This is a genomic window from Phenylobacterium sp. (genome assembly GCF_025351295.1).
In the GTDB taxonomy this organism is placed as follows: Bacteria; Pseudomonadota; Alphaproteobacteria; order Caulobacterales; family Caulobacteraceae; genus Phenylobacterium.
Genome location: NZ_JANXWD010000028.1, coordinates 1 through 40,663 on the forward strand (window position 1 = coordinate 1; position 40,663 = coordinate 40,663).

General features: G+C 71.7%; 37 protein-coding genes. 24 read left to right on the forward strand and 13 right to left on the reverse strand.

Annotated features, from left to right (window positions below; all coding sequences use genetic code 11):
- Positions 1 to 185 precede the first annotated feature (185 nt).
- Together Q0R13_RS04355 and Q0R13_RS04360 are read left to right on the forward strand one after the other, a co-directional pair.
- A complete protein-coding gene (locus Q0R13_RS04355; RefSeq protein ID WP_293900034.1) occupies positions 186 to 1,673 on the forward strand; it encodes an MFS transporter in 1,488 nt (495 codons plus the stop codon).
- 49 nt (positions 1,674 to 1,722) lie between these two features.
- Entirely contained in the window at positions 1,723 to 2,223 is a 501-nt protein-coding gene (locus tag Q0R13_RS04360) for a helix-turn-helix domain-containing protein (RefSeq protein ID WP_293900036.1), read from the forward strand.
- On the opposite strand, the gene Q0R13_RS04365 is transcribed toward Q0R13_RS04360, so the two are convergent.
- From Q0R13_RS04365 to Q0R13_RS04385, 5 genes are all read right to left on the reverse strand, one after another.
- Positions 2,220 to 2,798 (reverse strand): class I SAM-dependent methyltransferase, encoded by a 579-nt coding sequence (locus Q0R13_RS04365; protein WP_293900039.1) that lies wholly within the window; start codon positions 2,796 to 2,798, stop codon positions 2,220 to 2,222. The two genes, Q0R13_RS04360 and Q0R13_RS04365, sit on opposite strands and share 4 nt — an antisense overlap.
- Before the next feature lie 188 nt (positions 2,799 to 2,986).
- Positions 2,987 to 3,646, reverse strand: a complete 660-nt coding sequence (locus Q0R13_RS04370; RefSeq protein WP_293900042.1) for a YceI family protein — start codon at positions 3,644 to 3,646, stop codon at positions 2,987 to 2,989.
- 109 nt (positions 3,647 to 3,755) lie between these two features.
- Complete coding sequence (locus Q0R13_RS04375) at positions 3,756 to 4,199, reverse strand: helix-turn-helix transcriptional regulator (RefSeq protein ID WP_293900045.1); 444 nt, start codon at positions 4,197 to 4,199, stop codon at positions 3,756 to 3,758.
- A gap of 156 nt (positions 4,200 to 4,355) precedes the next feature.
- The gene (locus Q0R13_RS04380) at positions 4,356 to 5,318 is read right to left on the reverse strand and encodes a helix-turn-helix domain-containing protein (RefSeq protein ID WP_293900048.1); all 963 of its coding nucleotides are present in this window, start codon (positions 5,316 to 5,318) and stop codon (positions 4,356 to 4,358) included.
- A gap of 93 nt (positions 5,319 to 5,411) precedes the next feature.
- The gene (locus Q0R13_RS04385; RefSeq protein WP_293900051.1) at positions 5,412 to 7,442 is read right to left on the reverse strand and encodes a S9 family peptidase; all 2,031 of its coding nucleotides are present in this window, start codon (positions 7,440 to 7,442) and stop codon (positions 5,412 to 5,414) included.
- An 88-nt stretch (positions 7,443 to 7,530) separates the two neighbouring features.
- Between Q0R13_RS04385 and Q0R13_RS04390 the strand changes: the two genes are divergently transcribed.
- The 4 genes from Q0R13_RS04390 (at position 7,531) to Q0R13_RS04405 (ending at position 12,249) form a co-directional block, all read left to right on the forward strand.
- Positions 7,531 to 8,025 carry a GAF domain-containing protein gene (locus Q0R13_RS04390; RefSeq protein WP_293900054.1) on the forward strand — a complete coding sequence of 165 codons (495 nt, stop codon included), beginning with the start codon at positions 7,531 to 7,533 and terminating at the stop codon, positions 8,023 to 8,025.
- A gap of 134 nt (positions 8,026 to 8,159) precedes the next feature.
- The gene (locus tag Q0R13_RS04395) at positions 8,160 to 9,332 is read left to right on the forward strand and encodes an acetyl-CoA C-acetyltransferase (protein ID WP_293900057.1); all 1,173 of its coding nucleotides are present in this window, start codon (positions 8,160 to 8,162) and stop codon (positions 9,330 to 9,332) included.
- Positions 9,333 to 9,340: 8 nt separating this feature from the next.
- A complete protein-coding gene (locus Q0R13_RS04400) occupies positions 9,341 to 10,033 on the forward strand; it encodes an SDR family NAD(P)-dependent oxidoreductase (RefSeq protein WP_293900060.1) in 693 nt (230 codons plus the stop codon).
- A 140-nt stretch (positions 10,034 to 10,173) separates the two neighbouring features.
- Entirely contained in the window at positions 10,174 to 12,249 is a 2,076-nt protein-coding gene (locus Q0R13_RS04405; protein ID WP_293900063.1) for a TonB-dependent receptor, read from the forward strand.
- Here Q0R13_RS04405 and Q0R13_RS04410 read toward each other — a convergent pair.
- Positions 12,246 to 14,615 carry a penicillin acylase family protein gene (locus Q0R13_RS04410; RefSeq protein WP_293900066.1) on the reverse strand — a complete coding sequence of 790 codons (2,370 nt, stop codon included), beginning with the start codon at positions 14,613 to 14,615 and terminating at the stop codon, positions 12,246 to 12,248. The two genes, Q0R13_RS04405 and Q0R13_RS04410, sit on opposite strands and share 4 nt — an antisense overlap.
- Before the next feature lie 118 nt (positions 14,616 to 14,733).
- On the opposite strand from Q0R13_RS04410, the gene Q0R13_RS04415 reads away from it, so the two are divergent.
- Genes Q0R13_RS04415 through Q0R13_RS04425 form a run of 3 tightly spaced genes read left to right on the forward strand, consistent with a single transcriptional unit; the run spans position 14,734 to position 16,041 of the window.
- On the forward strand, positions 14,734 to 15,105 hold the full coding sequence (locus Q0R13_RS04415) for a VOC family protein (protein ID WP_293900069.1): 372 nt from the start codon (positions 14,734 to 14,736) through the stop codon (positions 15,103 to 15,105).
- Positions 15,106 to 15,108: 3 nt separating this feature from the next.
- Entirely contained in the window at positions 15,109 to 15,477 is a 369-nt protein-coding gene (locus Q0R13_RS04420) for a VOC family protein (protein ID WP_293900072.1), read from the forward strand.
- Entirely contained in the window at positions 15,478 to 16,041 is a 564-nt protein-coding gene (locus tag Q0R13_RS04425; RefSeq protein WP_293900075.1) for a GNAT family N-acetyltransferase, read from the forward strand.
- Here the strand turns inward: Q0R13_RS04425 and Q0R13_RS04430 are convergent.
- A complete protein-coding gene (locus Q0R13_RS04430; protein ID WP_293900078.1) occupies positions 16,023 to 17,348 on the reverse strand; it encodes a sorbosone dehydrogenase family protein in 1,326 nt (441 codons plus the stop codon). The two genes, Q0R13_RS04425 and Q0R13_RS04430, sit on opposite strands and share 19 nt — an antisense overlap.
- Before the next feature lie 113 nt (positions 17,349 to 17,461).
- Between Q0R13_RS04430 and Q0R13_RS04435 the strand changes: the two genes are divergently transcribed.
- On the forward strand, positions 17,462 to 18,628 hold the full coding sequence (locus Q0R13_RS04435) for an acyl-CoA dehydrogenase family protein (RefSeq protein WP_293900081.1): 1,167 nt from the start codon (positions 17,462 to 17,464) through the stop codon (positions 18,626 to 18,628).
- Positions 18,625 to 19,698 (forward strand): acyl-CoA dehydrogenase family protein, encoded by a 1,074-nt coding sequence (locus Q0R13_RS04440; RefSeq protein ID WP_293900083.1) that lies wholly within the window; start codon positions 18,625 to 18,627, stop codon positions 19,696 to 19,698. The genes Q0R13_RS04435 and Q0R13_RS04440 overlap by 4 nt, the downstream gene beginning before the upstream one ends.
- 39 nt (positions 19,699 to 19,737) lie before the next feature.
- Here the strand turns inward: Q0R13_RS04440 and Q0R13_RS04445 are convergent, their stop codons facing one another.
- The gene (locus tag Q0R13_RS04445; protein ID WP_293900085.1) at positions 19,738 to 21,225 is read right to left on the reverse strand and encodes an amidase; all 1,488 of its coding nucleotides are present in this window, start codon (positions 21,223 to 21,225) and stop codon (positions 19,738 to 19,740) included.
- 203 nt (positions 21,226 to 21,428) lie between these two features.
- Here Q0R13_RS04445 and Q0R13_RS04450 point away from each other — a divergent pair, with 203 nt between their 5' ends.
- The gene (locus tag Q0R13_RS04450) at positions 21,429 to 23,360 is read left to right on the forward strand and encodes a PAS domain-containing sensor histidine kinase (protein ID WP_293900087.1); all 1,932 of its coding nucleotides are present in this window, start codon (positions 21,429 to 21,431) and stop codon (positions 23,358 to 23,360) included.
- A 130-nt stretch (positions 23,361 to 23,490) separates the two neighbouring features.
- Here the strand turns inward: Q0R13_RS04450 and Q0R13_RS04455 are convergent, their stop codons facing one another.
- From Q0R13_RS04455 to Q0R13_RS04465, 3 genes are all read right to left on the reverse strand, one after another.
- Entirely contained in the window at positions 23,491 to 24,249 is a 759-nt protein-coding gene (locus tag Q0R13_RS04455; RefSeq protein ID WP_293900089.1) for a hypothetical protein, read from the reverse strand.
- 543 nt (positions 24,250 to 24,792) lie between these two features.
- On the reverse strand, positions 24,793 to 25,437 hold the full coding sequence (locus Q0R13_RS04460; protein WP_293900092.1) for a glutathione S-transferase family protein: 645 nt from the start codon (positions 25,435 to 25,437) through the stop codon (positions 24,793 to 24,795).
- An 81-nt stretch (positions 25,438 to 25,518) separates the two neighbouring features.
- Positions 25,519 to 26,139 carry a molybdenum cofactor guanylyltransferase gene (locus Q0R13_RS04465; RefSeq protein WP_293900095.1) on the reverse strand — a complete coding sequence of 207 codons (621 nt, stop codon included), beginning with the start codon at positions 26,137 to 26,139 and terminating at the stop codon, positions 25,519 to 25,521.
- A gap of 129 nt (positions 26,140 to 26,268) precedes the next feature.
- Here Q0R13_RS04465 and Q0R13_RS04470 point away from each other — a divergent pair, with 129 nt between their 5' ends.
- The 7 genes from Q0R13_RS04470 to Q0R13_RS04500 all read left to right on the forward strand — a co-directional run bounded on the left by Q0R13_RS04470 (position 26,269) and on the right by Q0R13_RS04500 (position 32,528).
- Positions 26,269 to 26,577, forward strand: a complete 309-nt coding sequence (locus tag Q0R13_RS04470; protein WP_293900098.1) for a hypothetical protein — start codon at positions 26,269 to 26,271, stop codon at positions 26,575 to 26,577.
- Positions 26,577 to 28,085, forward strand: a complete 1,509-nt coding sequence (locus tag Q0R13_RS04475) for a class I adenylate-forming enzyme family protein (protein WP_293900101.1) — start codon at positions 26,577 to 26,579, stop codon at positions 28,083 to 28,085. The genes Q0R13_RS04470 and Q0R13_RS04475 overlap by 1 nt, the downstream gene beginning before the upstream one ends.
- A gap of 20 nt (positions 28,086 to 28,105) precedes the next feature.
- Positions 28,106 to 29,101, forward strand: a complete 996-nt coding sequence (locus Q0R13_RS04480) for an enoyl-CoA hydratase/isomerase family protein (RefSeq protein WP_293900104.1) — start codon at positions 28,106 to 28,108, stop codon at positions 29,099 to 29,101.
- Positions 29,098 to 30,120, forward strand: coding sequence for a CoA transferase (locus Q0R13_RS04485; protein WP_293900107.1), 1,023 nt, complete (start codon positions 29,098 to 29,100; stop codon positions 30,118 to 30,120). Before Q0R13_RS04480 ends, Q0R13_RS04485 begins: the two co-directional genes overlap by 4 nt.
- Entirely contained in the window at positions 30,117 to 31,511 is a 1,395-nt protein-coding gene (locus Q0R13_RS04490) for an amidohydrolase family protein (RefSeq protein WP_293900110.1), read from the forward strand. The genes Q0R13_RS04485 and Q0R13_RS04490 overlap by 4 nt, the downstream gene beginning before the upstream one ends.
- Positions 31,512 to 31,582: 71 nt before the next feature.
- Positions 31,583 to 32,104 (forward strand): MaoC family dehydratase N-terminal domain-containing protein, encoded by a 522-nt coding sequence (locus Q0R13_RS04495; protein ID WP_293900113.1) that lies wholly within the window; start codon positions 31,583 to 31,585, stop codon positions 32,102 to 32,104.
- Position 32,105: 1 nt separating this feature from the next.
- Positions 32,106 to 32,528: a MaoC/PaaZ C-terminal domain-containing protein gene (locus tag Q0R13_RS04500; RefSeq protein WP_293900116.1), complete on the forward strand. Its 423-nt coding sequence runs from the start codon at positions 32,106 to 32,108 to the stop codon at positions 32,526 to 32,528.
- Between the two features lie 191 nt (positions 32,529 to 32,719).
- On the opposite strand, the gene Q0R13_RS04505 is transcribed toward Q0R13_RS04500, so the two are convergent.
- Positions 32,720 to 33,607 (reverse strand): LysR substrate-binding domain-containing protein, encoded by an 888-nt coding sequence (locus Q0R13_RS04505; RefSeq protein ID WP_293900119.1) that lies wholly within the window; start codon positions 33,605 to 33,607, stop codon positions 32,720 to 32,722.
- A 117-nt stretch (positions 33,608 to 33,724) separates the two neighbouring features.
- Between Q0R13_RS04505 and Q0R13_RS04510 the strand changes: the two genes are divergently transcribed.
- From Q0R13_RS04510 to Q0R13_RS04525, 4 genes are all read left to right on the forward strand, one after another.
- Entirely contained in the window at positions 33,725 to 34,483 is a 759-nt protein-coding gene (locus tag Q0R13_RS04510) for a class I SAM-dependent methyltransferase (protein WP_293900122.1), read from the forward strand.
- A gap of 91 nt (positions 34,484 to 34,574) precedes the next feature.
- Positions 34,575 to 35,528 carry an aldo/keto reductase family protein gene (locus tag Q0R13_RS04515; protein ID WP_293900125.1) on the forward strand — a complete coding sequence of 318 codons (954 nt, stop codon included), beginning with the start codon at positions 34,575 to 34,577 and terminating at the stop codon, positions 35,526 to 35,528.
- A 74-nt stretch (positions 35,529 to 35,602) separates the two neighbouring features.
- Positions 35,603 to 37,348: a c-type cytochrome gene (locus tag Q0R13_RS04520; RefSeq protein WP_293900128.1), complete on the forward strand. Its 1,746-nt coding sequence runs from the start codon at positions 35,603 to 35,605 to the stop codon at positions 37,346 to 37,348.
- 94 nt (positions 37,349 to 37,442) lie between these two features.
- Complete coding sequence (locus Q0R13_RS04525; protein ID WP_293900131.1) at positions 37,443 to 38,447, forward strand: LacI family DNA-binding transcriptional regulator; 1,005 nt, start codon at positions 37,443 to 37,445, stop codon at positions 38,445 to 38,447.
- 20 nt (positions 38,448 to 38,467) lie between these two features.
- Here Q0R13_RS04525 and Q0R13_RS04530 read toward each other — a convergent pair whose 3' ends face one another.
- Positions 38,468 to 39,472: a putative sulfate exporter family transporter gene (locus tag Q0R13_RS04530; RefSeq protein WP_293900134.1), complete on the reverse strand. Its 1,005-nt coding sequence runs from the start codon at positions 39,470 to 39,472 to the stop codon at positions 38,468 to 38,470.
- Positions 39,473 to 39,639: 167 nt separating this feature from the next.
- Between Q0R13_RS04530 and Q0R13_RS04535 the strand changes: the two genes are divergently transcribed.
- Entirely contained in the window at positions 39,640 to 40,548 is a 909-nt protein-coding gene (locus Q0R13_RS04535; RefSeq protein ID WP_293900137.1) for an aldo/keto reductase, read from the forward strand.
- Positions 40,549 to 40,663 lie beyond the last annotated feature (115 nt).

The window sequence follows — 40,663 nt, forward strand, 5'->3', positions numbered from 1 at the left end:
CCCCTCCTCCATCGAGGAGGAGGGACGCCATGTCCTGCAACGGCGGAGATACCGTACGTTCAAACGCGCCCGGCTAGGGTTTCGGCCGTACCGACCGTACCATACGCTCAAACCGATTGACGGCTCCGAACCCCTCCCGCACCCTGCCGGCCGCAGACGGCAAAGCCGCGCATCGGAGGAAGCCCTTGTCCCATGAGATCCCCGCACCGGTCGGTGCGCGACGGCTGAGCGCTTCGACGCGATGGTTCTACGGCTTCGGCTCGGTCGCGTTCGGGGTGAAGGACAACGGCTTCTCCTACTTCCTGGCCTTCTTCTATGCGCAGGTGGTGGGCGTGCCGGCCCGGACCGTCGGGTTCGCCATCATGCTGGCCCTGGTGATCGACGCCTTCGTCGACCCGCTGGTCGGCCAGCTGTCGGACAACACCCGCTCGCGATGGGGACGCCGGCACCCGTGGATGTATGCGGCGGCCATTCCCGTGGCGGTCAGCTACCTGCTGATCTGGAACCCGCCGACCGGGTGGAGCCAGACCGGGCAGGTCGTCTACCTCGTGGCCGTGGCGGTGCTGATCCGCAGCTTCATCAGCTGCTACGAGATCCCCTCGGCGGCGCTCGCCGCGGAACTGACCACCGAATACGACGAGCGGACGCGCCTGCTCAGCTATCGCTACCTGTTCGGATGGGTCGGCGGCCTGGCCATGTACGGCCTGGCGCTGTTCGTCTTCCTGAAGCCCACCGCGAAATACGCCGTCGGCCAGCTCAATCCCGCCGGCTATGCGCACTATGGGATGTTCGCGGCCGGGCTGATGCTGTTCGCCATCCTGGTCACCTCGATCGGCACCCACCGCCAGATCCCCCACCTGCGAGACCCGCCGCAGCGGCGGGTCACCCTGGGCCGGCTGGCTCGCGAGATGGTCGGCGCCATGGCCAACCGCAACTTCCTGATGATCCTGGCGTCAGCCTTCTTCCTCTACGCCGGGATCGGCCTGGGTTTCGCGATCAACCTCTACTTCTCCACCTACTTCTGGGAGTTCAGCGCCGCCGAGATCGGCCTGTTCGCCCTGTCGAGCCTGACGGCCGCGATCCTCGCCTTCATCGTCGCCCCGCGACTGGCGCAGCGCTTCGAGAAGCGGGCGGTCGCCATGCTGCTGCTGCCCGCCGGGCTGGCCTTCTCCATCGGCCCGATCTCGCTGCGCCTGCTGGGCGCCTTCCCGGCCAACGACTCGCCGCTGATCTTCGGGACGATCTTCGTCACCAATATCCTGGCGGTCGGCCTGGGGATCATCGCCAACATCCTGTTCTCCTCGATGATCGCCGACGTCGTGGAGGACTCCGAGCTGAAGACCGGGCGGCGGCAGGAGGGCCTGTTCTTCGCTGCCATCGCCTTCGCCGCCAAGGCCACGACGGGGTTCGGCATCTTCGCCTCCGGCCTGATCATCTCGTCGATCCACTTCCCGGTCGGGGTCAAGCCTGGGGCGATCGATCCGGCCATCGTCCATGCCCTGGGCCAGGTCTATGTCCCGACCCAGATCGTGCTGTACGGGACCGCCACCCTGCTGCTGCTGGGGTATGGCATCAGCCGGTCCAGCCACCACGACACCCTGCGCAAACTGGCCGCCGCGGCAGACCTGGTTCAGGAGGGCGAACCGGCGTCCGCGACGGGGAGGCTGGCCTGACCGGGCGCCGCTTGCAAAGCCCCGAACCGATGCAAATATGCAAGCAGTCATGGCCGAGTCGCACACGCTCAGATCCGGTTGCCCGATCAACCTCACGCTCGAGATCCTGGGTGACCGCTGGAGCCTGCTGGTGCTGCGCGACATGATGTTCGGCGACCGCCGCCACTTCCGCGAGCTATTGGGCCGGTCGGAGGAGGGGATCGCCTCCAACATCCTGGCCGACCGGCTGAAGCGGCTGATGGCGCAGGGGATGATCACCCGCGCCGACGACCCCAGCCACAAGCAGAAGGCCATCTACAGCCTGAGCGAACAGGCTATCCAGCTGGTCCCGATCCTGGCGCTGATCGGCGGCTGGGGCTCGAAGCACCTGGCGGTCACCGAGGACCTGTCGATCCGCGCGAAACTGCTGGAGGCGGGCGGGCCGCCGATGTGGGAGGCCTTCATGGACGAACTGCGCCGCCGCCACCTGGGCCAGCCCGGCGAGGGCCGCTCGGTCCTGGCGGAACTACAGGCGGCGTACGAAGATGTCGTGGCGCGCGGTGGGGGCTAAGCCCGCCGCGGGTATTCCGACCGCACCACCTCGGCCACATCGATGTCCCAGCGCAGCTTGTCGGCGTCGTAGTCGTGGGTCTTGCGGGCGATGACGGCCACCGCCAGATGCATATCGAAGGCGTAGATGCCGCGGGTCGGGGCGTCGGCGACTAGGCTGTAGAGCTTGGCCGGCAGGCCTTCGGTCGCGCGCACCAGCTCGAAGCCTGTGTCGGGCACGAACAGGTGCGCCAGCCCCGCCACCGGAAACCGCCAGAAGTCCCACGGCAGCTCGTGCGCCGGCCAGGTCGGGTGGGTGGAGATGAACAGATAGCCGCCGGGCTTCAGCACCCGGTTCATCTCCAGCACCGCCTTCCAGGGATAGACCAGGTGCTCGAACACTGAGACGCAGAACACCGCGTCGACCGAGCCCGGCGCCACCGATTTCGACAGGGCGTGGACGTCCGCCACCAGGTCGACGCCCTCGCCGGGGTGGATGTCGCAGCCGATGAACCGGCCGGCGTTCGCAAACAGGTGACCGCGGGTGATCCCCGTGACGTTGCGCGCGCCCAGTTCCAGCACCGTGGGCGACTCCATGGCGGCCACAAGCTCGAGGAACTCGGGAAACACCGCGTGATAGGGATCTGGCCCAGTCCGCCGCAGGGGCCAGTGAAACAGATCCGCAACCGCGGCGTGGGCCTGTCTCAAGCGGGCTGCGACACGCGACATCGGGCGACCTCGGCGGGGGCGAAGGCCGCGACAGTAGGGGCCGTCGCCCCGGCCGCCTACTTCTTGGTGAACTCGCCCTCGATGGCGACGTCGATCAGGTCGCCGACGCCCATGGTCGTGCCCGGCGCCGGCAGGCCGTAGGCGATGCCGAACTCCGAGCGCCTGAACGACCCCTTGGCGGAGACGCCGATGCGGGCGCCCATCGGGTCCATGCCGCCGGCTTTGTAGCCGCCGTTGAACGTGGCCTCGAGCGTCACCGGCCGGGTCACGCCATGCAGGGTCAGGTCGCCGGTGATCCGCGCGGTCCGGGCGCCGGTCGGCTCGACCTTGGTGGACCGGAAGGTGATCCGCGGGAACTTCGCGGTCTCCAGGAACTCCGTCTCGACCTGGGCGTCGAAGTTGAGCTTGGCGGGGTCCGGATAGTTGGTCTGCAGCGAGCCGGCGTCGATCGTCGCCGTCACGCTCTGGGCGCCCGGGTTGGCCGGGTCGAAGGCCAGCTTGCCGTCCAGCCGGGTGAAGCGCGCGGTGTAGTGCGACAGGCCCATATGATCGATGCGGAAGTTCAAACTGGTGTGCGCCGGGTCCATCGTATATTCGCCCGCCGGCGCATCGGCCGGGGCCTGGGGTGCAGCAGCAGCCTCCCGGGCCGGCTTAGGGGCCGGGGAACAGGCGCTGAGCAGGGCGGCGAGCGCGATCAGCGATGGCAGGGCGTTCATGGCGGGCTCCCGGTGGCGGACGATGCATCAAAGACGCGGCGCCCCGCACTTCCCACCCTGCTCTACTCTGGCAAGCTGGCCCTCCTCATGAAGAGCAGGCAAGCGCTCGTCAGCTTTCCTCGGCGACCACCCGGACCAGTTCGACGATCTTACGCCGGATGGCGGCCTCGGCGATGCGCGGGAAGCACGCCATCAGTTCGATGCCATCGGTGGAGAGCATGAAGTCCTGGGCCGCGTCACGCTGGGCGTTGGCGGCGTCCTGGTCGCCCAGGCCATCGTAGAAATAGGCGATCGGCGTGCGCAGCGCGCCTGCGATTTCCCACAGCTTGGAGGCGGAGACGCGGTTGGCGCCGCGCTCGTACTTCTGCACCTGCTGGAAGGTGATGCCGAGCGCCTCGGCCAGACGCTCCTGGCTGACGCCCATCTCCTTGCGGCGCATGCGGATGCGCACACCGACATGGCGGTCGACCGGGTGGGGGCCTTCGCCCCGGCCCACGCTGGCGTCGCCAAGCACGGCGACGGCTTCAAGGTCTCGTTCCAATGGCTTCGTCATGTTCCCGGCCTGTTGGCGCGGGGATCGCGCCACCCCCCGATGGAACGACCCCCGCTTCTGCACCTCCCCCGAGGTACGTCCATAAGTTGAGGCACGGTGGCGCCCTTGGAAAACCCGCGCCTACCCATTTTGGGGGTATCCCACGTTCCCGTTTCGTCAGGCCGCGCCGCGCAGCGCCAGAATCTCGCGTTCCCACTCGGAGAGAACGCTGAAATCCGCCAATCCGGCGTAGAGGCGATGCAGGTGCGACTCATTGTCCACCATGAACTGGATGAAGGCCGTGCCCGCCAAAACCCGCGCCGGCACGCGATAGCCGTCCCCGATCCGCTCGCAGATGTCGGCCTTGGCCAGTTGGGCCAGGTGGCGGCGGACCGTCTCCGGCGGGATGCCCAGCCGCTCGGAGAGCGTAGCGGCGCGGACCAGCCGGCGCTGGCTGTCGGGAACGAAAGCGGCCGGAGACCAGTCGGTGTCGGGCTCGCCGCCCTCGCTGTCCGGCATGTGCCCGGTATTGGCCTGGATCACGTCCATCAGGATCAGGCCGGTCACCAGGTCGCCCACGTGCGCGCTCAGCGGCTCGGCCAGCCGCAGCACATAGTCGGACGACAGCCGGATCACCAGCCGGACCGGCGGATGGTCCGGGTCGAAAGGCGGCCCGTTCGGCCGCGGCAGGTCGTCCAGCATGCCGATGCCTCGCAGCCGGAAATAGAGGTTGCGGACCAGGGCGTAGTTCGCCTCCGCCGCCATCCGGTAGAACGGCGAGTTGAGCGGCGCGGTCGGGATGATCACCCCCTTGGGCGTGGCCTTGACGATGCCGACCTCGACCAGGGCCGCGATCCGCCGCCGGGCGGTCTCGAACGGGATGCGCAGGGAGTTGGCGATGGCGCTGATGCTGACCGGCCGGCGCAGCTCGTCCGGCGGCGGCTGGTCCAGGCTGGCGTAGGTCCGCTGCAGCAGCGGGCTGCGGGTGATCTGGGCGACATTGGCCTGGCTGATGGCGGCCATCAGCAGGCCGTCGATCACGTCGCGGCCGAACCCGCCCAGCTTCACCAGGTCCAGGGCAAAGCCGTTCGCGAGGCGCGCCGCCACGCGGATGCTGCTGTGGGGCGCCTGCCGCGCCATGTCGCCTATGCCCCCCGACTTAGAACGTATCGTTGACCATAAACCATGTTACGGCCGGATTGGCATTATGGTGCAACCCCAAGGCGATTTAGGTCACCTGTATCTCTCGAACCACGCGAGAATCGCCCCGGCCTTGGCGGCGGACTGCGAGGGCCGCGAGGCGATGCCACCGTGGCTGGCCCCCGGCACCCGCACCAGGGTCGTGGGGACACCGCGCAGCTGCAGCGCGGCGAAATACTGCTCGGCCTCCGACGGTGGGGTGCGGTTGTCCTCGGTGCCGACTACCACCAGGGTCGGCGTCTTGACGTTGCCGACCAGCGACAGCGGCGAGCGGGCCCAGTAGCCCTGGGGGTCCTCCCACGGCATCTTGCCGAACCAATAGGGGGCCATCTGGTTGTAGCCGTCGGTGGTCAGCACCTCGCTGGTCCAGTTGATCACCGGCTTCTGGGTGGCCGCGGCGCGGAACCGGTCGGTCTTGCCGACGATCCAGGCGGTCAGCGCCCCGCCGCCGGACCCGCCGGTGACGTAGAGGTGGGCCGGGTCCACCGAGCCCTTGGCGATGGCGGCGTCCACCACGCTCATCAGGTCGTCGTAGTCGTGGCTGGGATAGTTGCGGTCGATGGTGTTGGCGAACGCCTCGCCATAGGAGGTGGATCCCCGCGGGTTCGAATAGACCACCACATAGCCCGCCGCCGCATAGAGCTGCATGTCGGTGGCGAAGGTCGGGCCATAGGCCGAGAACGGCCCGCCGTGGATCTCCAGGATCAGCGGGTATTTCTTCGCCGGGTCGAAGTTGGGCGGGGTGACCATCCAGGCGCCGATCGGCCGCCTGTCGTAGCTGGAGGTCACGGCCAGCGGCTCGACCCTGCCCAGCGCCTTGCCGGCCAGCAGGTCGGCGTTGAGGTCGGTCAGCCGCTGCAGCTTGCCCGCGCGCCACACGCTCAGGTCGGCGGGATGATCCGCCGCCCCGCCGGTGAAGACGATCAGGCCGCCCTTGCCTACCGAGTACTCGCCGCCGGTGTAGGGCCGGTCGAACCCGCCGCCCGCCAGGCCCGCGAACAGGGTCTCGACCTTGCCGTCCAGCCCGACGCGGGCGAGCTTGGTGGCGCCTTCATCCTCATAGGCGACGTAGACGGACTTGCCGTCCGCCGCCCACTGCGGCGCGCCGACGCTGCGGTCCAGGCTGCCGGTCAGGACGTGGGGGTTCTTGCCGTCGTGGTCCATCAGGTAGAGCCGCTGGTTCTCGTAGCCCCGCCGCCGCGCGTCGTCGAAGCCGATGTAGGCGATCTTCGACCCGTCCGGGGAGGGAACCGCCGAGTTGTCCGGTCCGACCCGGTTGGTCAGCCGGGTCATGGCCCCGTCGGCCAGACCCACCTGGTAGACCTCGGCCTCCTGCGGGTCGCGCTCCCAGGTCTCGGCGCGGTTGGTGGCGAACAGCACCGCCTTGCCGTCGCGGGTGAAGCTGATCGGCCCGGCGTCGTCGAACCGGCCGAAGGTGAGCTGGCGCGGCTGGCCGCCGTCGGCGGCGACCGCGAACAGGTGGTGGTAGCCCGGCTTCAGCAGCCCCTCGCCGTCGGCGCGGTAGGTGACGCGGTCGATGATACGCAGCGGTTCGGCCCACTTGGCGCCCTCGGGTTTCTTCAGCCCCGGGCCCAGCGGCTTGCCCTCGTCCACGCTCAGCAGGGTGAAGGCCAAGGTCCGGCCGTCCGGCGACCAGGCGATGTCGTTGGGGGCCTGCTCCAGGTTGGCGATCCGCGCGGAGTGGCCGGTGGCCATCCAGCGCACATAGATCTGCGCCCCGTTCGACCCGGCCGAGACATAGGCCAGCCGCGTCCCGTCCGGCGACCAGCGGGGCGACAGGTTGGCGTTGTCGTCGGCGACCACCGGGGTCTGGGCGCCGCTGGCCGGATCGACCAGCCAGATCGAGCGGCGCGCGCGGTCGCTCATGATGTCGTTGGCGATCCGCACATAGGCGACGGCCGAGCCGTCCGGCCGCACCTGCGGATCGCTGGCCGCCTGCAGGCCGAACAGGTCGCGCGCCCCGAAGGTCCTGGACGGCCCCTCCTGGGCCGAGACAGACCCCGCGGCCAGGGCCAAAGCCGTCACCAGAACCGCCAGACGCATTCCACCCTCCCGGACGCTGAACAGGGCGGGCAGAAAATGCGCGCCTGCGGCCTTTGTCCAGGCGCGACCTGACGCTAAGCCAGACGCCATGGCCGAAGCCTTCAACGAAACCATCCTGCCCGCCGAGAAGGCGGAGCGCTATGCCGCCGTTGCCGAGCAGATCGCCGCCGTGCTGGACGGCGAGCCGAACCGGGTCGCGCGGATGGCCACCGTGGCCTCCATGCTGGCCTCCAGCTTCGCCCACTATTTCTGGACCGGGTTCTACGTGGTCGACCCTGAGCGGCCCGACGAGCTGGTGGTCGGCCCCTACCAGGGCAGCCTCGGCTGCATGCGCATCGCCTTCGGGCGGGGGGTGTGCGGGGCGGCGGCGGCGACGCGGACCACCCAGGTGGTGGCGGACGTCCACGCCTTCCCCGGCCACATCGCCTGCGACAGCCGCTCCGCCAGCGAGATCGTCGCCCCGGTATTTGACCCGGCGGGAAAGCTGATCGCCGTGTTCGACGTCGACTCCGAAGCGCCGGCGGCGTTCGACGGCGTGGACCGGGCGTGGCTGGAGAAGATCCTGGCCGCGACGTTTTCGTAGCGACCCTGCCTTTGCCGCCGCGGGCGGGAGCGCAAGGCGTAACGCCGCGGCGTTGTCTTACGCAGGGGCGCCCCCCTAGGTTTGCGGCGAGGCGCCTTGAGTGGCGCAAGTGGACGAACGAACGGAGCAATCACATGGCCGAGGCCTATATCGTAGCCGCCACGCGGACCGCCGGCGGGCGCAAGGGTGGCCGCATGCGGGGCTGGCATCCGGCCGACCTGGCCGGGTCGGTGCTGGACGAGCTGATAGTGCGCACGGGGGTCGATCCGGCTGCGGTCGAGGACGTGATCATGGGCTGCGTTACCCAGGCCGGCGAGCAGTCCACCAACATCGGCCGCAACGCCGTCCTGGCGTCGAAGCTGCCGGAAAGCGTGCCGGCCACCTCGGTGGACCGCCAGTGCGGCTCCTCGCAGCAGGCGCTGCAGTTCGCCGCCCAGGCGATCATGAGCGGCACCATGGACATCGTCATCGCCTCGGGCGTCGAGAGCATGACCCGCGCACCGATGGGCATGTCGGTGATCCTCCCGGCCAAGGAAGGCCTGGGGGTTCCCAAGAGCCCGCGCATGGAAGAACGCTATCCCAACATCCAGTTCAGCCAGTTCATGGGCGCCGAGATGGTCGCCGCCAAGTACGGCCTGACCAAGGAGCAGCTGGACGAGTTCGGCTACCACAGCCACCAGCGCGCCATCGCCGCCACCCAGGGCGGGGCCTTCAAGGACGAGATCCTGGCCCTCGACGGCCTGGACAAGGAAGGCAATATCGTCCGCCACGACAGCGACGAGGGCATCCGCTTCGACGTCAGCCTGGATGGCATGCGGGCGGTGAAGCTGCTCCAGGAGGGCGGCCAGCTCACCGCGGCGACCTCCAGCCAGATCTGCGACGGCGCCTCGGGCGTGATGGTGGTCTCGGAGCGGGCGCTGAAGGAGCACGGGCTGACCCCGATGGCCCGGGTCCACCATCTCTCCCTGCTGGGCCACGACCCGGTGATCATGCTGGAAGCCCCGATCCCGGCCACCGAACGGGCGCTGAAGCGGGCCGGCATGTCGATCGACGACATCGACCTGTTCGAAGTCAACGAGGCCTTCGCCTCGGTGCCGGTGGCCTTCATCCAGAAGCTGGGCGCCAATCCGGAGCGGGTGAACGTCAATGGCGGCGCCATCGCGCTGGGCCACCCGCTGGGCGCGTCCGGCACCAAGCTGATGACCACCCTGCTCTATGCGCTGAAGGCCCGCGGCAAGAAGTACGGCCTGCAGACCATGTGCGAGGGCGGCGGCCTGGCCAACGTCACCATCGTTGAGCGGCTGTAGGGGTTCGCATGGCCGGACGCGCCCTGGCGATCACCGGCGCGTTCGGCGTCCTGGGCTCGGCGGTGGCCAGGGCCGCCGTCGGCCAGGGCGCGCGCCTGGCGCTGATCGACTTCGCCAGGGATGCGCCGGCAGGCTCGCCGGTGGGTCCGGACGTGCTCGTGCTGCCCGGCGTCGACCTGACCGACGCGGTGCAGACGGGCGCGGCCATCGACGCGGTGGCGGAGCGGTTCGGTGGGTTGGACGGCCTGCTCAATATCGCCGGGGGCTTTTCCTGGCAGAAGGTGGAGGGCGGCGACTACGACACCTGGCCGCGGCTCTACCGGCTGAACGTGCTCACGGCGATGAACGCCAGCCAGGCCGCCATCCCGCATCTGCGGCGCAGCGCGGCCGGGCGCATCGTCAATGTCGGCGCCGCCGCGGCGCTGAAGGCTTCGCTGGGCATGGGCGCCTATGCGGCCTCCAAGGCCGGCGTCCACGCCCTGACCCAATCCCTGGCGGAGGAGCTGAAGGCCGACAACGTCACGGTCAACGCCGTGCTGCCCTCGATCCTCGACACCCCCGCCAACCGCGCCGAGATGCCCGAGGCCGACCCCGCCGCCTGGGTCGCGCCGGCCGACCTGGCGGCGGTGATGCTGTTCCTGGCCAGCGAGGCCGCCACGGCCGTGACCGGCGCCCTGATCCCGGTGACCGGGCGGGTCTGATCCCTGCCTTCCGCGCGACGCGGGGAACACGGGTTTGGTCCCGCACCCATCCCTCGGAGATCGGCGCGCTAACTGAACGCCGATAGCTTGGCTGTACGAAGTACGTCACACTGGCCCCTCCGGGAGGGGACGCCCCGAAGATGGGCCCATGGATTATGATCGCCGCGGCCGCTGCGCCGCAGGCGGCCGCGCAGGCCGTCCCCGCCGCTCCGGCGCCCGCCGGGCCGGATCGGGGCGTCATCGCCTATCCGCCGGGATTCTTCGCGGAGTCCAAGCCGATCAGCGCCTACGACATGGTGCTGCGCGTGCCCGGCTTCGCCTTCGACAAGGGCGTCGTGGTCCGTGGCCTGGCCGGGTCCAGCGGCAATGTGCTGATCGACGGCCAGCCGCCGGTGTCCAAGAACGATGGCCTGGACGACATCCTGAAGCGCATCCCCGCGGCGTCGGTGGAGCGGATCGAGCTGATCCGCGGCGGCGCGCCGGGCATCGACATGGACGGGCGCACGATCCTGGCCAATGTCGTGCGCCGCCAGACCGCCGGCTTCCGCGGCGCGATCTCGCCCAGCATGTTCTTCATCTACAACGGCAAGGTGCTGCCGAGCCTGCGGTTCGAGGGCCAATGGCGTTGGTCCGGCGGGCGCGCGGCCGAATTCAGCCAGGTGCTGGGCACCGGCATCCTGCCGAACAACGAGTACGGGATCGGCAGCCGGTTCCGCTACAACGCCGACGGGTCGGTGCGCCTGCACTCCCATGTCGACGGCTATTCCTATGGCGCGCGCATCAACACCACGGCCGGCTATGAGACGCCCCTGTTCGGGGGGCACGCGCACCTCAACGGCGCGCTGATCTTCAATCCGGGGTCCGTCGAGATCTACGACCACTACCGCAGCCTCGCCGGCCTGGAATATGAGTTCGACGACAATCAGAAGCGCCAGGTCGAACTCGGCGGACGGTTCAACCGGCCGCTGAACGACCGCGTCGGGCTGGAGACCACCGGCTTCCAGCAGTTCAGCCATCTGACCACGACCGTGCATTTCGAGGGGCCGGGCCTGACCCGCAATTTCCGGCTGGATCGCCAGTCCACCGAGAGCACCGGCCGCGTGCAATTTCGGCTGCGGGGTCCGCCGGGCGTGACCCTGGAGACCGGCGCGGAAGGCGCCTTCAACCACCTCGACAGCAAGACCGACCTCACGGTCAACAGCCGCGCGATCGCGGTGCCGGCCGCCAATGTGCAGGTGGAGGAACTGCGGGGCGAGGTGTTCGCGCGCGGCACCTGGCAGGCGACCTCGACGCTGACCCTGGAGGCCGGGGTCCGCCAGGAGGCCTCGCAGGTGACCTCGGACGGCGATCTGGTGCTGCGCAAGTCGCTGCATTTCCTGAAGCCCCGCGCGGCCCTCACCTGGGCGCCGGACGGCCTGAGCCAGTTCCGCCTGCGGGTGGAGCGCGAGGTCGGCCAGCTGAATTTCGACGACTTCGTCGCCTCGTCGAACGTCGCCTCGACGGGGACGGTGGTGGCCGGCAATCCGGACCTGACCCCGCAGCAGGCGTGGGTGTACGAGGCGGCCTATGAGCGTCGGTTCTGGGGCGCGGGCGCGGCGCTGCTCACCGTCCGCCATTTCGACATCACCGACACCGTGGACCGGGGGCCGGCGCGCGATGGTCGCGGCGCCATCATCCGCGATCCGCTCACCGGCCAGGCGGCGGCCGATCGTCCCGACAACATCGGACCGGGCACGAAGGACGAGATCCAGGCCAGCCTCACCGTGCCGCTCCAGCGGTTCGGAATCCGCGCCGCCCAGCTCAAGCTGCAGTCCACCTGGCGCGACACCCAGGTCACCGACCCGATCACCGGCCGGTCGCGTGAAATCTCCGGCCAGCACCCGATCGACTGGGAGGGCCACTACAGCCAGGACCTGCCGCGGTGGAACGCCACCTGGGGCATCGACGCGATCGGCGGCTACCGCGAGCGGTTCTTCCGCCTGGCCGAGATCGAGACCAAGAAATACTCGACCTGGGTCGTCGTGTACGGCGAATACAAGCCGCGCCCCGATCTCTCGATCCGGGTCGAGGTGAACGGCGTCACCCTGCGCAACGCGCGGCGCATCCGCGAGGTCTATGTGGGGCCGCGCAACCTTGGCCGCCTCGACTACACCGACGAGCGCAGCGCCGAGTTCCGCGGCAGCGTGAACGTCCGGGTCCGCAAGACCCTGGGCTAATTCGCCGGCGTCAGCGCCATCACCAGCTCCGCCTCCCCCTCCACCGCCGCCCGGCTGAACCGCAGCGGGACGTAGGCGCCGGCCGCCCACAGCGGGAACAGGTCGCGGTAGTGCGGGCTGAGCGGGTCGCCCGACTGGCCGGGGGTGTTGATGACCATGGAGTTGTCCCAGGCGCCGACGTCCAGCACCATCCGCACCGAGGCGCCGGCGATCTGGTCGAAGGTCTTGGCGTTGTAGGTCGCCGCCCTCGGCGTCGAGGCCGAGCCGGGGATCCTGAGCGGGCCAAGGCTCATCTGCGCGGCCAGGCCGGGGTCGGCGATCGCGGCGATGGCCGGGACGAAGCGGGCGTGGTGCAGCCGGCCCCAGGTCCAGCCGGCCGGATCGGGTCCGAGGCGTTGCGTCACCTCGGCGACGGCGTCGGCCAGGCTGGCGAGCAGGATCGGATCGCGGACGGCGGGCGGCGCGGCCTCCAGCCAGGTCAGGATCGGGTCGGGCGAGCTCTGCCCGAGCAGCGCCCTGGCCGCCTGCGGCGCGGCGGCGGCGACCACAGCGCCGCCCAGATGCTTGGTGACCCAGATCTCGTAGATCGCGGCGGCCTGGCTATCGACCCCCTCGTTGGCGTCCCAGCCCTGCAGGACGCCCAGCGCCCGGGCGACGCCGGGATCGGCCGAGGTCAGGCCGCGGACCAGGGCCACGCCGCGGCGCGCCTGGGTGCTGACCGCGTCGGTCTGCAGGGCCATGGAGTCGGCCAGGGTTCCTTTCGGCTCGCCGTCCAGCACCTCGTGGATGCGGACGGTCCGCGTCGGGTCGGCCCACTCGTAGCCGACCATGCCCTTCCAGTCGGCCGGCAGGTTCATGGCGTTGGCGGTGGCGAAATAGCCGGCGGCGGGATTGCGGCTGGCGGGCAGGCCGCCGTCGGCCATGAACCCGGCCCACTCGTAGCGGCCGTCGCCCGGCACCGGCAGCAGCCCGTCCCAGTTGGGCCGGATCGGCGTGCGCCCGGCGGCCGACCAGCCCACCTCGCCCGAGGTGTCGGCATAGACCAGGTTCAGCGGCGGGGCGCCCCAGCGGTTGCGGGCGGTCTGGAAATCGCCCCAGTTTTTCGCATGCCACATCCGCGACGAGCCGAAGTAGCCGGACAGGCCGGGCTCGGTCCACACCGTGCGCACCGTGAAGGCGCGGCCCTTGGCGTCATCCTGGAACACCACGGCGCCGTGGCGGGTGAAGTGCAGTTCGACCTGGCGCGGCGCCTCGCCCTTCACCCCGATGGTCTCCCTGACCACCGTCATCGGCTCCCAGCCGCCCTTGTAACGGTAGGTGTTCCCCTTGGTCTCGTAGACGTAGAGGTCCTCCTGATCGATGTAGAAGATGGTGATCCCGAACGCCGTCCGGTCGTTGTGGCCGAGCGAGACGCCGGGCAGGGCGGGCTCGCCGGCCCCGATGATCGACAGGCCGGGTGCGTCCAGGTGGGCGATGTAGCGCAGCGACGGCACGCCCACCGGCCGGTGCGGATCGTTGGCCAGGATCGGGCGGCCGGTCGCGGTGCGCGCGGCGGAGATCACCCAGTTGTTGGAGCCCTCGGCGGCGCGCTCGTCGATCACCTGGGCCAGCTGCCGCGGCGGCGCGGCCTCGGCCTGCTTAGACGCCAGCGCCTCGAAGCTGACCGGATCGGTGGCCAGGACATAGTCGTCCAGCACCCCGGCCGGGACGTCGCAGGGGTTGAGGCCCTTGGGCACGGTCAGCCTGTGCGCCGGCTCCAGCTTGCGGCGCAGCGCATCGGCCGGGACGCCACCGGCGCAGACCACCTGCGCCCGGGCCACTTCGGAGGTGACGTTGGAGACCAGGGCGTGGCTGCGGATGCGCAGGATGTCCTCGGGGTTCCAGGCCTCGGGCTGGCTGCCGGTCAGCCGGAACTCCACCGGCAGCGGCCGCTGGCCCGCCCGCACCTCGGCCACATAGGCGTTCACCCCGGCGGCGAAGGCCTCGACACTCTCCCGCGCCCCCGGGTCATAGGCCGCCCATTCGGCCGCCATGTCGCCACGATAGAGGAACAGCCGCGCCGCCCGGTCCTGCGCCACATAGGCCGGGCCGAAGCTGGCGGAGAGCCGGCCCAGGCCGCGTTTGCGCCACAGGTCGATCTGCCAGAGCCGGTCGCGGGCGGCGTTGTAGCCCTGGAGGAAGAAGGCATCGCGCGCCGACTTCGCATAGATGTGCGGGATGCCCCAGCGGTCGACGATGATCTGGGCGGGCTGGGCCAGGCCCGCGACCGCGCGGTCCTCGTGGCGCACGGCGCTGGACAGCTCCGCCTGCGCCGCCCCGGCGCCCAGCGCCAGCCCCGCAACGATCCCTCCGAACAGCGCCCGCATCGTCCCCGCCTCCCTGGTTGGCGCGATAGTGGACCGCGAACGCCGGTTCCGTCACGCAGCGCTTGCGCTTCCGCCCACGTCATCCGCTAGGCTGAGGGTCCTTTGGAAGGGGACACCCATGATCGGCTACGCGACTATCGGCACCAACGACCTCGACCGCGCGACCAAGTTCTATGACGCCGTCCTGGCCACCCTCGGCGGCGCGCGCACCTTCGCCAACGGCGACCGCATGCAGTTCTACGGTAGCAAGGACACGCCCGGCATGATCGCCGTCAGCAAGCCCTATGACGAACAGCCCGCCACCTCCGGCAACGGCACCATGTTCGGCCTGCCGGCCGCCAGCAAGACGCAGGTGGACGCCGCCCACGCCGCCGCGGTCGCGGCCGGCGGAACCTGCGACGGCGCCCCCGGCCAGCGGATGCCGACCTTCTACGGCGCCTATTTCCGCGACCTGGACGGCAACAAGGTCTGCGTCTTCAACATGGGCTGAGGGATGATCGGCTACACCACCATCGGCACGAACGACCTGGATCGCGCCAAGGGATTCTACGACAAGGTGCTCGCCCCGTTGGGCGGGCGCCGGACCCTGGTCTATGAGCGGTCGCTCTACTACGGCGGCCCAGGCCGCGGGGCGATGCTGGGCGTCACCTTGCCCTTCGACGGTCAGGCCGCGACGTCCGGCAACGGCGGGATGGTGGCGCTGTCGGCGGCCTCGCCGGCGATGGTGGACCAGGTCCACGCCGCCGCGATGGCCGCCGGCGCAAGCTGCGAGGGCCCGCCCGGCCAGCGCATGGACAACTTCTACGGCGCCTACTTCCGCGACCTCGACGGCAACAAGGTCTGTGTCTTCAGGATGGGTTGAGTGGCGGCGGTCGAGCTTCGGAAGGCGTCGCTGGACGGCCTGCCGCAATATGTGGACGCGCTGAAGCGGGGGTGGTCGCCGGATAACGTCCGTGGCCGGCTCGGCGCTGACGAGCAACTGGCGCGCATCGCCGAGGACGCCGCCGCTTTCGTCGCCTCGCAGGACGATCCGGAGGGCCGGGGCGCGCCGATCATCTTGCCGGACGGGACCAAGGTGGTGCGGCTGCCGGGCTATTACCGCTGGATCTGGGACGGCCAGTTCTGCGGGACCGTCGGCTTTCGCTGGCAGCCGGGGACGCCGGATCTGCCGCCGCACGTGCTCGGGCACATCGGCTATGGCGTGGTCCCGTGGAGGCAGGGACGCGGCTATGCCACGGCGGCGCTGGCGCTGGCGCTGCCTGACGCCCGGGCGAGGGGCCTGCCCTACGTCGAGTTGACCACCGACCCGGACAACGTCGCGTCGCAGCGGGTGATCGAGGCCAACGGCGGCGTCCTCGTCGACCGCTTCCGCAAGCCCGCCGCCTATGGCGAGGCCGAGGGCCTGCGCTATCGCATCGCGCTCTGAGCCGCCGGCGCCACGCGCCAGACCATGCCGCCCACATCATCGGCGACCAGCAGGGCCCCCTTGCCGTCCACGGCCACGCCCACCGGGCGGCCCTGGATCTTGTTGTCGGCGTTGAGGAAACCGGTGAGGAACGGCTGGGCGGGCATCTGCGGCCGGCCGCCGGCGAAGGGCACGAAGACCACGCGGTAGCCGTTCAGCGGCTGGCGGTTCCACGAGCCGTGCTGGCCCACGAAGGCGCCGCCGCGATATTGCGCCGGGAAGGCGCTGGCCTTGTAGAAGGTCAGGCCCAGCGAGGCGGTGTGCGGGCCCAGGCCGTAGTCGGGGGCGATGGCCTTGGCGACCAGGTCGGGGCGCTGGGGCTGGACCCGCGTGTCGACGTTCTGGCCCCAGTAGCTGTAGGGCCAGCCATAGAAGCCGCCTTCCCTGACGCTGGTCAGGTAGTCGGGCGGCACGTCGTTGCCGATCTCGTCGCGCTCGTTGGCGACGGTCCAGACCGCCCCCGTGGTCGGCTCGAAGTCGAGGCCGTTGGGGTTGCGCAGGCCACTGGCGTAGACCCGCGCCTGGCGGGTGGCCATGTCGTAGACCCAGATCGCCGCGCGGCCTTGCTCGGCGGCCATGCCGTTGTCGCCGATGTTGGAGTTGGAGCCGACCGTGGCGAACAGCTTCGACCCGTCCGGGCTGGCGACCACGTTCTTGGTCCAGTGGTGATTGATGGGTGGGCCCGGCAGGTCGAACACCTTGGTCCCGACGCCGGTGACCTGCGTCTGGCCGTCGCGGTAGGGGAAGCTGACCACGCCGTCGGTGTTCGCCACGTAGAGCACGCCGCCCGAGAGCGTCATGCCGAACGGGCTCTTCAGGCCCTGGGCGAAGACCGTCCTGGTCTCGGCGATCCCGTCACCGTCCCTGTCGCGCAGCAGGATGATCCGGTCCGGGCTGGGGACGATGGATTTCACCTTCTTCATCAGCATCTTCTGCACCAAGGCGCGGATGCCGGTGTTGGTCTTGTCGCCGGTGCTGGGCGGCCCGGCCGCCTCGGACGCCAGCACGTCGCCGTTGGGCAGCACGAGCAGCCAGCGCGGATGGTCCAGGCCCTCGGCATAGCGGGTGACCACGAACCCCGGCGGCGCCTTGGGCGCGGCGCCGGCCGCCCAGTGGACGACCTTGGGCACGCCCACATTGGGGATCAGGCTGGTGTGCGGCGCCTTCATCTCAGGATTGGGGCCGAAGCCGACCATCGGATCGGGCGATCCGCTCGAACAGGCCGCAAGGCTCAGGGCGGCGGCCCCCGTCAGCAACAGTTGTTTCATCGTCCACTCGCTCTCACGCGTCCCGGCCTTCCCTAACGCCCACCCCACGGCGGCGTTGCGTGCCGCAGGGAAACGTATGCGGTAGTCGGTGGAGATATGCCGATGGGGATCCCATGGACCTGACGCTCACGCCGCAACTGGCCGCCTTCCGCGACGAGGTCCGCGCCTTTCTGGCCGACCATGCCGGGGCGCACGAGGGCGGCGCGCCCAAGGACCCGAAGGCCTGGCAGGCGCTACTGATCGACGCCGGCTATGCGGCCCGCACCATCCCCAAGGCCTACGGCGGCTATGGCGCGGAACCCGACATCCTCAAGGGCCGGATCATCGGCGAGGAATTCATCGCCGCCGGGGCGCCGCGCGGGATGAGCGGGCAGGGGATCGCCATGCTGGTGCCGACCCTGCTGGAGGTGGGCTCGGAGGAGCAGAAGACCCGCTGGATCGGCCCGACCCTGCGCGGCGAGATCATCTGGTGCCAGGGCTATTCCGAGCCCGGCGCCGGCTCGGACCTCGCCAACCTGCAGACCAAGGCGGTGGAGGACGGCGACGACTTCCTGATCTCGGGCTCGAAAATCTGGACCAGCACCGCGGCCCAGGCCCAGATGATGTTCTGCCTGGTGCGGACAGAGCCCCAGGCCGCCAAGCACGAGGGCATCTCCTACATCCTGTTCCCGATGTCGACGCCGGGCATCGACGTGCGACCGCTGAAGACCATGACCGGCTCGGCCGAGTTCAACGAGGTGTTCTTCACCGACGTGCGGGTGCCCAAGGCCAATGTGGTCGGCGGGCGGGGCCGGGGCTGGTTCGTGGCCAACACGACGCTGAAGCACGAGCGCGGCATGCTGGGCGACCCCAACGCCACCGAGGCGCGGCTGAAGGCGCTGATCGAGCTGATGACGCGCGAGACGGTCGACGGGCAGCGGATCATCGACAACCCGGTGTTCCGCGATCGGCTGATGCAGCTGCAGGCCCGGGTGTTCTCGATGAAGTTCAACGGCCTGCGCACCCTGACCGACGACACCGCGGGCCTGGCGCGGATGGTGGTCAAGCTGCAGGGCTGCGAGCTGAACCACCAGGTGGCGGCGCTGGCCATCGACGCCCTGGGCGAGCTGGGCATCCTCTACCACGACGGGCCGCACCTGCGGGCCAAGGGCAATTGGCAGCGGAACTACATGTTCGACCTGGGCCTGATCATCGGCGGCGGCACCGCGCAGATCCAGAAGAACATCATCTCCGAGCGCGGCCTGGGCATGCCCCGCGAGCCGAAGACGGTGGCGGCATGAGGTTCGCGCTCTCCGAAGACCAGACGATGCTTCAGGACAGCCTGAACCGGGCGCTGGCCGACCTGTCGCCGCTGGAGCGGGTGCGCCGGTTCGCCGACCGGGACGAATGTTCCGCGCCCGACATCTGGGCCGGGCTTGCGGAGCTGGGCCTGCCCGGGCTGATGATCGCCGAGGAGCATGGCGGGCTGGGCCTGGGGCTGGTGGAGGCGATGCTGGCGGCCGAGGCGCTGGGACGCGTCGTGGCGCCGACCCCGTTCCTGGGGTCGGCGGTGCTGGCGCCGCTGGCGCTGGCGCTGGGCGGATCGGCGGAACAGCAGGCGCATTGGCTGCCGAAGCTGGCCTCGGGCGAGGCGACCGCCGGCGTGGCGATCTCGGAGCCCATCGCCGGGGCGCGGGAAGGCGCGGGGGTCATCGCCAGCGACGGACGGCTGACCGGCAAGGCGCTGTTCGCCCTGGATGCGTCCGGCGCCGACCTGCTGATCGTGGCCGACCGGACCGGCGGCCTGCACCTGGCGCAGAGCGCCGGGAGCGCCGAGCCGATGCCCAGCCTCGACGCCACGCGGCGGATCGCCGAGCTGACCTTCAAGGACACCCCGGCCGAACCCCTGGCCTCGAACCAGGCGCTGGGCCGGCTGCGCGACGCGGCCTGGGTGATGCTGGCGGCCGATACCCTGGGCGCGGCGCAGACGATGCTGGACAGGGCCGTCGCCTACGCCAAGGAGCGCAAGCAGTTCGGCCGCACCATCGGCTCGTTCCAGGCCGTGAAGCACCTGTGCGCCGAGATGGCCGCGGAGCTGGAGCCGGCCCGCGCCCTGGTCTGGTACGCCGCCTACGCCTTCGACCACGCGCCGGACGAGGCGCCGCTGATGGCCGCCCACGCCAAGGCCCACCTCTCGGAGATCGGCCGCTTCGTCGCCCGCACCTCGACCGAGGTACACGGCGGCATCGGCATGACCGACCTCCTGGGCCTGCACTACTGGTTCAAGCGCATCGGCCAGAACCGCCAGCTGCTGGGCGGCCCCGAGCGGGTGCGCGAGATCGCCGCGCGGCTGCAGGGGTTGGCGGCTTAGAGCCCTTTCTCTCCCGCCGACGGCGGGACAGGAAGGGCTTCAGGCACGCACCGGCGGCGCCCTGTCCGCCCAGGGCCGCGCGGTTTCCAACTGGTAGGCGAGCTGGAACAGCAGGCCCTCGGCGCCGACCCGGGCGGCGACCATGGTCCCGACCGGCAGGCCGGCGTCGGTCCAGTTGAGCGGCACGCTCATGGCCGGGGCGCCGACCACGTTGTGGTAGGTGGTGTAGCCCACATAATCGGTCAGCCGCTGGATCAGGGTGTCGAACGGAACGTCCGGACCGACGTAGCCCAGCGGCGGCGGGGGGGCGGCCAGCACCGGCGACACGATCACGTCGAACTGGTGGCCGACGAACCAGGGATCGTAGGCCATTGCGGCGGCCTGCAGGCGCTGCAGGGCCTGGGGCAGGGCGTCCGACGCCGCCCGGGCGGCCTTCTGCGCCATGCCCAGGGTGAAGGCCTCCAGGGTGTCGGCGGTCGGCGCGTGGCCCAGCATCTGGCCCACCGCGCGGCTGAGGTCGGCGGCGCCCGAGGCCCAGAGCCGCAGGAAGTCGTCGATGAACTCCGGGCCCATCGGCCAGGCGGTGGGCGTGACCTTGTGGCCGAGGCTTTCCAGCAGCCTGGCGGAACGCTCCGTGGCGGCGCGCACCTCCGGCGAGGGCGGCTTGCCAGCCCCGCCGTCGATCAGCAGGCCCACGCGCAGGGAGGTCTTGAGCGGCGCCGTGACCAGCCCGACTGGCGGGTGCTGCGACCCGGGACCGGTATCTTCGATCAGCGCGAACATCGCCGCGGAGTCGCGGACGCTGCGGGTCAGCACATGCTCCACCCCCAGGTCGGAGATCCGGGTCTGCGCACGGGTCCCGACCATGCGGCCGCGCGAGGGCTTCAGGCCGAACAGGCCGCAGCAGGAGGCCGGGATGCGGATCGAGCCGCCGCCGTCGCTGGCGTGCGCGAAGGGCACGATGCCGGCCGCCGTCGCCACCGCCGCGCCGCCCGATGAGCCGCCGGACGAGCGTGTGGGATCCCAGGGATTGCGCGTCGGGCCGAAGGCCGTGGGCTCGGTGGTCGGCAGGAAGCCGTACTCGGGCGTCGCGGACTTGCCGATGACGTCGACCCCGGCGCGGGCGAAGGCGTCGACCAGCGGCGACTGCCGGGCCGCCGGCGGCATGGCCAGCATGGCGCGCGAGCCGGACCGGGTGGGCAGGCCGGTGACGTCGTCCAGGTCCTTGATCAGGAAGGGTACGCCGGCGAACGGGCCGGTCTGGCCGCCGGCCCTGGCGCGGGCCAGGGCGCGGTCGAAGTCGGAGGCGACCAGGAAGTTCAGCTTCGGCTGCAGCCTCTCGGCCCGGTCGATGGCGCCTTGCACGACCTCCAGGGCCGAGACCTGCCCGGCGCGGATCATGGCGGCGGTCTCGGTGGCGTCGGGCCAGGCCGGCTTGACCGCCGGCGCCGGCGCCTTGGCGTGGGCCTGGGCGGCGATCCCCGCGAGGGTGAAGGCGCCGAACGCGCGCCGCGAAATCTCAGCCATGACGCTTCCCCGATCCCGGCGCTTCTGACGTCCCGGTGTCGCGTAGACCTTGGCCGGTCGCCCGCGGCGCCCGCAAGGGCCGAGTGGTCGTGTCGTGCCGGTTCACGACGCCGCAGCGTGAATCCGGCCCGGCCTTGTCAAATCGTTTGGAAATCTGTGCCCCAATCCCAACCTACGCACGCGGGGCGTGGAAGGGGACATTCGTGGCGGCGGAAGAGACGGCGGCCCGAGCTCCGGTTTTCGGGTCCGTGGACCTCGAGGCGGTTCTGGACGCCTGGCCGGAGTGCGCCCGGGTCCTGACCCCCGCCGGCGAGATCGTCCATCTGAATCCGGCGGGCGTGGCGATGGCCGAGATCGGCCTCGACGAAATCCGCGGGATGTCCTGGCCGCTGCTGTGGCCGCCCGAGAGCCGCGGCCCGATGCAGGACGCCATCGCCGCGGCGGCCAAGGGCCGGGTCGGCTCGTTCCGGGGACTCTGCGTGACCAATACCGGCCGCCGGCTGTGGTTGGAGACGGTGATGTCGCCGGTGCGCGACCGCGGCGGCGAGATCGTGCAGCTGCTGGCGGTCTCGCGCGACATCTCCTCGGTCATGGAGTCCGAAGCCTTCCTCGACACCCTGGTGCGCCTGCTGCCCAACCCGATCCTGGTCAAGCGCGCGCGGGACGGCCGTTATGTGCTGATCAACCGCGCGGCCGAGGAGGCGTTCGGCCTCTCCAGCGCCGAGTGGGTCGGCCGCGACGCCTTCGAGCTGTTCCCCGCCAACGAGGCCCAGGGGTTCGCCGACGAGGATGCGGAGGTCATCGCGTCGCGCCGGATGCAGGTCTCCGAAGAGGAGCCGATCACCACCCGCGACGGGGTGCGCTATTTCACCACCAAGAAGTTCGCCACCTATGACGGCGACCAGCCGCTGCACCTGGTGACCCTGGGCGAGGACGTCACCGAGCGGCGCGAGGCCGCCCTGGCGCTGCGCAGCGCCCTGGCCGAGGCGGAGAACGCCAACCTGGCCAAGAGCGAGTTCCTGGCCAACATGAGCCACGAGATCCGCACGCCGCTGAACGGCATCGTCGCCGGCGCCGACCTGCTGGCCCGCGCCAACCTGGACCCCAAGGCCCGGGAGCTGGTCGAGATCATCGCCTCGTCGGGGGCGACGCTGGAGCGTCTGCTCACCGACATCCTGGACCTGGCGCGCATCGAGGCCGGCCGGGTAACCCTGGAGACCACGGTCTTCGACATGGGCGACCTGATCCGCTCGACCGCGGCCCTGGCCCGGCTGCAGGCCGACGAGAAGGGGGTGGCGCTGAAGATGCACGTGGCCGCCGAGGTGGACCGCGCCTTCGAGGGCGACCCCTACCGGATCCGCCAGGTGTTGCTGAACCTGCTGTCGAACGCGGTGAAGTTCACGCAGAAGGGCTCGGTCGTGCTGACGGCGGGGGCCGGGCCCGCGGGCCGCGTGCGCCTGACGGTCCGCGACACCGGCATCGGCTTCAAGCCGGAGATGAAGGAGCAGCTGTTCGGTCGCTTCCACCAGGCCGACGGCTCGATCACCCGGCGGTTCGGCGGCACCGGCCTGGGGATGACCATCTCGCGCCAGCTGACCGAGCTGATGGGCGGGGTGCTGGACGCCGAGGGCCACGAGGGCGAGGGGGCGACGTTCTGGTTCGACCTGCCGCTGGCGCCGGCGCAGGCGATCGCCGGGCCCGAGGCCCCGCGGCTGGCCGAGGCGCCGGACCGGTCGCTGCGCGTGCTGCTGGCCGACGACCACCCCACCAACCGCAAGGTCGTGGAGTTGATGCTGGACGGCCTGGCCGAGGTGACCAGCGTCGTGGACGGGGCCGAGGCGCTGGCGGCGCTGGCGGCGGGTCCGTTCGACGTGGTGCTGATGGACATGCAGATGCCGGTGATGGACGGGCTGGAGGCCACCCGCCACATCCGTCGGGACGAGGCGGCCCGGGGCGCCGCGGCCACGCCGGTGATCATGCTGACCGCCAACGCGCTGCCCGAGCATGTCGCCGCCAGCCGCGCGGCCGGCGCCGACCGCCACCTGGAAAAGCCGATCACCCTGGCCGGCCTGCTGGATGCGCTCAACGAGGTGCTGTTCGTGGACGAGGACCCGGCGGAAACGGTCGCGAACTGAACGAGCGACCGCGGCCGGCCGTCTTCTCAGCGCGGACGTGCGGGAAGGTCCCGCGGCGGAGCGCGCCGGGGGGGTGGTGTTGAGGCGAGCATGGGTCCCGCGGCCCAGCCGCGGGATGACGGTTGGGGGGTTATGACATCCAGCCGAAGCTGCCGCGGGGATCACGGATGCCGCGTTCCCAGGGCATGAGGTAGGGCTCAGGCGGGGGCTCGGGTGGCGGCGGGTCTGGCGGGGGCGGGTCGGGCGGGGCCGGCTCGGGCGGCGGGGCCGCTTCGAGCGATGGCGGCGGGATGGTCTCGACCGGATCGGGGGCCTCGGCCGGCGTCTCTTCGTCCGGTGCTGAAGCCTCTTCGGCCATCGCGGGGACGGGCGGAGCGGCGGCCTCATCCTCTGGCGCGCCGGCCTCGGCCGGGACCAGGTCGAGTTCCTCGGCCAGGCGCGCGATCAGGATCTCGATGGGGGTGTCGAGGAACGCCGCGTCCTCGGCGAGGTCGCCGAGCCGGTCGTCCAGGTCGTTGAAGACCTCCTGGGCGTCGTCGGGCTCGTATTCGGCCCACAGGACGCGCTGGAAGTGGCGGCGCACCTGCCCGCGGTGGCGGATGACGGCGGTATTGCGGACGCGTTCGGCGTCCTGGTGCTCGACCTCGGCCGCGTGGCGGCGCTCGACGGCGATTCCGGCCTGCTCGCGGTCGAAGCGCAGCTTCATCGCGATGATCTGGCGCAGGTTGCGGCACACGGTGTTGAGCGTGCGGCCGGTGCGCTCGAAGGCCTCGGCATCCGGCGCGGCCTTCAGTCGCGCCCCGGCCTCCTCGACGCCGGCCATGCAGATCTCGGCCGTGCAGGACAGCATGGCGTCGATGCGTTCAGGCGTGAGGACCGCGGGGTGCATTGGAACAAAAGTAGAACATAACCTGCGCAATGTCAAGGCTCCGCGCCTCTTCTTTCGCGTCGACGGGAAAGCCGGACCGCGCGCCGAAGCCGGCGCAGGCCGGCTGAAGAGCGGGGGGTGGAAAGGGCAGGCTTCAGGCGTGCCGGGTTCGCGGCGCGGGGTCTTATGGGTTCTCAAACGCGCTGCGGATACCAGGGTTAGGCGCGCTTGCGGGATTTTCCCGAGCTTGGGTTTTGGGAATTCAATGCGGGCCCCGGGGGGGGGTTGCGTGAAGAAACTGACCACCTGCCCGGCCAGATGGGCGGCGTCATCAAGGTGGCCAGCGCGCCCGGCCAGGGCTCGACCTTCACCTTCAGACTGCCCCTGGAACGGGCCGCGCCCGAGGACCCGGCGCCTGAGCAGATCGATGGGGCCGAGCGCCTCAAGGTGCTCGCGGCCGAGGACAACGCCACCAATCGGCTGGTCCTCACGACGATGCTGGCGGCGGCGGGCATCGCGCCAACCACGATCACGTCGGCCAAGCGCGCCTCCCGTTCGACGGCGTCAGGTCAGCAGCAGGGTCATGGTCGGGTCGCCCTTGGCCATGGCGCGCCGGTAGGCGGGACGGGCGGCGATGCGCTGGAGGTAGGCCAGGGTGTTGGGGAGGCCGCTCAGGTCGCGGGGCACGAAGTAGCGCATGGTGGTCAGGGTGAAGACCATGATGATGTCGGCGGCGGTGAACTCCGGGCCGGCCAGGTAGGGCGACTGGCCGAGGCGGTCCTCGACCAGGCCCCAGCGGGTCTCGCTGCGCTCGCGCATCATCTGGGCGCGCGGGCTCTCGGTGTCGCCGCCGCCCATGGCCGCGGCGACCAGGGCCATCATCTGGCTGGGCATCAGCGAGCCGTTGGCGAAGTGGAACCAGAACAGGTAGTCGGCGAAATTCGGCGCCTCGGGCCCGACCGCCAGCCGGCCTTCGCCGTACTTGCCGATGATATATTCGATGATCGCCCCGGACTCCGGCAGCACCACATCGCCGTCGGTGATGATCGGCGCCGTGCCCAGCGGGTGCAGGGCCTTGTATTCCGGGGGGCCCAGGCGGGTCTGGGGATCGCGGTCGTAGATCTTCAGCTCGTAGGGTATCGCCAGCTCCTCGCAGAGCCAGACGATGCGCTCGGACTGCGAGACGCCGAGGTGGTGGACGGTCAGCATGGCGGTGGCTCCCAGGCGGCGATGACGGCGGAGCGTTGTCGAACCGGCCGGGCTTGTCGAGCCGGATGTGGCGCGGCCGGCTCAAACAGGCGGTTGCAGGGCCGCCAGTTCCTCCGGCGTGTTGGCGTTGGCGAAGGGGTCGATGTCGCCCGCGGGCCAGTCGACGGTCGCCATGCCGCAGTGGGCCGCGAAGCCGCCGAGCGCGCGGCGGCCGGTGGCGAGATAGGCCGGCAGGCGGGCCGCGGCCTGCACCCGCCACAGGGCGCAGACCGGCTGCAGGACGCCACCGCTGGCCGCCACCGCCACCAGCGTCTCGCTCGACAGGCCGCGCGCCAGCCGGGCCAGCAGATCGCTGGGCAGGGCGGGGGCGTCGCAGGGCAGGGTGAGCAGCCGGGCGGCCCCGATCTGGTTGGCGAACCCGAACGCCGAGGCCAGGCCGGCCAGCGGCCCGGCGAGGGCCGGATCGTCGAGGATCAGCGGCGCGTCGACCTCGTCCCCCACCTGCGCCGCGTCGCGCACGGCGACGGCGACCTGCGCCGACCACGTCCGGGCCAGCGCCAGCGCGTGGGCCACCAGGGTCGTGTCCCCGAGCCGGCGGAGCGGCTTGGCTCCGCCCATCCGGCGGCCCTCGCCCCCGGCCAGCACGACGACGGCGATCGGCGGGGCCTTGGCGGCCTGCGCGGGGTCAAGGGGCGTCTCCACATGGGCCAGCAGAGCGCCTTGGGCTGGATAAATCCAGCTCCCCCTTGGGAACCCGATCTTCGAAGTGGACTCTCCGTCCCGCGTCGACTGGGATAGGGTCGAATCTGACGCCGAACGAGAGACATAGCGATGGAATTGAAGCCTGGGTCGCGCTGGCGCAGCGCCGTCTGCAGCACCGAAGTGGTGATCGTGCGGCCGCCCTCCGCGCCGGTCAGCCTGGAATGCGGCGGCCAGCCGCTGATCGCCTTTGCGGCCGAGCGGGTCGAGGGCGCCGCGCCGGCCACCGAGCACGCGGCCGGCACCGCGGCCGGCAAGCGCTATTTCGACGCCGACAGCGGCCTGGAAGTGCTGGCCAGCAAGGCGGGCGACGGCTCGCTGTCGGTGGGCGGCAAGGCGCTGGCGCGCAAGGACGCCAAGGCGCTGCCGTCGTCCGACTGATGCACACGACCCTGCTTCTCGACATGGCGGCGGACGCCATTCCCGATCGCCTGGCGCTGGGGCCGCGCGCGGACGGGCTGACGTTCCATGAGCTGCGGGCCCGGGCGCGCGGCGGCGCGGCGTGGCTGGCGGAACGCGGCGGCGACACCGTGGCCTTCCTGGGGCTGAACGGGCCGGTCCTGCCGGTGGCGCTGTTCGCCAGCGGGCTGCTGGCCAAGCCGTTCGCGCCGCTGAACTACCGCCTGCCGGACGCCGACCTCAACCGGCTGCTGGCCCGCACCGCGCCGTCCGTGGCCATCGTCGACGACGACATGATCCCGCGGCTGAAGGCCTGCGCCGGCGTCACGGTGGTGGCGATGACGGCGTTCGAGGCGGCCTGCCTGGACCCTGCCCACCGCGAGACGGAGTTGGCGTACGCCGAGCCCGACATCGCCGTGCTGCTGTTCACCAGCGGCACCACCGGCGAGCCCAAGGCGGCGATCCTGCGGCACGGGAACCTGACCTCCTATGTGATCTCCACGGTCGAGTTCCTGGGCTCGGACGAGGACGAGGCCGCCCTGGTCAGCGTGCCGCCCTACCACATTGCCGGGATCTCGGCCCTGCTGACCGGGGTCTACGGCGGCCGGCGGATCGTGCACCTGGAGGCCTTCACGCCGGAGACCTGGGTCGAGGCGGCGGCGGCCGAGGCGATCACCCATGCCATGGTGGTGCCGACCATGCTGGGCACGGTGCTGGACATCCTGGAGGCGCGCGGCCTGACGCTGCCGGCGCTCAAGGTGCTGTCGTACGGCGGCGGGCGGATGCCGGGGCCGGTGATCGAGCGGGCGCTGCGGGTGCTGCCGCACGTGGACTTCGTCAACGCCTACGGCCTGACCGAGACCAGCTCGACGGTGGCGGTGCTGGGGCCGGAGGATCATCGCGCGGCAATCGCCTCGACCGACGCGGCGGTGCGCCGCCGCCTGGGCTCGGTGGGCCGGCCGCTGCCGGCGCTGGAGCTGGAGATTCGCGATCCGGACGGCAGGCTGCTGGGGCCGAACCAGTCGGGTGAGATCTACGTCCGCGGCGAACAGGTGTCGGGCGAATACACCCACAAGAAGGTCGTGCAGGACGATGGCTGGTTCGCCACCAACGACGGCGGCTGGATGGACGAGGCCGGCTATCTGTTCGTCGAGGGCCGGCTGGACGACGTGATCGTGCGCGGTGGCGAGAACATCTCGCCGGGCGAGATCGAGGACGTGCTGCGCGCCCATCCCGGCGTAGCGGACGTCGCCGTGCTGGGCCTGCCCGACGACCACTGGGGCGAGCAGGTGGCGGCGGCCATCGTCGGCAAGGACGGCGCGCCGGCGGCCGAGGAGCTGGCGGCCTGGGTGCGGGCCCGGCTGCGCTCCACCAAGACCCCGGAAGTCTGGGCGTTCCGCGACGCCCTGCCCTATAACGACACCGGCAAGCTGCTGCGACGGCAGCTGAAAGCCGAGATGGCGGGCCCGACGAAGCCGGCCGCCGGCTGAGCGCCCCGCGGAGGCGTCGTGTGACCCCCGAACCCGCCGCCGGGATACTGGCCGAGCTGATCGGCTTGGGCGGCGCCGGCCTGGCGGTGACCGAGTTCGAGCGCGGCGGCGCGGCGACGGCTGTCGGGGCCGGGGCCGGGGTCGTGCAAATCGGCGTGCATCGCGGCGGAGCGGTCCCGGGCGGGGCGCTGGAGGCGTTCGACATCCTGCTCAGCACCGACCCCGCGGCGCCGGGGCCCTGGGTGGGCGTGCCGGCAGGCCAGATGGACGCCACGCTCGCCGAGCTGGCGGCCGCGGTGGCGGCCCAGCCGGTGGCCGCGGCGGTGGCGGCGCAGGTGCTGCGGGCCAGCCTGCAGGTCTCCTTCGACCAGGCGCTGGTGGCCGAGTCGCTGGCCTATTCCATGCTGCTGGGCGCGGCTGGGTTCCAGGCCTGGCGGGCGGCGACGCCGGTGCGGGCGCGGGTCGACGACGGGCCACGGGTGTTGATCGCAGAGGCGCGCGGCGGGCTGGAGATCCGCCTCAACCGGCCGTCGGCGCGCAACGCCTTCGACGCCCGCATGCGCGACGAACTGGCCGAGGCGCTGGCGTTTGCGGCGGAGCATCCCGACGCGCCGCCGGTGGTGCTGACCGGGGCCGGGCCGGCGTTCAGCGCCGGGGGCGACCTGGACGAGTTCGGCCGGGCAGGCGATCCGGGCCAGGCGCACCTGATCCGCACCCTGCGCGCGCCGGCCCGGCTGGTCCGCGCTCTGGGCGCACGGCTCACCGCCCAGCTGCATGGCGCCTGCGTCGGAGCGGGGATCGAGGTTCCGGCGGCGGCGGCGCGGGTGACGGCGCGGCCCGGGGCGGTGTTCCGGCTGCCGGAGGTGTCCATGGGCCTGCTCCCCGGGGCCGGCGGCACGGCGACGATCCCGCGGCGGATCGGCCGGCGGCGGGCCTGCTACATGGCCATCTCCGGCGCGGACATCGACCTGCGCACCGCCCTGGTCTGGGGCCTGGTCGACGCGGTTGCCCAATGAGCCCGATCGCCACCGCGCTGGACCAGCAGGGCGCCGAGCTCGCGGCGCTGACCGCGCGGCTGGGGCGGCGGGTGGATGTGGCGGCGCTGAGCGTGCTCGACCGCGCGGGCCAGCTGGCGCTGAACCCGCCGGGCCTGGCGTCGCCCAACGGGGCCTGCCGCCTGTTCCGCGCCGCCGACGGCTGGATGGTCGCCAACCTGGCGCGGGAGGAGGACCGCGCGCTGATCCCGGCCTGGCTGGGCTGCGAGTTCGGGGCCGCGCCGTGGGCCGCCATCGCCGCCCACGCCGGGCGTCACACCCGCGTGGAGCTGGTGGCCGGCGCCGACCTGCTGGGCCTGCCGGCCGGGGCGGTGGGCGAGGTGGTCTGCGACAGCCTGGACGCGCCGCTGCTGGCGCTCGGGGCGGCGAGCGGGCGGCGCGGCGCGCCGAAGGTGGTGGATCTCTCCGCCCTGTGGGCCGGGCCGATGTGCGGGGCGATCCTGGCGGCGGCGGGGGCCACGGTGGTGAAGGTGGAGAGCGTCCGGCGGCCCGACCCGACCCGGACCTCGACGCCCGAGTTCTTCCGACGGCTGAACGGCGGCAAGCGCCACCTGAGCCTCGACCTGACGGCGCCGGCCGGGCAGGCGCGGCTGCGGGACGATATCCTGGCCGCCGACGTGCTGATCACCAGCGCGCGGCGCCGCGCCTTCGCCGGGCTGGGGCTGGACCCGGCGGCGGTGTTCGCGGCCAATCCCGGCCTCGTCTGGGTGGCGGTCACCGGCTACGGCTGGACCGGGGCGGCGGCCTCGCGGGTGGCGTTCGGCGACGACGCGGCTGCGGTCGGCGGGCTGGTCGGCTGGACGGCGGCCGGCGAGCCGCGGTTCCTGGGCGACGCCCTGGCCGATCCGGTGACCGGGCTGGCGGCGGCGATCGGGGCGCTGCGGGGCCTGGAGGCGGGCGGCGGGGTGCTGGTCGACGTGGCCCTGGCGCGGTCGGCGGCGGGGGCGGCCAGCGTCTGTGGGCTCCGGCGCGCGGCATGACCCTGACGATCCGCGACGTCGAGGTGGAAGGCCGCGCCGGGCTGGACGTGCGGATCGCGGACGGCCGGATCGCCGAGATCGGACCGCGGCTGGGGCGCGCGACCCAGGAGCTGGACGGCCGTGGCGGGGCGCTGATCCCGGGGCTCTGCGACCACCACATCCACCTGTTCGCCCTGGCGGCGCAGGCCGAGTCGGTGGTCCTGGATGGGGTGACCTCCGCGGCGGGCCTGGCGGCGCGGATCGACGCGGCGGTGGTGGCGCGGCGGCCGGGCGCCTGGATCCGGGTGCAGGGCTACCACGAGACCATGGCCGGCGACCTGACCCGGCGCGACCTGGACGCGCTCGCGCCGCGCCACCGGCTGCGCGTGCAGCACCAGACCGGGTCGCTGTGGATGCTGAACAGCCTGGCGCTGGAGGGCCTGGACGACGGCGCCGCGGTGCTGGAGCGCGATGCGGCGGGGGCGGCGACCGGGCGGATCTGGCGCGGCGACGCCTGGCTGCGCGCGCGGATCGGGGCCGAGCCGCCGCGCCTGGACGCCATCGGCCGACGGCTGGCAGGCTATGGCGTCACGGCCCTGACCGACGCCAGCGTCACCACCGACGCCGACGCCGCCGGGCGGCTGGCGCAGGCCGCGCGGCGGGGCGTCCTGCCGCAGCGGCTGACCCTGATGAGCGGCGGTCCGCTGACGGCGCCGGCGGACGGGGCGTTCGCGGTGGGGCCGGTCAAGGTGCTGCTGGACGACCACGCGCTGATCGACCTGGACGACTTCATCGGCCGCATCGCCCTGGCGCGGGCCTGGGGCCGGCGGGTGGCGGTGCATTGCGTCACCGCGGGGGAGCTGGCGCTGACCCTGGCCGCCTTCGATGCCGCCGGCGCGGGGCGGGGCGACCGGATCGAGCATGGCGGGGTGATCCCGGCGGCGGCGATCCCGCAGCTCCGCGCCCTGGGCCTGACCGTGGTCACGCAGTCGGCCTTCATCCACGAGCGGGGCGACCGCTATGCGGCGCAGGTCGATCTGGGCGAACAGGCCGACCTCTATCGCTGTGCGAGCCTCACGGCGGCGGGGGTTCCGGTCGCCGGCAGTTCCGACGCGCCCTATGCGACGCCTGACCCCTGGCAGGCGATGGCGAGCGCGATCGACCGACGCAGCGGGGGCGGCCGGGTCCTGGGCGGCGTGGAACGTCTGGCGCCGGCCGCGGCCCTGGGCCTCTACCTCGGCGATCCGGCCGACCCTGGCGGGCCCGCGCGGCGGATCGTGGTCGGGGTCTCGGCCGACCTCTGCCTGCTGGCGGGAGGCCTGGGCGAGGTGCTCGCCGATCCCCGGGCCGAGCGGGTGCGGGCGACCCTGCTGGGCGGCCAGATCACCCATGAGGCGGCGAAGGCCGATTGACGAGAGGGGCCCGGACCCGCTCACTTGGCGGACGCGGCGCCGAAGACGCCGCCCGAAACCGAGGGAGCGCCATGGCCGCCAAGAAATTCCCCGTCGAGGCGGGACACATCCTGCTGTTCGCCCGCTCGATCGGCGACGAGAACGTCGTCTACACCGACGAGGAGGCCGCCAAGGCCACCGAGGCCGGCGGCATCATCGCCCCGCCCACCTTCGTCCAGGCCAGCGCCCAGTTCGATCCGAACTATGTGCTGCGCCCGAAGATCGGCCAGCCCTGGTTCGGCTCCGGCAAGAACCCCACCGGCCGGGTGGCGAGCGCGGGCGGCGGGGGAGGCGGCGGCAATGGCGGCGGCCTGCACGCCGAGCAGCACTACGAGTACCACCGGCCGCTGCGGGCCGGCGACGTGCTGACCTCGGAGACCAAGCCCGGCAAGACCTGGGAGAAGGAGGGCCGCCGCTCCGGCAAGCTGGTGTTCTCCGAGAGCGTCACCGAATACCGCGACCAGAAGGGCGAGCTGGTGGTCACCGCCCGCGGCGTCGGCGTGCGCACCGAGCGCCCGGTCGAACAGCCCGCCGACAGCAAGCAGGAGGCCTGAGATGGCGTTGAGCGCAAGCCAGCTGAAGGTGGGCGAAACCCACACCGCGCGCCTGGTCGACGATCTCAGCCGCACCCAGATCGTGCAGTACGCGGGCGCATCCGGCGACTACAACCCGCTGCACACCGACGAGGTGTTCACCACCAAGGTGGCCGGCTATCCCAGCGTCTTCGCGCACGGGATGCTGACCATGGGCATGACCGGCAAGATGCTGACCGACTATGTCGGCGACGCGCGGCTGACCAAGTACGGCGTGCGCTTCACCAGCCAGGTCTGGCCCGGCGACACCCTGGACTCCACGGCCACCCTGAAGGCGATCGGCGACAAGGACGGGGCGAAGATCGCCGAGTTCGACGTCAAGACCGTCAACCAGAACGGCGTCGAAGTGCTGAGCGGCTACGCCGAGGCGCGGGTCGACCCTTAGGGAAGGTTCGGGATTGGCTCCCTTCCTCCTCGATGGAGGAAGGGCGGGGATGGTGGTGTGCGCACGGCGATGGGGCGAGGGGCGCTGGAAGGCGCCGGCACCCACCCGGGCTGTTTGCACCGCCGCTGTGGCCACACCACCACCCAACCCTCCTCCATCGAGGAGGAAGGCTTTCGATGCGCCCGCCGCGCTCACCCGTCCGCCTGCAACGCCGCCGCCAGCCAGTCCAGGAACAGGCGCGACTGGGGTGAGGGCGGGCGGGTGCGGTGCGGGATGGCCGCGAAGCCGTGCGGGAAGGCGGTGAAGCCGGTGACCTGGACCAGGCGGCCGGCGGCCAGGTCGGCGGCCGCCAGCCGGCGCTCGGCCATGGCGATCCCCATCCCGGCGACCGCCGCGCCCAGGCACAGGTGGGTGTGGGGGAACGACAGCGTCCGGGGCGCGGCGACGGCGATCCCGCTCAGCGCCGTCCAGCGGTCCCAGGCGCTGGAGGTATGGTCGTGGACGATGCGGCAGTCGGCGGAGAGGCTGCCGTCGTCGTTGCGCGCGACAGGGTAGTCCGGCGCCGCCACCACCCCGAAGCGGGCGTCGGCCAGCCGGATGGCGCGGGCCTGATCCTGCGCGGGATAGGCGCTGCGGTCCCACAGCACCACCAGGTCGGCGTCGCGCTCGTCGCGCATCTCCCGCGCCGAGGTCATGGACAGGCGGATCCGGACTTCCGGGTGCGCCCGGGCGAACTCCGCCAGGTGCGGCACCAGCCAGCCCATGGCGAAGGTGGCGCTGCAGGCCACATGCAGGGCCGGGGAGCGCGCCTCGCGCACGACGGTGGCGTAGCTGTCCGCCAGGCCGTCGAAGGCGGCGGCGACCGCTGCGGCCAGCTGGCGGCCGGCGGCATTGGCCCTCAGGCCGGTCCCCACTTTGTCGAACAGCGGCAGGCCGGCGTCGGCGTGCAGGGCGCGCAGCTGCTTGCTGACCGCGCCGTGGGTGCGGCCCAGTTCGGCGGCGGCGCGGGTCACCGACCCCAGCCGCGCCACGGCCTCGAAGGCGCGCAGGGTGAAGAGCGGCGGCAGTCGGTCGGCCATGCGGGGCGCCTTATGTGAGTTCAGCTCATATATAGCACGACCCGATGTCGATTTTTGTTCAGTGACGCCCGGTCTAACCACTGTCTCGCAACGCGAGAGTGTGAGGGGAACGATCGGATGTGGATGGGCGGCGACTTCGATTACGATAGCCAGGGCGCGGACTATGCGGCGCAGCGGCGGGCCGATCCGCGGATCGCGGCCTATATTGAGCGCGCGCTGGGTGACGCCCGCACGGTGCTGAACGTCGGGGCCGGCGCGGGGTCCTACGAGCCGCTGGGGCGCCATGTGATCGCCCTCGAGCCGTCGGCCACGATGCGGGCGCAACGGCCCGCGCACCTGGCGCCGGCGATCCATGGAGTCGCGGAGGCCCTGCCGCTGGACGACCGCTCGGTGGATGCGGTCATGGCGGTGGCGACCGTCCACCAGTGGAGCGACCTGGCGAAGGGCCTGCGCGAACTGCGCCGCGTGTCGCGTGGGCCGGTCGTCGTCATGGCCTTCGACGAGGTGGCGCCGGGCCATTGCTGGGTCAACGACTACGCGCCCGAGTTGCTGGCCGCCGAGCGGCGGCGCTATCCGGGCCTCGAGGCGATCGCCGCCGGGGTCGGCGCGCGGGCGGAGGTGCAGGTCGTGCCGATCCCGTTCGATTGCACCGACGGCTTCACCGAGGCCTTCTACGGACGGCCGGAGCGGCTGCTGGAGCCGGCCGTGCGGCGTGCGCAGTCGTCGTGGGGTTTCGTGCCGCCGGAGGTCGAGCCGCGGTTCGTCGAGACCCTGTCGGCCGACCTGGCGTCGGGCCGATGGGACGAGCTCAACGGCGCGTGGCGGCGGTTGCCGGCCTACGAGGGATCGCTGCGCCTGGTCGTCGGGCGCGGATAGCGGCGAGTTCGGAGTCCCACCTTCGGCGCGGCGCTATATGCTGGCGGTCGTTCCCCGCCAGACCTGCCATTCGAAGCCGAAGGATTTTCCCATGAAGTACCGCCAACTCGGCGCGAGCGACCTCAGCGTCTCGGAGATCTCGCTCGGCTCCTGGCTTACCTATGGCGTGGGCGTCGAGCAGGACGCGGCGCGGGCCTGCGTCGACCGCGCCTTCGACCTGGGGATCAACTTCATCGACACGGCCAACGTCTACGGGCGGGGCGCGGCGGAGACGGTGCTGGGCGAGACCCTGGCGGGTCGGCCGCGCGACAGCTACGTCCTGGCCACCAAGGTGTGCGGCGTGATGAGCGACACCGACAAGGGCCTGTCGCGGGCGCAGATCCTGAAGCAGATCGACGCCTCGCTGAAGCGCCTGCGCACCGACTACGTCGACCTCTACCAGTGCCACCGCTACGATCCGCAGACCCCGCTGGAAGAGACCATGGCGGCGCTGAGCGAGGTGGTCCGTGCCGGCAAGGCCCGCTGGATTGGCTTCTCCGAATGGTCGCCGGAGCAGATCGAGGCCGCTTTCGCCATGCCCGGGGTCGAGAAATTCGTTTCCAGCCAGCCGCAGTATTCGCTGCTGTGGCGGCGGCCCGAGCAGAAGGTGATCCCGATCAGTGCGGCCAATGGCGTGTCGCAGATCGTCTGGTCACCGCTGGCCCAGGGCGTGCTGTCGGGCAAGTACCGCCCCGGCGCCGCCCTGCCGGCCGACAGCCGCGGCGCCAGCGACTCCATGGGCAACGCCATGCAGACCTGGCTGCGGCCGGAGATCCTGGCGGCCGTCCAGAAGCTCAAGCCCCTGGCCGAGGCGGCCGGCTGCTCGCTGACCCAGTTCTCGCTGGCCTGGGTGCTGCGCGAGCCGAACGTCGCCTCGGCCATCGTCGGCGCCAGCCGGCCCGACCAGTTGGACGAGAACGCCGCCGCCTCCGGCCTGGTCGTCGACCCGGCGCTGTTCGCCCAGGCCGAGGCGATCGTCGCCGACGTCCGGCGCGCCGCCGCCTGATCCGGCTTTCCCACGGCGGGATGACGCGTTAGGCAGTCGGCTTGCACAACGACAGACCAACCAGGGGACGAGGCATGACCAGTCAGACCGCCGAACGGGGCCGGATCGCAGCGGCGGCCGTGGCGCTGGGCGCGGGCCTCATGCTCACGGCCGGGCCGAGCGGCGCCGTCCAGGCCGCGCCCACCGCCGGGCCCTGTGTCGGGGACAATGGTGGCATCGCCCTGCCGCCCGGCTTCTGCGCCACGGTGTTCGCCGACAACCTGGGCAATGTCCGCCACATCGCCGTGGCCCCCAATGGCGTCGTCTATGCCAACACCTGGAGCGGCCGGTACTATCCGGGCTCGAAGCCGCGGGCCGGCGGGTTCCTGGTGGCGCTGCAGGACACCGACCGGGACGGCAAGGCCGACGTGGCGACCCCGTTCGGCGAAACCGCCGCGGACGGGGCGGCCGGCGGGACCGGCATCGGGCTCTACAAGGGCTACGTGTATGCCGAGGTGAACGACAGGATCGTCCGCTATGCGCCGGCCGCCGGCTCGGTCGCGCCGGGCGGCAAGCCGGAGGTGGTGCTGTCGGGCCTGCCGCTGACCGGCGACCACCCGATGCATCCGTTCACGATCGACGCCAAGGGTCAGCTCTTCGTCGACCTGGGCAGCGCGACCAACGCCTGCCAGCCGAGGAACCGCGTGCCCGGCGTTATGGGCGCCACCCCTTGCACCGAGTCCGAGACCCGCGGCGGCCTCTGGCGCTATGACGCCAACAAGCTGGGCCAGAAATTCTCGCCGGCCGAGCGCTATGCCACCGGCATCCGCAACGGCATGGGCCTGTCGTTCGACGGCGCGGGCCGGATGTTCGCCACCCAGCACGGCCGCGACCAGCTGCTGCAGAACTGGCCCAAGCTCTACCCCGACCCGGCGCGCGCCACCGAACTGCCGGCCGAGGAGCTGCTGCTGATCAAGCAGGGCGGCGATTACGGTTGGCCCAACTGCTACTACGACAACTTCCAGAAGAAGCTGGTGCTGGCGCCGGAGTACGGCGGCGACGGCGGCAAGGCGGAGGGCGTCTGCGCCCAGAAGCTGGCGCCGGTGGCGGCGTTCCCGTCGCACTGGGCGCCCAACGACCTGAAGATCTACACCGCCAAGGCCTTCCCGGCGGCCTACCAGGGCGGTGCGTTCATCGCCTTCCACGGCTCCTGGAACCGCGCACCGGCCCCGCAGGACGGCTTCAATGTGGTGTTCCAGCCGCTGCGCGAGGGCAAGGCCTCGGGGCCCTATGTGGTCTTCGCCGACGGCTTCGCGGGCCCGAACAAGGCCTCCGGTCGGGCGGAGTTCCGGCCGATGGGCCTGGCGGTGGCGCCGGACGGGGCGCTGTTCATCGCCGACGACCAGAAGGGCCGCATCTGGCGGGTCACCTACCAGGGCGCGCCCGGCGCAGCGGTGGCGGCCGCTCCGGCCCCGGCCCCGCCGATGGCCGCCGTCAAGCCGGCCGCGCCCACCGCTTCAGCCAGCGGCGCGGCGGCGCTGCCGCCCGGTGTCACCGCGGAGCTGATCGCGGCCGGCCAGCCGGCCTTCGGCGCCAACTACTGCGGCGCCTGCCACGGGCCGGACGGCAAGGGCACGGCGCTGGGCCCCGACCTGACCAGCGGGACCTGGATGTGGGGCGACGGCAGCCCGGCCGCGCTCAGCGACACCATCGCCAAGGGTGTCGCGGCCCCGAAGCGCTATCGCAGCCCGATGCCGCCGATGGGCGGCGCGCAGCTTAGCCCGGACACCCTGGCGGCCATCACCGCCTACGTCTGGTCGGTGGGCCACAAGGCGCCGTGATGCCGGGTACGCTGACCCCGGCCGGGTCAATCGACGTGGGCGCGCTCTGCCTCTAGGGTCGGGCGGCCGCGCGGGGCGGCGTCAGCAGGCGGACATGCGCTCGACGATCAAGGACGTGTCAGCCATCGCCGGCGTCTCGATGAAGACCGTCTCGCGGGTGCTGAACAAGGAGCGCTATGTTTCGGCGACCACCCGCCTGCGGGTGGAGCGCGCCGTCGCCGAGCTGAACTTCAAGCCCAGCGTGGCCGCGCGCATCCTGGCCGGCAAGCGCAGCTACCAGATCGCGCTGATCTACGACAACCACAGCCCCCACTACATCCACCAGATTCAGACCGGGGTCTGGGCGCGCTGCATCGAGGAGGGGGTGCGGCTGCTGGCCCAGCCGTCCGACGTGGCCTCGCCGCACCTGGCCCGCGAGATCGGCGGCCTGATCGACCAGACCCAAGTTGACGGGGTCATTCTCTCCTCGCCGGTCACCGATGCGCCCGGCGCCCTGGAGGAGCTGGAACGGCGCGGCATCCCCTATGTCCGGATCTCGCCGGGCACCGAGTACGAGCGCAGCTCCTCGGTCTCGATGGACGACGTCCAGGCGGCGGACGACATGACCAGCCACCTGATCGCCCTGGGCCACCGGCGGATCGGCTTCGTGATCGGCCACGCCAACCACACCGCCAGCGACCTGCGGCTGTTCGGCTATCGCCGGGCCCTGGACCGGGCGGGCGTGTCGTTCGAGCCGAAATATGTGCGGCCGGGGGCCTTCGACTTCGCCTCGGGCGAGGCGGCGGCCGACATCCTGCTGGACCTGGCGCTGCCGCCCACCGCGATCTTCGCCAGCAACGACGACATGGCGGCCGGGGTGCTGACGGTGGCCCACAGGCGCGGCCTGTCGCTGCCGCGCGACCTGTCGGTGGCCGGGTTCGACGACACCGCACTGGCCAGCCAGCTCTGGCCGCCGCTGACCACCGTGCGCCAGCCGACCCGGGAGCTGGCCTATGCCGCCGCCAGCCTGCTGTTCGGCGCCGAGGGCGAGGTGGTGCACCGCCGCCTGCCGCACGAACTGGTGCTGCGGGCGTCGACCGCGGCGCCGAAGAAGATCTAGGCCTGACCCCCGGAGATGAGTCAGCGGATCAGGAAGGCGGCGGCCAGGGCGCTGAGCGCCAGGGCCGCCAGGGTCGCCGCGACGATCGCCAACAGGGGCCGTGGCCCTTCCTGGGTCAGGGCCTGCATCTGCGAGCGGATGCCGGTGGCCGTCACCGCGCAGGCCAGCAGCCAGGTGCTGGCCTTGACCGAGACATCGGCCGCCGCGGCCGGGATCACCCCCAGGGAATTGACCGCCGCCAGGCCGAAGAAGCCGATCACGAACCACGGCAGGACGTGTTCGGCGATCTTCGCGCCGGGCTCGCGCGGGATGAACACCGCCACCGCCATCATCGCCGGCGCGAGCAGGGCGACGCGGGCCAGCTTGACGATGGTCGCGGTCTGGCCGGCGATCTGGGAGAAGGCGTAGCCGGCCCCCAGGGTCTGGGCGACGTCGTGGATCGAGGCGCCCAGCATGAACCCGGCCTGGGTCTCGCTGAGCCCGAAATGGTGCGCCAGGACCGGATAGAGGGTCATGGCTACCGCGCTCATGGCCGAGATGCCCACCAGCACCAGAGTGAGCTGGGCCTGGCTGGCGCGGCGCTCGCCCAGCAGGCTGGCGAAGGCCATGGCGGCCGAGGCGCCGCAGATCGCCACCGCACCGCCGCACAGCGCGCCGAACGCGGCGGTGAAGCCCAGCGCGCGGGCGGCCAGCACGCCGGTCGCCAGGGTCACGGCGACGATCGCCACGACCGCCAGCAACGCCACCGGGCCCAGCTGGGCGATCTGGGTCAGGGTCACGCGGGCGGCCACCAGCACGATTCCCCAGCGCAGCAGGGTGCGCGATGCGAAGGCCAGCCCCACCGCCAGCCGCGGGTCGGCGCTGAGAAAGTTCAGCGCCAGGCCGAACAGCAGGCACATCAGGGTGAGCGGCGCGCCGTAGTGATCCGACACATAGGCCGCCGCCAGGGTGGCCAGCAGGGTGACCGCGAGGCCGGGGATGTGAGCCCGCAGCCGGGCGGGCAGGGGCGTCGCCGCGTCGCTCACGTCAGGCCTCCCCAAGGTTTCTTCGGGCCGTCGGCTTGCCAACCTCTCGCCCGCCGGCCTATCAATATGACAACGCTATCATACGACCGACGCACGGCAAGACGGCGGGTCGCGCGGGGAGTTGAAACCAGCCGAATGTCGCCCGCACCGAGGCCAGCGTGACCGCCATGACGCACCTTCCCGAGCCGGCGCCGAGCCGGCCGCTCCACGAGGGCGGACCCGCCGTCTCCTCGGTCGCCTGGGGCATGTGGCGGTTCGCCGGCGACGATGTCGCGGCCGCCGAGGCGCGGGTCGGCGCGGCGCTGGACGCCGGGGTCACCCTGTTCGACACGGCCGACATCTATGGGCCGGACAATGGCGAGCCGTTCGGCGCCGCCGAGGCGCTGCTGGGCCGGGTACTGGCCCGCAACCCCGCGCTGGCCGCCCGCATGGTCATCGCCACCAAGGGCGGGATCGTCATGGGCGTGCCCTACGATTCCAGCGCCGCCTACCTGGCCTCGGCCATCGATGCGTCGCTGCGGCGGATGGGCCTCGAGCATGTGGCGCTGTGGCAGATCCATCGGCCGGACATGCTGGCCCACCCGGCTGAGACCGCGCGGGCGCTGGAGGCGGCGCACCGGGCGGGCAAGATCGGCGCGATCGGAGTGTCGAACTTCACGGCCTCGCAGGTCGCGGCGCTGGCGGCGCACTCGCCCTTGCCCATCGTCTCCTGCCAGCCGGAGTTCTCGCCGCTGGCCATCGCGCCGCTGACCGATGGCGTGCTGGATCAGGCGCTGGCCGGCAGCATGACCGTGCTGGCCTGGTCGCCGCTGGGCGGCGGCCGGCTGGGCGATCCGCGCGACGACCGCGCCCACGCCGTGGCCAGGGCGCTGGACGCTAAGGCCGCCGACTATGGCGTCAGCCGCGCGGCCGCCGCCTACAGCTGGATCATGGCGCATCCGACCCGCGCCATCCCCATCGTCGGGACCCAGACCCCGGCGCGGATCGCCGAAATCCCCGACGCCTACAAACCGCGCTGGACGCGGGCCGACTGGTACCAGGTCCTCGTCGCGTCGATGGGAGAGCCGCTGCCATGACCAGGCCACCCTGCGAGATCAGCTGGTTCTCGGCCCTGTGCGATGACGACTACGAGTTCCTGGGCGTGCCGGACCCCAAGCTGAAGTCGAGCTGGGAGCATTGCCGCGACATCGT

Coding starts and splice junctions, on each gene's coding strand:
- Q0R13_RS04360 (WP_293900036.1), top strand. CDS start 1,723: ATGGCCGAGTCGCACACGCTCAGATCCGGTTGCCCGATCAACCTCACG.
- Q0R13_RS04365 (WP_293900039.1), bottom strand. CDS start 2,798: ATGGAGTCGCCCACGGTGCTGGAACTGGGCGCGCGCAACGTCACGGGG.
- Q0R13_RS04370 (WP_293900042.1), bottom strand. CDS start 3,646: ATGAACGCCCTGCCATCGCTGATCGCGCTCGCCGCCCTGCTCAGCGCC.
- Q0R13_RS04375 (WP_293900045.1), bottom strand. CDS start 4,199: ATGACGAAGCCATTGGAACGAGACCTTGAAGCCGTCGCCGTGCTTGGC.
- Q0R13_RS04380 (WP_293900048.1), bottom strand. CDS start 5,318: ATGGCGCGGCAGGCGCCCCACAGCAGCATCCGCGTGGCGGCGCGCCTC.
- Q0R13_RS04385 (WP_293900051.1), bottom strand. CDS start 7,442: ATGCGTCTGGCGGTTCTGGTGACGGCTTTGGCCCTGGCCGCGGGGTCT.
- Q0R13_RS04390 (WP_293900054.1), top strand. CDS start 7,531: ATGGCCGAAGCCTTCAACGAAACCATCCTGCCCGCCGAGAAGGCGGAG.
- Q0R13_RS04395 (WP_293900057.1), top strand. CDS start 8,160: ATGGCCGAGGCCTATATCGTAGCCGCCACGCGGACCGCCGGCGGGCGC.
- Q0R13_RS04400 (WP_293900060.1), top strand. CDS start 9,341: ATGGCCGGACGCGCCCTGGCGATCACCGGCGCGTTCGGCGTCCTGGGC.
- Q0R13_RS04405 (WP_293900063.1), top strand. CDS start 10,174: ATGGGCCCATGGATTATGATCGCCGCGGCCGCTGCGCCGCAGGCGGCC.
- Q0R13_RS04410 (WP_293900066.1), bottom strand. CDS start 14,615: ATGCGGGCGCTGTTCGGAGGGATCGTTGCGGGGCTGGCGCTGGGCGCC.
- Q0R13_RS04415 (WP_293900069.1), top strand. CDS start 14,734: ATGATCGGCTACGCGACTATCGGCACCAACGACCTCGACCGCGCGACC.
- Q0R13_RS04420 (WP_293900072.1), top strand. CDS start 15,109: ATGATCGGCTACACCACCATCGGCACGAACGACCTGGATCGCGCCAAG.
- Q0R13_RS04430 (WP_293900078.1), bottom strand. CDS start 17,348: ATGAAACAACTGTTGCTGACGGGGGCCGCCGCCCTGAGCCTTGCGGCC.
- Q0R13_RS04435 (WP_293900081.1), top strand. CDS start 17,462: ATGGACCTGACGCTCACGCCGCAACTGGCCGCCTTCCGCGACGAGGTC.
- Q0R13_RS04440 (WP_293900083.1), top strand. CDS start 18,625: ATGAGGTTCGCGCTCTCCGAAGACCAGACGATGCTTCAGGACAGCCTG.
- Q0R13_RS04445 (WP_293900085.1), bottom strand. CDS start 21,225: ATGGCTGAGATTTCGCGGCGCGCGTTCGGCGCCTTCACCCTCGCGGGG.
- Q0R13_RS04455 (WP_293900089.1), bottom strand. CDS start 24,249: ATGCACCCCGCGGTCCTCACGCCTGAACGCATCGACGCCATGCTGTCC.
- Q0R13_RS04460 (WP_293900092.1), bottom strand. CDS start 25,437: ATGCTGACCGTCCACCACCTCGGCGTCTCGCAGTCCGAGCGCATCGTC.
- Q0R13_RS04470 (WP_293900098.1), top strand. CDS start 26,269: ATGGAATTGAAGCCTGGGTCGCGCTGGCGCAGCGCCGTCTGCAGCACC.
- Q0R13_RS04475 (WP_293900101.1), top strand. CDS start 26,577: ATGCACACGACCCTGCTTCTCGACATGGCGGCGGACGCCATTCCCGAT.
- Q0R13_RS04485 (WP_293900107.1), top strand. CDS start 29,098: ATGAGCCCGATCGCCACCGCGCTGGACCAGCAGGGCGCCGAGCTCGCG.
- Q0R13_RS04490 (WP_293900110.1), top strand. CDS start 30,117: ATGACCCTGACGATCCGCGACGTCGAGGTGGAAGGCCGCGCCGGGCTG.
- Q0R13_RS04495 (WP_293900113.1), top strand. CDS start 31,583: ATGGCCGCCAAGAAATTCCCCGTCGAGGCGGGACACATCCTGCTGTTC.
- Q0R13_RS04500 (WP_293900116.1), top strand. CDS start 32,106: ATGGCGTTGAGCGCAAGCCAGCTGAAGGTGGGCGAAACCCACACCGCG.
- Q0R13_RS04505 (WP_293900119.1), bottom strand. CDS start 33,607: ATGGCCGACCGACTGCCGCCGCTCTTCACCCTGCGCGCCTTCGAGGCC.
- Q0R13_RS04510 (WP_293900122.1), top strand. CDS start 33,725: ATGTGGATGGGCGGCGACTTCGATTACGATAGCCAGGGCGCGGACTAT.
- Q0R13_RS04515 (WP_293900125.1), top strand. CDS start 34,575: ATGAAGTACCGCCAACTCGGCGCGAGCGACCTCAGCGTCTCGGAGATC.
- Q0R13_RS04520 (WP_293900128.1), top strand. CDS start 35,603: ATGACCAGTCAGACCGCCGAACGGGGCCGGATCGCAGCGGCGGCCGTG.
- Q0R13_RS04525 (WP_293900131.1), top strand. CDS start 37,443: ATGCGCTCGACGATCAAGGACGTGTCAGCCATCGCCGGCGTCTCGATG.
- Q0R13_RS04535 (WP_293900137.1), top strand. CDS start 39,640: ATGACGCACCTTCCCGAGCCGGCGCCGAGCCGGCCGCTCCACGAGGGC.